The organism is Mycoplana sp. BE70 (assembly GCF_031455855.1).
Lineage (GTDB): Bacteria > Pseudomonadota > Alphaproteobacteria > Rhizobiales > Rhizobiaceae > Mycoplana.
The window spans coordinates 111623-167114 of record NZ_JAVDTM010000010.1; the positions used below are offsets into that span (position 1 = coordinate 111623).

A 55492-nucleotide genomic window follows, 5' to 3' on the forward strand; every position below is an offset into this window, starting at 1 on the left:
TGCGGTGACGATCGATGGCGAAGCACGCGACTACGCCGGGCGGTTCTTCTGTCCCCGTTGCGGCTCGTCCGTTTTCAGCCGCACCGCAGATGAAATCGAAGTTAACCTGGGATCCCTGGATGCGCCCGACCAGCTGGTACCGACCTACGAGAGCTGGATCATCCGTCGCGAGTCGTGGTTGCCGCCATTTCCGCTGACAAGGCGATACGACCGCGATCGTGACGCAACCAGTCGCCTTGAGGAGTAGGCCTCAGGAACCGTGCGAGCTGACGAAGGCAAAATTCGCTTCCATTGTCACGCCCGCAACAGGTTTCATCTTGGCCAGATCCGCCCACTTCGGCTAGACCCGGAACAACGACGGGGCGAGGTTTCATGCTAACAGATACGACCGTACAGTGCAGCAATGCGTTCCCCGGTGTGATCCTCGCCGGCGGGCGATCCAGCCGCATGGGCGAGAACAAGGCGAATGTCCGGCTCGGCGGCATGACGCTAGTCGACCGCGCCATCCGCCGGCTCGGACCGCAGGTCACGATCCTCTCGATCAGCGCCAACGAGCCGCTTTCTCTCGACAGCAAGTCACCCTTCCCGGTGTTCAGCGATCTTGAAGACACGCGCTCCGGTCCGCTCGCGGGCATCCTGGCCGCGCTCTTGCATGTGCGGGAGCACCAGCCCGGCGCTACCCATGTCGCAACGGCGCCGACGGACAGCCCCTTCTTCCCGCTCGATCTTGTCGCGTGCCTGGGCGCTGCCATCGACCACCCCGAGCGCACCGCCGTGGCCGCCTCCTCCGGCGGCGTGCATCCGGTTTTCGGGCTCTGGCCGATTGCCCTCGCCGATGAACTGGACGCGTGGCTGCGTGGCGGCCAGTCCCTGCGCCTGCGGACCTGGCTCGATGGCCACAGCACGCGCCAGGTGCACTTTTCAGACCGCCAAACGCCGCGCGGCCCCCTCGACCCTTTCTTCAATATCAACACGCCGGACGATCTTGCCGTGGCGGAAGGCTGGCTGGAGACGCTTGAACCATGACCGACAGACCCCGCATCTTTGGCATTTCCGGGTGGAAGAACTCCGGCAAGACCGGGCTGACCACGCGCCTTGTCGACACGATTGTCGCGCGCGGCTATCGCATTTCGACCATCAAGCACGCGCACCATGATTTCGACATCGACAGGGCGGGCACCGACAGTTATCGGCACAGGCATGCCGGCGCCCACGAAGTGGCAATCGTATCCGGCACCCGCTACGCCATCATGCATGAACTGCGCGGCGATCCCGAACCGGGCTTCGAGGATGTCCTTGCCCGTCTCGCCCCCTGCGACCTCGTTCTGATCGAGGGCTACAAGCGCGAACCGATCCCGAAGATCGAAGCCCGGCGGCTGGACGCGGCAAACCGCACGCCGCTCGCCCCGCAGGACCCGCACATCGTCGCCATCGCCGCCGACCATCCGGTGATGGATACCCTCCTGCCCGTCTTCGACCTCGATGACACCGATGGCATCGCCGATTTCATTCTGGCCAGCGTCGGTCTGCCGGTGACGTCAAAGCGCTGATACTGCCGTTGAAGGATTGCCCCAGGACGGTCGCGACGGTCGCCGGGCCGGGTTGATCGGAGGCAGGCAACGCTAAGTGCGTCTGCCCCGTCAGCCTGGGCCTTAGATCTCGTCTTCGAACGGCTTCTACTGACACCGTCATACCGGACTTTGGTTCGGCATCCTGCGCGCTCAAGTCCTCGAGCACAGAAGGTTCCGGTGCCGCCAGCAAACGCAGCTGGACACTCCCCAAGCCAAAAAGGCGAAGCAGCGCTGCTTGCGAACACTGACGCTTGCCACAGCAAAAGGCCGCCGGATCGCTCCGGCGGCCTTCTATATTCACTCGACCTCGCGCCTTACTGGGCGGATGCGACCGGCTTCACCAGCGGCGTCACGCGGCGGATCGTCACACGCCGGTTGAGCTGCTCGGGTCCGTCGGTCAGGATCTTCAGGTAGCGTTCGCCATAGCCCTGGGTCGACAGGTTCTCCGGCGGAATGTCGTAGACATCCGTCAGCAGGTCAGCGACCGATTCGGCACGCTCGTCGGAGAGGATGAGGTTCGATTCATCAGAACCGACCGCATCGGTATGGCCCTCGATCAGGAACGTCTCGCCGGGGTTTTCGTCCAGGAGATTGTTGATCGCATCGGCCACCTGTCGCAGGGTCGAGGCCTGTTCCATCGAGATCTCGGCGCTGCCGGTCGCAAACGTGATCGTGTCGAGGTCGATGCGGCGCACCTTGTCGCGGATACGGGCCGAGTACTTCACCTCGTCGAGCGTGTAGACGCGCTCGACTGCCTCGACCGGCGGCGCCGCGAGGAAGGCGCGATAGTCGCGATCATAATCGCTCGACGTGTCGATGATGTAGTCCTCGACCGGCACCGTCAGGCGCATCGGCGGCAGGTAAAGGCCCGGATCCCGGAAGGGAACGCGGTCTTCCACGTAGTAGTCGGTCTCAGGAACGTAGTAGAGAACGTATTCGCGGTCACCGACGAAACGCGAGCGCTGGACGACATCGCCGTAGCCGTCGCGAATGGTCACGACGCGGACACCGCCCGGACGCTCGATCGTCTCGCGCACCCGGCCGCCGCTGAGGTTCTCGTAGTAGGTATCCTGTGCGCGGCGCGACAGCCGGTTGCCGTCGTAGTTGCGGACGATCGTGCGGTTGTCGATGTTGTAGATCACGCGATCCCGGTCACGCCGGTCGACGCGGACGTTATCCGGATCCCGGTAACCGGGACGCCGGTTGGAGCGCTCGCCGCGCTCGCGCTCGATCGATTCGTATCGCACCGGCCGGCGACGATTGCCGTCCCGGTCGACCTGTGCATCCGCATCCGTGGTCGGCACGATCTGCCGTTCATTCTGACGCTCTTCGGCACGACGCTGTTCGGCGCGGCGCTTGCGGCGCTCTTCGCGCGATCCGTCGCGGCGATTGTCCGCGTCCTTGTCGCTGTCGAGCACGGCGGCTCCGCCCACCACCGGAAGATCGATCGTTTCCGTCGTCTTCGAGGGGTCGCGCGCGACGCGCTCCCGCTCAGGATCCCGTTCGCGCCGCGGGCGCTGACGGTTTTCCTGCGCCGCATCCTGCTCGCGCTGCGCCTCCAGCTGCTTGCGGCGCTCCTCGCGGGCCTTCTGCTTGTCGGTCTGCGGCTGCTCCTCGGCGGCGCGGTTCTGCTCTTCCGCCTGCTGCTCCTGCTGCTTGCGGCGCTCCTCGCGGGCCTTCTGCTTGTCGGTCTGCGGCTGCTCCTCGGGGGCGCGGTTCTGCTCTTCCGCCTGCTGCTCCTGCTGCTTGCGGCGCTCCTCGCGGGCCTTCTGCTTGTCGGACTGCGGCTGCTCCTCGGCGGCGCGGTTCTGCTCTTCCGCCTGCTGCTCCTGCTGCTTCTTGCGGCGCTCCTCACGGGCCTTCTGCTTGTCGGACTGCGGCTGCTCCTCGGCGGCGCGGTTCTGCTCCTCCGCCTGCTGCTCCTGCTGCTTCTTGCGGCGCTCCTCGCGGGCCTTCTGCTTGTCGGACTGCTGCTGCTCCTCGGCGGCGCGGTTCTGCTCTTCCGCCTGCTGCTCCTGCTGCTTCTTGCGGCGCTCCTCGCGAGCCTTCTGCTTGTCGGACTGCTGCTGCTCCTCGGCGGCGCGGTTCTGCTCCTCCGCCTGCTGCTCCTGCTGCTTCTTGCGGCGCTCCTCGCGAGCCTTCTGCTTATCCGACTGCTGCTGCTCCTCGGCGGCGCGGTTCTGCTCCTCCGCCTTCTGCTCCTGCTGCTTCTTGCGGCGCTCCTCGCGAGCCTTCTGCTTATCCGACTGCTGCTGCTCCTCGGCGGCGCCCTTCTGTTCTTCCGCCTGCTGCTGGCGCTGCTTGCGGCGCAGCTTGCGAAGCTCCTCCTCGGAAAGGCCGCTCTCGTCCGACTGAACCTGGATCACGCCCTGCGCGGTCCCGGCCGGCTGCATCGGGCGAATCGCCGCAGCATTGGCCGGTTGCCAGATGAGCGATGCCAGCGGCAGTGCTACCGTGGCGAGCAGTTTGGTTCGGTTACCCATTACGTATTCCTTGTGTACCGCTGATTCCTTCGGCGAAGCGTGGACCAGCCATTCCGGGCGATTTTATGATCCGGTCCGCAAACCGAATCCTGCAGTGTGGATAGGCTATTGGCCCTGGTCTGAACTCTTGATGAACGGCCCGTTTCGGCTCCATTCACCCACCATACAACGCGCAAGCACGCCGCTCGGTTCATTCGCCTCCGAGGGACAACTCCGCGCGAACGAGCAAGCGAAGCAGTTCGTGGTTGATTTTTCCGGCGAAAGAAGTCGATTATCGCGCCAAGCGGGCCAGCGACGCCCGCCCCGGGAAACCGCCGAGAACACAATAACCGGCCGGTCTGAAACAGAGAGGATTAAAATGCGCATTTCCAAACGTCTCACCATGGCCGCGTCCGCAGCCGTTTTCACACTGCTGGCCGGTGCTGCGATGGCCGATGGTGAAAAGATTATCATTGGCACCGAGGGCGCCTATCCGCCGTTCAACAACCTTGAGGCCGACGGCACGCTGACAGGCTTCGACGTCGATATCGCCAAGGCGCTCTGCGAAGAGATGAAGGCCGAATGCACGTTCGTGACGCAGGACTGGGATGGCATCATCCCGGCGCTCGTCGCCAAGAAGTTCGACGCCATCGTCGCCTCGATGTCGATCACCGAAGAGCGCAAGCAGAAGGTCGACTTTTCGGCCAAGTACTACAACACGCCGCCGGCGATCGTCGTGCCGAAGGATTCCGAGATCACCGCTGCGACCGCGGAAGCGCTCGCCGGCAAGACGCTCGGCGCCCAGTCTTCGACCACCCATTCCAACTATGCCGAAGCGCACATGAAGGGCGCGGAGCTGAAGCTCTATCCGACCGCCGACGAGTACAAGCTCGACATCGCCAACGGTCGTGTTGACGCCGCTATCGACGACGTCGTCGTTCTCTCGGAGTGGCTCAAGACCGAGGATGGCGCCTGCTGCAAGCTGCTCGGCACGCTGCCGGTCGACCCGGTCATCAACGGCGCCGGCGCCGGCATTGCCGTCCGCAAGGGCGAGACCGATCTGGCTGACAAGCTCAGCAAGGCGATCCAGGGCATCCGCGCCAGCGGCAAGTACCAGGAAATCAACGCCAAGTACTTCCCCTTCGACGTCTACGGCGAAGAATAGTCGGCGGCCCGCTTATGCGGGGATTTTATGACCCGATGCGGGTTTGTGTGGACGGGAGGGCTTGCCCTCCCGTCATTTTTGTTTGAGAACAACCTTAAACAGAAGGCGTGTTGAAGCGCCGCGCGATGAGCGCGCCAAGCGCGCCGGGGGTACATTTGGCATGAGCGGGTTCTTTTCCGCCATCGCGGAGGCGGTCTCCGCGTTTCTCAGAGTGATCGATCCATTGTGCGGCCCCGCCGGCGTATTCCGCTGGTTCGCGGGCGATACCCTTCTTGCTTGTGGCGACGCGGGCTGGGGCGACGAGATCGCGACCGGTTTCCTGATCACCGGCAGCCTCGCCCTGGCAACGCTGCCGGTAGGGCTGCTGTTCGGCTTCTTCATCGCGCTTGCCAAGCAGTCGGAGGAACGCTCGCTGCGGCTTGCCGCCGACATCTACACGACCATCTTCCGTGGCCTGCCGGAGCTGCTGACGCTCTTCATCGTCTATTACGGGCTGCAGATCCTCGTGCAGAACCTGCTTTCGGCGCTCGGATACCAGCAGGCGGTCGAGATCAATGCCTTCTTCGCCGGCATGATTGCGCTCGGCGTCGTCTTTTCCGCCTACTGCTCCGAGGTCCTGCTGTCGGCCTTCCGGGCGATCCCCCGCGGACAATACGAAGCCGGCGATTCACTCGGGCTGCATCGTGGCAATACCATGCGCCTCATTATCCTGCCCCAACTTGTTCGCATTGCCCTGCCCGGACTTGGAAATCTCTGGATGATCCTGTTGAAGGATACGGCACTCGTCTCCATTGTCGGCCTTCCGGACATCCTGCGCCAGACCGGCATTGCCGCCCGCGTCACCAAGGAGGCATTCCTGTTCTACGGTATCGCCTGCATTCTCTTCCTCGTTCTCGCCCTCCTGTCTTCGATCGTGTTCTCGGCCATCGAGGCGCGCGTGAAGCGCTCGGAGGTCGCACGATGAGCGCCGTCACCTCTCTCATTCCGCCCCAGGCTCCTCCTCCGGCGCCCCCACAGCCCTACTCGCTGTCACGTTTTGTCGGCAGCGTCGCTCTTGGCATATGGCTGGCGGTCGCAGTCGGCATCTTTTTGACCGTCGTCGACGGCTGGGATCCGGAGAAGTTTGCCAAGTACGGTCCGAGCTACCTGTCCGGCCTCGGCGTGACACTGCTCCTGGTCACGATCTCGATCACGCTCGGCGCGCTCGTTTCCTTGCCGGTCGCCTTCGCCAGGATGTCGAACAACAAGGTGCTGTCCTGGCTCGCCTACGGCTACATCTACTTCTTCCGCGGAACACCGCTGCTGACGCAGCTCTTCCTCGTCTACTACGGCCTCGGCAGCTTCTCGGCGGAATTGAAGGCGCTCGGCCTGTGGGGTTTCTTCCGCGACGCCTGGAACTGCGCGCTGCTCACCTTCACGCTCAACACCGCCGCCTACCAGGCCGAGATCCTGCGCGGCGCCATCGAGAGCGTGCCGCGCGGCCAGCATGAGGGCGCCGCCTCGCTCGGCCTGCCGAGTCGGATCACCTTCTTCAAGGTCATCCTGCCACAGGCGCTGATCGTGGCGCTTCGCCCCTATGGCAACGAGATCATCCTGATGATCAAGGGCTCGGCGATCGTCGCAATCGTCACCGTCTTCGACCTGATGGGCGAGACGAGGCGCGCCTTCTCGCGCACCTTCGACTATCAGACCTATCTCTGGGCCGCGCTGCTCTATCTGATGATCGTCGAGTTCATGCGCAACCTCTGGGCCTGGCTGGAAGCGCGGCTGACGCGCCACCTGAAGCGCTGAAAGATCCCGATGTTTGGCAGCACTCCACCAGAAGTGCTGACAAACCATTGTTTCAAATGGATTAATCCCCACCTCAGGCGAAAAATCAATGATTGATTAACCACTGCCGTGGCTCAATCATAGGGACCATCATTCACCTTGAAATGAGGTCCCGAATGACACAGGACTTGGAACTGCAACTGAAAGGCTACGGCCTGACGACGGCCCAGATCCTTTACCGGATGCCCGATCATCCGGCCCTGCTGCAGACATACGTCTGGCAGCATTACGACCTTGCTCCGGAATTTCCCGAGATGCGCCAATTCCTGAAGTTCTGGCAGGAGAAGCTCGACGGGCCGCTACATTCGGTACGTTATGTGCACCGCAAGCTGATCTCGGCGACCGAGTGGAGGGCATTGAAGGGCGAGTTCATCCTGCACTGACGCGCCGCCGATGCCCGGCGTCAGACATGCGCCTCGCCACGCACGCGTTCCCCTTCGGATCGCTCCTGGTGCAGGACGGCTACGAGAATCAGCAGGTAGAACACAGCGACAATGGCGAGCACGCCGCCGCCGGGGATCGGCCCGAGTGCGGCATTCTTCAGCACCTGATGGAAGGACAGCGCGACGTCGAAGGGGCCCGCCTCCGTCATCGTCGACGAGGAGATCTTCAGCGCCCAGGCCAACAGCAGGATCAGGTACATCCAGGAATAGTTTCGTCGCAGCCGGCGGCAGGCGGCCTCGCGATAGCCGATCTCGAATTGGGGCTTGCGCAGGCTCTTGGCGATCGCGGCCGCCCAGTCGGGCGACAGGTCGCCGCGCGGCTCGAGAAATTCAGCGAAGTATTTCTTCTCGATCTGCCGGACCCGCGACCGATAGACGTCGAAGAAGCGGTAGCGCCGTGCCTCGATCAGAAGCAGCAGCGAAATCAGCAGCATTGCGAACAACAAGACCCCGTGATGCGAGTTCGGCGTCGAAAGGGAGACGGAGAGCATCGCCGCCACCACCGTGATCGCCCAGTTCGTCGTCCGGTCGATGCGGTCACGCCAGCCGGCCATCCGGCCCAGTTCACCGCGATAGTAATGGACCATCAGGTTGATCGCCTCCATCGACGTCACCGGCAGATGCGACGACGTCATCTCACCCTTGTCCGGTTGCGCGGAAAACGACGCGACTTCGCCCGCCATCGGCCTTCCTCCTTCTTCTTTTCCTTGAAGGAGATGATGCCCCTCTTTGATCCAATTGTGAAATGTCATATTCGCCGTCAGCCGGGAGGTCGCCACCGGCCAGCATTGCCAAACGGCGCCGTCAGCCCTATGAGACGCCCCATGACAAAGATCGACGAAGAAGCGCTTGCGGAAGCCTACAACCGCGCCCTCGCCCTCGAGAAGTCCGGCGACTTCGACGCTGCGGCGAAAGCCTATGCGGAGGTCCTGGCCCTCGACCCCGAGGATCACGGCGGCGCGGCCGTGCGCCTGGCCTCCATGGGGCGGGGCGAGACGCCGGAAAAGGCCCCGGACGCCTACGTCACCACGCTCTTCGACCAGCACGCCGAGGTATTCGAGGACGTGCTCGTGGAGCAGCTCGGCTACGCCGTGCCGGTGCTGGTGCGCCAACGCCTGCAGGCGCTTGGCCTCGGCGCTTTCAACCGGATGCTCGATCTCGGTTGCGGCACCGGCCTCACCGGCGGCACGCTGCGCGACATGGCTGACGACATCACCGGCGTCGATCTGTCGGAGAACATGGTCGAAGTCGCCCATGAGAAGGATCTGTACGAAACGCTCTACGTCGCCGAGGCCGTCGATTTCCTCGACGACAATGACGACGAGCCATACGACCTGATCACCGCGACCGACGTCCTGCCCTATCTGGGTGCGCTGGAGCCGCTGTTCTTCGGTGCGGCCGACAATCTTCTGCCCGGCGGACTTTTCATCTTCTCGTCCGAAACGCTGCCGGACGAAGCCTTTGCCGGCCGCGCCTTCATGGTCGGCCCGCACCAGCGCTTCGCCCATGCCGAGACCTATGTCCGCGAGCGGCTGGCCGCGACCGGATTCGAGGTGGTCGAAGTCGACGACATCACCGTGCGGACGGAAGAAGGCGAGCCGATTGCCGGCCATCTTGTGATCGCGAAGTACAACGGTGAAGCCTGATTCCACAACCAGGAATTATCACAGGGTTCGTAGACTTGCCCTTGGGCGCACCATAGCCTTGCGTGGAGATCTTTTAGGGATCGCCACGCGATGCAAGCGGGAGTGGACGCCACTAATCTCGGAATCTTCCTGGGGTACCTGCACGGGCTCGCGCTCTATATTTGGCAAAATACGAACTTCTGGGCATTGTCGTTTGCCGTTCTGACGCCGGTGCTGATCATCTTCGGCCGCCAGGAAGTCCGCATCCGCCGGGTCCGGCAGATCTTCGATTTTGAACGCACCTTCGACCGCATCCGGCCCAAAAGCAACATTCGGACCAATCCCTCGTTCGAATTCGTCCGTTCCAAGTATCTCTCGGACATCGACTCCGACGGCGCGTTCTATGGCATCAACGGCCCGGTACCGACCGGCCGACAATTGGAAGAGGTGCTCGCCCAGATCCGCTGGCAGGGGCGAAGGCACGACGTTCGGCTGCTGCTATCGTCTATCGCGCTGATGATCGTGATCTATTGCGGCATCGACGCGCTGATGGGCGCGATTGCGTGCGGTTTCCAGGGCGCGGTCTGTCCTTGCGCTCAGACGCTTTTCACGCAATGCACGCCCGGAGGCGGAACGCCGGTTCCTTCCCCGCTCTTCGCCAACCTGATCACCATCGGCGGTCTTGCATTCGCCGGGGCATACGTCGATTCGATGCGCACCTTTCTGCGTCACCTGGCGGTTTATGATCTGTCTTCCTACACGTTCCTCCGCCAGACTGCCGAAACGATCGCAGCCGTGGTCTTCACGATGATCGCCTATGCATTCGCCCCCGATCCGCTCGCGCCGTTCACACCGCCCGAAGGAGGCGCGCAAATCTCGCGGGTCTGGATCGCTCTTGCGCCGATCCTGGGGCTGATGCCGCGATCGGCGACACAGTTCGTCTTCACCAAGACGAAGAACCTCATTGCCTGGTTCAAGACCGAGGATGACAGGTTCCAGAAGGTAACCCGCATCACAACGCCCGATGTCATTGACGGCGTCGATTTCCCGACGCGCTTCCGGCTGGAGATATGCGGCATCTACGACGTGCAGAACCTCGCGACCACCAATCCGATCATGCTGCACATCGAGTCGCCCTACGGCATCTATCAGTGCATCGACTGGGTGGCCCAGGCGCAATTGTGCCACATCCTCGGCATCGAGCGGTTTCTCATGATGCGCGAGGTGAACATCCGCTCGATCTTCGACCTTGAGAGGGCGATCGACAGCCGCCACGGTCCGGACGAGTGCGACGCGATCTACGCCGGCATCCTCTTTGCCACGACGGATAACCTCAGAAGTGTCGCGCAGATCGGCAAGAACTGGCCGATGATCATCGAAGGCGGCAGCGTTAAGCCGGTTACGGTCGACGAGTATTGTCAATGGGCGCGCAAGCTTGTCGGAACGGACCTCAAACAGTCGACGAAATGCATCGAGCATGTCATGCGCTGGATTGGAGACGATCTCCATGTCCGCCGGCTGCGGCTGGTCTGGAACGACATTTGCGGCGCGCTTGGACCAGACTCCGAAAGCTTGCTCGACAGCAAGTCCCGGGACAGGAACGGTTCGTTTGAGCGAGGCGCGGGGATCTGACCCACGTCGCTTCGGCGCACTCCTCAGCAGAGGCGTCGCCCATCGATTTGTCGCGGTGCATGCCACCAGTCGAGCCGGACTTGAACAAGGCCGGCAGGCGGATATGCTCACCGCATGGATACTGTCGAAGCATTTCAACGTCTTGGCGTCGCATTGGCCGTCGGGCTCCTCGTCGGCATCGAACGCGGCTGGCAGGAGCGCTCCGTCCGCGCCGGCGGCCGCACGGCGGGCATCCGCACCTTCGCCCTGATCGGCCTTCTTGGCGGCCTGACCGGTTATCTCCAGCCCTATCTTGGAACAGCCTTCACGGTCGCCTTGCTGCTTCTGTTCGGCGCGATCTTCACCCTGTTCAAACGCCGGGAGGCGGAGGAGGAGGAAGATTACAGCGTCACGGGCGTCGTCGCTGCCATCCTGGTGTTCGTGCTCGGCGCAGCCGCGGTCGTCGCCGACCCGGCCGTGGCCGCGGCTGCGGGCGTCGTGACCGCGGGCTTTCTCGCCGCCCGAAACCGACTGCACGGTTTTCTCAAGCGGCTCACCTGGATCGAACTGCGTTCCGCCCTCGTTCTGCTCGCCATGACGGTGGTCGCCCTGCCGCTCCTGCCGGACCGCCCGATCGACCCTTGGGGAGGGCTCAATCTCCGCACCATCTGGCTGATGACGGTGATGATCGCCACGATTTCCTACGCCGGCTACATCGCCGTGCGGGTGGCGGGTTCCGAGCGCGGCATTCTGTTCGCCGGCGCCGCGGGCGGCCTCGCCTCCTCGACTGCGCTCACCGTGGCTTTCGCCAATTTTGCCCGGTCGGCACCGGAGAACGGCCGGCAACTCGCCGCGGGTGCGATCATAGCGGGCGCCCTCTCCCTCGCACGCGTTCTCGTCATTACTTTTGTTCTGGTGCCTTCGCTCTCCTTCAAGCTCGCTGCATCCCTCGTGCCTGCACTGCTCGCCCTCCTCGCCGTGAGCTTCTGGACGACCAGGCATGGCGAGCGCGGTCGCAAGACCCCGGAGCTGCAAATGAACAACCCGTTCGACCTCCTCGTCGTGCTGCAATTCGGTGCACTTCTCGGGGCGGTCACCTGGGTCTCCAAGGTGCTGGTCGACTATGCGGGGCCGGCCATGCTCTACGTCGTCGCTGCTATCTCGGGAACCATGGATCTCGATGCGATCGCGCTTTCAACCGCACGGCTGGCCGGCGGATCGCTTGCGCTGGACACGGCAGGGACAGCCATCCTGATCGCCGTCATCGTCAACCTCTTTACCAAGGTCGGGCTTGCTGCATCCGGTGCCGGTGCAAGCACCTTTACCGTCCGTCTTGCCGGCGCAACCCTGTTCTGCATCGGCTGCGGACTCGCCGGTTACATGCTGCTCATGCCGCTCGTTCCTGCACCCGTGCCCACTTGAGCCACGGCAGCGACAGCAATGGCCGCAGCCGCACTTTCGCCGATGGCCGCTTTCCGATACATCACCGTTACGTAAAGAGGAGAATCCAGCATGGCTAATGTCGCGTTCATCGGCCTTGGCGTCATGGGCTACCCCATGGCCGGCCATCTCAAGGTCAAGGGCGGCCACGACGTCACCGTCTACAACCGCACCTTCGCCAAGGCCGAGAAGTGGGCGGCACAGTTCGGTGGCAAGGCCGTCCGAACACCGGCGCAGGCAGCGGACGGCGCTGACTTCGTCTTCGTCTGCGTTGGCAACGACGACGACCTGCGCTCCGTCACCACCGGCCAGGACGGCGCGCTGCACGGGATGAAGGCCGGGGCGATCCTGATCGACAACACGACGGCCTCGGCAGAGGTCGCGCGCGAGCTCTACGAGGCGGCGAAGGCCCGCAGCTGCGGCTTTGTCGACGCCCCCGTCTCCGGCGGCCAGGCGGGCGCGGAAAACGGTGTGCTCACCGTCATGTGTGGCGGCGACCAGGCCACCTTCGACAAGGCCAGGCCGGTCATCGATGCCTATGCCCGCATGGTCGGCCTGATGGGTCCGGCCGGCGCCGGCCAACTGACCAAGATGATCAACCAGATCTGCATCGCCGGCCTCGTCCAGGGCCTTGCCGAAGGCATCCACTTCGGCAAGCGCGCCGGCCTCGACATTGAAAAGGTGGTCGAGGTGATCTCCAAGGGCGCGGCCGGCTCCTGGCAGATGGAAAACCGCCACAGGACGATGAACGAGGGCAAGTACGACTTCGGCTTCGCCGTCGACTGGATGCGCAAGGATCTTGGCATCGTGCTCACCGAGGCCCGGCGCAATGGCGCCAAGCTGCCGGTCACGGCCCTGGTCGACCAGTTTTATGGCGACGTGCAGGAGATGGGGGGCAAGCGCTGGGATACGTCCTCGCTGCTCGCAAGGCTCGAACGCAAGTGATCAAATCGCCCATGGGCGGCGGAAGTCGCCCGTGGGCACTGTTCTTAAAGCGTGTCGCGATCTTTCAGATTCGCTTATCACGCTTTAGGTCTTTGTTCTTTCGCATGTCTTTGTCCCGAAACCGGTTCCCACTTTCGGGAGACATGCTTTAGGCCGCCTACCTCTTCAGTCGTCCGCCGACTTGTTGTCCACGGTCATGTAGTCGAGCGGGAGCTCGGTCGTGTACTTGATCTGCTCCATCGCGAAGCTCGAGGACACGTCGCGGATCTCGATGCGGGCAATCAGCCGTTTGTAGAAGGCGTCGTAGGCAGCGATATCCGGCACGACCACCCTCAGCAGATAGTCGACGTCGCCGCTCATCCGGTAGAACTCGACCACTTCGGGAAAATCGACGACAACCTCCGAGAAGCGCTTCAGCCATTCCGTCGAGTGCACGTTGGTCCGGATCGACACGAACACCGTGACCTTCGTATTCACCTTGACGGGATCAAGCAGGGCCACGCGACGGCGAATGACGCCGTCCTCTTCCATCTTCTGGATGCGGCGCCAGCAGGGTGTCGTGGAGAGGCCGACCTTCTTCGCCAGATCCGCCACGGCAAGTGTGGAATCCTCCTGCAGCAGGCGTAGAATCTTGCGGTCGAGACGGTCCATGAATGCTTCCCCCTTGAAACGAATTTTCTATTAAGACGACTCTCGTGGCGAAATAAAGAACGATATTTCACTCAATTAGGGTTTTCACCCGCTTTCGCAGTTCCGGCAGCAATTCCTCCGCAAACCATGGGTTGCGCTTCAACCAGCCCGTGTTGCGCCAACTCGGATGCGGCAGCGGCAGCACCGCGCGCCCCTTATCGGGGGCGAGGTAACGCCGCCAGGCCATCACCGTCGCGGTCATCGACTTCTCCCGCAATGCGCCCAGGTGCCAAGCCTGCGCATACTGGCCGACCGCCAGGACAAGCTCGACCTGCGGCATCGCTGCCATCACCCTCGCCCGCCAATGCGGCGCACACTCCCGCCGCGGCGGCAGGTCGCTGCCGGTGGCGTCATATCCGGGAAAGCAGAAGCCCATCGGGACGATGGCGAAGAGCGCTGGATCGTAGAATTGCTCGCGGCTGACCTGCAACCAGTCGCGCAGGCGGTCGCCCGAAGCGTCGTTGAACGGCAGGCCGGTCTCATGGACGCGCAGGCCAGGCGCCTGCCCGGCGATCAGGATCCGCGCTGTGGCGGAAAGGATGACGACCGGGCGTGGCTCGTGCGGAAGGCGGCCTTGCACTCCCCCGAGCGGCTGGTCTCGGCAGATGCGACAGGCTGCAATCGATGCCTGCAATGCCGCGATCTCCGCCAAGTGCCCCTTCCGGCCCGCCTGTCCGGCCATCCCACACGCTCCGTTACTCTAACCCGATCAGCCGCAACACCATCGAAAGGTATCCGGCAGCCGACTCATGCGGCTCCTCCGGTGGCCGACCGTGCTGGAGGCGCCAGTCCTGGGGCCGATCGAACGTGCCGCTCCACAGCCCCTTGCGTTCTGCCCGCGCCATCGCTTCGACATCCTCGTAGTCGCCGTAGGAAACCGCAAGGCCATCGCGCACCATGCGCGCGCCGAGATCGTCGTCGCCGACCCGGCAGCGCGCCAATGTCCGTTCATATCGGTCGGTACCGATCGGGCTGCAGGTGATCGCGCCGCGGCGAAGCAGTTCGGCCAGATGCGCGCGCGCCGCCGCGCCGCAATACCACTCCTTGCCGTCGCGGTTGCAGGGTTGCGTCAGTTCCGGCGCATCCATCCCTGAAAGCCTGATGCGCCGTCCGCCCATCGTCAATGTGTCGCCGTCGGCGGCGCGGGCGGTGCTGCTGAACAGGTCACTCCCGGAGGGGCTGTCCAGCCGCACGGCGATCAATGCCATCAACGCCAATATGGCGAGCGCGACGACAACATCGCGCCATTTCATGCGCTTGCGCACCAGAACCGCCCTCAAACATCGCGTGAACCCGAGACCTGTCCGGGCCGGCCTACATGCCGTATTTGCTCGTATCCGCCGCGACCCTCGGCAGGTCCGGCGCACGATCGCCCATAACGGCGAAATGGTTCGCAAATTGCTAATGTCCGGCAGTATCTTTTTAAGAATTCCCCCCTAGACTTCAATGGTGATCACAATCTTTGCGTAGCTCATGGGTCCCGCCGCCAGCACCACGACCGACAAGATCATTGTCGACCGATCGCGCAGCCACAGAAACAGGGCTGTATCGCGAGCCGTTCGCGTGACGCGTGAGCGACTGCAGACAAACAGCGGCACCTCGCCGGCTTTCGAGCGCGAGATGCTCGTGCTCTACATCGAGACCGTGCTGAACGGCGCATTGATGATGCCGCTGCTGATCTTTGTCGTCACCGGCATCGGCCTGCATCTGACCCGCAATCCCACCTATCTCGTCTGGGCAATCCTGGCGCTGAGCCTGCATGCGATCGGCGTCCTGCTTGCCAGGCACGTGCATCGAAAGGGTCTCGTCACCGACGAAGTCCGGCGCTGGCAGCGATATTTCCTGCTGGCCCAAATTCTGATGGGGTTCGCCTGGGCCGTGTTCGCTGTGCAGGACTGCGATTCCTGCGGCGGAAACGCATTCGATTTCTACCAGGGCACCGCCCTGCTCGTCGCGCTCTGCATGACGACCATGAGCGCGCTAATGTTGCGCAACGCCCTCCTCTACGCGTTCTCGCCATCCGTCGCGGCACTCGCTTTCTCCGCCATCGCAAATCCCGATCCAATCGCCGTCGGCATGGCGGCGATCGTCTCGGTCGCGCTAATCTTTCTCGCCTTCATCACGCAGCGGATGCGCCGCGCCAGCACGCAATTGCTGTCGTTCCAGTCCGAGAAGGACGACCTGATCGCCGCATTGGAGGTGGCAAAGTCGATGTCGGATGAGGCGCGCCGCCGGGCTGAGGAGGCCAACCTCGCGAAGTCGCGCTTTCTCGCCTCGATGTCCCACGAGCTGCGCACCCCGCTCAATGCCATCCTCGGCTTCTCCGAGGTCATGTCCACCGAGGTCCTCGGCCCGCTGAACAATCCGACCTACAAGGAATACACTGCCGATATCCACACGTCCGGCAAGCACCTGCTCAACCTCATCAACGAGATCCTCGACCTCTCTCGCATCGAGGCGGGCAAGTATGACCTGACCGAGGAGGCGATCCAGCTCGTGGACGTCTGCGACGACTGCATCGGCATGGTGCAGCTCCGTGCCCGAACCAAGAAGATCTCCATCACCCAGCAGTTCGAAAACGACATGCCCGACGTCTGGGCGGACGAGAAGGCCATTCGCCAGGTGGTGCTGAACCTTCTCTCCAATGCGGTGAAGTTCACGGCGCAAGGCGGCGAGATCCGGGTCAAGGTCGGCTGGACGGCCGGCGGCGGCCAGTACATTTCCATCCGCGACAACGGCCCGGGCATTCCCGAGGAGGAAATTCCGATCGTGCTTTCCGCCTTCGGCCAGGGCGCGATCGCAATCAAGAGCGCCGAACAGGGCACCGGGCTGGGCCTTCCGATCGTTCAGGCGATCCTCGCCAAGCACAATGGCGAGTTCATCCTGAAATCGAAGCTGCGCGAGGGCACCGAGGCCATCGCCATCCTGCCCGCCAAGCGCGTGCTGCAGAGCCTGCCGCCCGTCGAAGAGATCAGGACCGTCGCCCCGCGCCGCAGAAGCTTCGCCTGAACCGCGCCCAGCGGACCGTTCGTCAGGCCATCAGCGAGACGATCAGCACATAGGCCGCATAGACCGCGTTGGCGACGATCAGGCAGAAGACGGCGAACGAGCCGAGGTCCTTGGCGTGTTTGCCCATTTCGGAGATTTCCGGCGACACCCGGTCGACGATCTCCTCGATCGCCGTGTTGATCGCCTCGAAGGCCATCATCAGCAAGAACAGGATTGCCATCGCCACGAATTGGAAGAAGGTCGCCCCGACGACGACGAAGACCCCCATCACCACGGCAAAGGCAATCAGCTCGTGCCGGAAGGCCGCCTCGCCGAGCAAGCGCCGTGCCCCGCCGAGCGAATAGCTGGCGGCGGCGAAGAGATGGCGCAGCCCCGTCTCCTTCTTCACCGGGCTCGTGTCGATCCTGCCTTCAGCCATGGTCATCGTTCTTCTCTCGCTCGCGCGGATACGGCGCGCACGCCGACGTTGTAACATCATGCCAGCAAAGCGAAAAGAAAGCATTGCGGACGGGGAAGGATGGGCCCTTATTGACGCTCGGTGGCGGAAACATGGCCGCGGCGTATCGACAAACGAAAGGCCCGCGGTGCTCATCGCGGGCCATCCTCTGTCTTCGAACCACAGACCTCTCGAACGAGCGGTTAGTCTCCCCGGTTGCTGACACCGGCCTGAGCGAACGTCGCCATGCCGGAGTGGCAGGCAGCGGCCGCCTTGACGATGCCGGCGGCAAGTGCCGCCCCCGTGCCTTCGCCGAGCCGCATACCGAGCGCGAGAAGCGGCGTCTTGCCCAGCTTCTCGATCGCCAGCATGTGCCCCGGCTCGGCCGAAACATGGCCGATCAGGCAATGGTCGAGCGCGGACGGATTGGCTGCCTTGAGAATCGCACCGGCGCAGGTCGAGACGTAGCCATCGAGGATCACCGGAATCTTCTGCATGCGCGCGGCCAGGATCGCGCCGGCCATCGCGGCGATCTCGCGGCCACCGAGGCGGCGCAGCACCTCCAGCGGGTCGGACAGGTGATCCCGGTGCAGGGCGACCGCCTTCTCCACCGCGGCGATCTTGCGCTGCAGCACCTCGCCTTCGGAGCCGGTCCCCGGCCCCACCCAGTCGGCGGCGGTGCCGCCGTAGAGCGCAAGGTTGATCGCGGCGGCGATCGTCGTGTTGCCGATGCCCATTTCACCGATGCACAGAAGGTCGGTGCCGCCGGCCACCGCCTCCATGCCGAAGGCCATCGTGGCTGCGCAATCGCGCTCGGACAGGGCCGCCTCCTCGGTGATGTCGCCCGTCGGATAGTCGAGCGCGAGGTCGAAGACCTTCAGACCGAGGTCGTGGCTAATGCAGATCTGGTTGATCGCCGCGCCGCCGGCGGCGAAATTCTCCACCATCTGCGCCGTCACGGACGGCGGATACGGCGTGATGCCGTTCTTCGTCACGCCGTGGTTGCCGGCAAAAACGGCGACGAGCGGTCGCGTCACCGCCGGCGGCCGCCCGGTCCAGGCGGCCAGCCAGAAGGCGATTTCCTCGAGCCGGCCAAGCGCGCCCGGCGGCTTGGTCAGTTGCGCATCGCGGTCGCGCGCCGCCGCCAGCGTCGCCGAATCCGGTCCCGGCAGATTGCGAAGCAATTCACGGAAGTCATCGAACGGCAGACCACTGGCACTCATCTTGGAGGATTCCTTGTTTTCAGCTTCCAAAGCATGGTTGGATGCGCCTTCTATTAGAGATCGCAAACGAGTCCGACAACCGCATTTGCGCCCGTTCATGTCGTTGCACGCTCGATGGGGCTGGAAAGAGGCGCAGTAGTGTTGCACAACGGCACGGCCGATTATGCCGGCGCTTGGAGGGCCCGCAGGTGGATATTGGCGACTACATCGATGACGTGGCCCGCTCCGTGGCCTTTCTGTCCCGCATTCGCGTGCCGCAACGCCATTTCGACGGCCACGACGGCCGCCTGGGTCGCACGGTCCGGGCGTTTCCCGTCGCCGGGCTCCTGATCGTGCTGCCCGCAGCCGTCCTGCTCTCGATCCTCGAGGCCCTTGGCGCCGCATCCCTGCTCTCCGCCCTGCTGGTTCTGTCGGTGCAGACCCTGTTGACGGGCGCGCTGCACGAAGACGGCCTCTCGGATGCCGCCGACGGCCTCGGCGGCGGGCGCGACCGCGACAGCGCGTTGACCATCATGAAGGACAGCCGGGTCGGCTCCTACGGCGTGGTGGCGCTCATTCTCTCCTACGGGCTGCGAGCGGCCGCGCTCGCCGCGATCATTCCGTTCCTGTCGCCGCTCGGCGCGGCCATGATGCTGCTCGCCGTCGCCGCCGCAAGCCGGGCTGCCATGGTCTGGCATTGGTCGGCTCTGCCGCCGGCCCGGAAGGACGGCGTCGCCGCATCGGTCGGACAGCCGGAACCGGACGCCGCCCGGGCGGCCCTCCTCTCCGGTGCAGCGATTGCGGTGCTGCTGCTTCTGCCGAATGCCCCTTTCCTTGCGATCGCCTCTGCCGCGCTGGCAATCTTCGCCGCCGTGTTTGCGTTCACCGACGTCGTCCGCGACAAGATCGGCGGCCATACCGGCGATACGATCGGAGCGACCGAGCAGGTGGCCGAGATCGCCGCACTCGCGGCCCTTGCACTGGCGCTTTGAGCCGCCGATATAGACAGAAGCTGACACTTGGAGACCCGATGGAATCCCCCTGCATCCTCGTCTGTTCGATCGACGACGTCACCGGCTACTGCTTCGGCTGCGGCCGCACCCGCGACGAAATCGGCGGCTGGACCCAATACAGTTCCGATGAGCGGCGCTCGATCATCGCTGATCTTCCTGCCCGGCTCGCAACGGTAGAGCGCAAGCCGCGCCGGGAAACCCGCCGCTCACGGATGGCGCGGGAGCGCGGCGAAGCATGAGATTCTGGGTTCTCATCGCCATCCTCGGCTTCGGCCTGGCGATGCTTCTCCTGAACCATCAGACCGGCCGCACCTTCGGTCTCGGTAACGATGAGTTCGGCAGGCTTGTCCAGCTCGGCGCGATCGGCGCCCTCATCGCCACCGGCATCCTCGCAAGCCGGCGCCGTCTCGGCGAGAACCTGCGCAACGCCGCGCTCTGGCTCCTAATCGCACTTCTGTTCGTCGCCGGCTACGTCTATCGCGATGATCTGCAATCCGTCGCCGGCCGGATGACTGCCGGCCTCGTTCCCGGGCGCGCGGTGGTCACGACCGATGCCTCCGACGAACAGATCCTCGTCCTGCACAAGATGGGCAACGGTCATTTCCAGGTCCAGGCGGAGATCGACGGACGCCGCACCAGCATGCTCGTGGACACCGGCGCCAGTTCGGTCGTCCTCTCCTACGCCGACGCCGAACAGCTGGGGCTGGAGCCGGAAACGCTCGACTTCAACATGATGGTGTCGACCGCGAACGGCATGAGCGTCGCCGCCCCCATTCGCCTGGAAAGCCTGGCGATCGGCCCGATCGAGCGGCGCAACGTCCGCGCCATGGTCGCCGGCCCTGGCAAGCTCGACCAGAGCCTGCTCGGCATGACCTTCCTCGGCAGCCTCGGTTCCGTCGAGATCCGCGGCGACGAGTTGCGTCTGCGCGACTAGTTCTTCAGCTTGTACCCCGTCCGGAAGATCCAGGCCGTAACCCACAGGCAGGCCGCGAGGAAGCCGACCACGACGGCAAGGCTCAGCGCCGGATTGACGTCGGCGATCTCGAAGAAGCTCCAGCGGAAACCGGAAACAAGATAGAGTACCGGATTGAAATGGCTGACCGTCTGCCAGAAGGGCGGCAGCATGTCGATCGAGTAGAAGCTGCCGCCGAGGAAGACGAGCGGCGGGATCACCAGCATCGGGATCAGGTTCAACTGCTCGAAGTCTCTGGCCCAGATGCCGATCATGAAGCCGAACAGGCTGAAGCTCACCGCCGTCAGCACGAAGAACAGCAGCATGATGAAGGGATGGGCGATGGTGATGTCGACGAACAGCGATGCGGTGGCAAGGATGATCGTGCCGACGATCAGCCCCTTCGTCGCCGCAGCCCCGACATAGCCAATGACAATCTCGACCGTCGAGATCGGCGCCGACAGGATTTCGTAGATCGTGCCGGTGAATTTTGGAAAGTAGATACCGAATGCGCCGTTGCCGATGCACTGGTTGAGGAGCGTCAGCATGATCAGGCCCGGCGCGATGAAGGCGCCATAGGGCACGCCGCCGACCTCCTGCACGCGCGAGCCGATCGCCGCACCGAAGACGATGAAATAGAGCGAGGTGGACACGACCGGCGAGACGATGCTCTGCAGCAGCGTGCGGCGCGTGCGCGCCATCTCGAACCGGTAGATGGACTTGATCGCCTCGACGTTCATTTCGCCTCTCCCACCAGTTCCACGAAAATGTCCTCGAGCGAACTCTGCTCGGTCGCCACATCCTTCAGCCGCAGCCCCTGCTCGGCAAGCGCCGCCAGCAGGCCGGTGATGCCGGTCCGCTCTCCTGACGCGTCGTAGTCGTAGACGAGCGTCTGTCCGTCGGCGCCGAGCGATAGGTTGTAGTGCGCCAGCGCCTCCGGCACCGCCTCGATCGCTTCGGCCAGCTCCACCGTCAGCTTCTTGCGCCCGAGCTTCTGCATCAGCGCCGCCTTGTCCTCGACGAGCAGGATCTCGCCCTTGTCGATCACGCCGATCCGGTCGGCAATCTCCTCAGCCTCCTCGATGTAGTGGGTGGTGAGGATGATCGTCACGCCGGTGGCGCGCAGCCGCTCCACCAGTTGCCACATCTCCTTGCGCAGGCTCACGTCCACGCCCGCCGTCGGCTCGTCGAGGAAGAGGATTCTCGGCTCGTAGGACAGCGCCTTGGCAATCAGCACCCGCCGCCGCATGCCGCCGGACAGCTGGCGCAGCATGCTGTCCTTCTTGTCCCACAGCGACAGGTCGCGAAGGATACGCTCGATCAGCGCCGGATCCGGCTTCTTGCCGTGCAACCCGCGCGAAAAGGAAACGGTGTTGAACACCGTCTCGAAGGCATCGAGCGTCAGTTCCTGCGGCACGAGGCCGATGATCTCGCGCGTCTGGCGAAAATCCCGCACCACGTCGTGGCCGGCGACAGTCACGCGCCCACTGGTCGGCGTGACGATGCCGCAGACGATCGAGATCATCGTCGTCTTGCCGGCCCCGTTCGGGCCGAGCAACGCCAGGATCTCGCCCTCCTCGATGTCGAGGCTGACGCCTTTCAGAGCCTGAAAGCCCGAGGCGTAGCTTTTCGTCAGATTTTCGATGCGGACGATGGGCGCCATGGAGAATTCCATTCGGAAGGAAAAAGCGTAGGAGGAACGCGCAATGTGGTACTTCGGATGCGCACTTTCATCCCTTTCCTGTCGAAAAGGCAATCTCAGCCGTAGATGCTGTAGAGAAAGCGCGCGCCGACGAAGAGCAGGAAGATGCCGAATCCCATTTCCAGATGGCGCTTGCTCATCGCATGCGCCATCTTCACCCCATAGGGGGTTACGACGAGGGCGATCGGAATGATCAGCGCCACAGCGATCCAGTTGATGAAGCCGGTCGACAGCGGCGGTAGGCCCGGCGCGCCCCAGCCGGCCCAGATGTAGCCGAAGATACCGGGAATCGAGATCAGCACGCCGACCCCGGACGAGGTCGCCACCGCCTGGTGGATCGACCGGCCGTACATCGTCATGAAGGTGTTGTTCAGCACGCCGCCGCCGATCCCCATCAGCCCGGAGAGCGTGCCGATGACGACGCCGGCGATCCACTTCCACGGATTGGGCGGCAGGTCCTTGCCGAGCCGCCAATGCGGCTGGTCCAACAGCATGCGTGCGGCAACCCCAAGCGAGATGACGACGAAGATCAGCCGCAACCCGACGCTCGAGATCATGGCGGCGATCACCGAGGCGAGGATCGCGCCAAGCGGCAGCGCCACGATCCAGCCCTTGAGCAGGTCGATGTCGACCGCACCGCGCTTGCGGTGAGAGGTGAACGAACGAAGCGAGGTCGGCACGATGATCGCGATCGAGGTGCCGACCGACAGGTGCATGCGTACCGCCTCCGGCACGTCGAGATAGCCGAACACCTGGTAGAATACCGGCACCAGGATCGCCCCTCCGCCAATGCCGAAGATGCCGGCCAGCAGGCCCGAAACGACGCCCGCCGCGGCGAGTGCGAGGGCAAACACGACGATATCGGTGACGGGCGGCATGGCGGCTCCAGACAGACAGCGGGACTCAGGTGGGAGTCGGGCGGAGGCCGCAACTGTCATGAAACGGCAAGGAAGATCAACCACTGTCTCGATCGAGGCACGCAGGCGTTGCAACACAATCGCCCCATGCCGCCACTCGCAATCACTGCGAAACCGCCGCCCCTGCGCGGAGCCGATCGGATGGATGAACCGTTCCCCAGAATGCCAGGCAGGCGCGCCCTAGTGACCGGACAGTGCGTTGCTTTGCCGGTCGCTTCCTGCCCGACCCTCCTTCAGCCCTCCGCGCCGGCCTTGTTCTATGCGCCTACAGGCTGCAATGCCGATAGCCGGATTTGCGCATCCGCAGGTCGAAGTGGAAATGGTCCTTGTGGAAACGGTCGCTGCCGGGGCCGAGCACGGTGGTGAAGTACTTGCAACTGTCGGTGCGCACCGCCTTCAACAGACCCTTTTCGCGGAAGGCAAAGAAGCCCTTCTTGCGGATCAGGATCTCCTTGCCGTTGTTCAGCACGATCTTGCCGACGTCGATCGCGTTGCCCTTGGCGTGTTCCGACATCGCCGCACCGCTCTGCGAGTTCATCGTCCGGCAGGAATAGGACGACATCTGGTGGATCGACCGCACGCCGGAGAGATAGCGCAGGCGCGCCGACGGCGCGAGTTCGTTCTTCACCCACTTGGCGAAGGCTTCGGTGATCTGACAGTTCACCTGCGCCGCCGGCCGGATCTGGATCCCACCGGAGAGCCCCTGCAGTTCGATCGGATAAGGAATGCCGCAGGAGCGGTTTTTCGAGATCGTCGGAATGTCCCGGAACTGCACCCCCAGCCGCTGCAGCCGCTGCCGACAGGCTTTTTCGGAGGCCGGCATGCCGCCATGCACCTCCGGCACCGCCATCGGATCGTTGAACCGCGGGATAAAGGCGACCTTCTGTTCCTCTTCAACCGGCGCGGCACGTCTGCCCGGCGCCGAACGCCCGACCTCGGTGGCCCCCTCCGTCATCGGCATCGATACCGGTCGGCCAAGCTGTTGCGGCGCGTCCGTTCCGATACCGTCGACCACCACTTGGGTGGCGTTGCCTTCGGCGATCTCTGCGGCCTGCGCCTCGGCCAAGCCCTGTATCGGCTGCACCCCGAGGCCGGCGTCCATGTTCACGCCTTCGTCCGGCAGGCGCAGCGTTCCCCCCGCTGCGGACGCTTGCGACGCACCGAGCGCTTCGTCGCTGTCGATCATCTGCAGCCTGCCGTCCGACTGCGAGGCCACGGGACCGGCTTCCACCGGATAAGCGTTTCCGCCCGCCGTCGTGAGCGGCGCATCGCCGGCCGGATAGCCGGTAGAGTTCGAACTGGCGGCGCGCATGGCCCGCCCCTGGCCGACATCCTGGCTCGGCCTGATGGCATTGACCGTGTTCTCGCCGTCAATGCTGGCCGACGGCAACAGATCGCCGGAACAGCCGGCCACGACCATCGCCGTCAGCACGACCATCGGCATCCGGGAGCAAAAGACAGACGCAATACTCATGACCGTTCCCGCGTGCGTATCCCGGCATGGTGCGATGCCCATGTGTTCGCATTCGGGAGGAAATCTGCGAACGGATGCCGGCAGGGCCAGGCCGCTGCAAAACAAGAAAAGATTAGGTCGATAAGGTAAATGAACGGTTTCGCAGCGCCCCGCCGGGATCGGTGGGGCTTTCCGGGAAAGCAAGAAAAAAGCCCCGGCGTAGACGCCGGGGCAAGCCCTCTCCGATCGTCCTTTTATTGTCTCAGGCCGCCCGCGCCCGCCGCATCGCCGGCTGCGAGGAAAGCTGGAAGTTTTGCAGCAGCGCCCTCAACTGGTTGCTCTCCTGCGTCAGCGTCTGGCCGGCGGCGTTCGTTTCCTCCACCATTGCCGCGTTCTGCTGGGTCATCTGGTCCATCTGGTTGACGGCCGTGTTGACCTCGGCGAGGCCGACCGCCTGCTCGCGTGCGGCCGTGGCGATCGATTGCACTTGGTCGTTCACCTGATTGACCAGTTGCTCGATCTCGGTGAGGGCCTCGCCGGTCGACCGCACGAGCGCCACGCCATTGCCGACCTCCGTCGCCGAATTGCTGATCAACCCCTTGATCTCCTTGGCGGCATTGGCCGAACGCTGCGCCAGTTCGCGCACCTCCTGCGCCACGACCGCAAAGCCCCTGCCCGCCTCGCCGGCGCGGGCAGCTTCGACACCGGCGTTCAGCGCCAGCAGGTTGGTCTGGAAGGCGATCTCGTCGATCACGCCGATAATCTGTCCAATCCGGTTGGATGCCTCCTCGATCCGTCCCATGGCCGAGACGGCATCCCGAACGATCGCACCCGAACGCCCCGCACTTTCCTTTGTCTGCGCGACCATCCGGCTCGCCTCGCCGGCCCTGTCGGACGCGCTGCGGACGGCGGCGGTGATCTCGTCGAGTGCGGCCGCCGTTTCCTCCAGCGACGCCGCCTGCTGTTCGGTGCGGTGAGAAAGGTTGCCCGCCGCCTCCGCGATCCCGCCGGCGCTGCCATGCACGACATCGGTTGAATGGGCGATCGCGCCGATCACTTCGTCGAGCGCCCGCGCCGCCTGGTTGAAGTCGTCCCGGAGCTTGGCGTATTCCGGCGAAATGGCACCGATGGTGGCGGAAAGGTCGCCGCTCGCCAGCCGCTCCAGGGCCGCCCCGACCGTTTCCATCGCGTCGGCCTGCGTTTGACTGACATCTTTCTGGCGGCGCTCCACTTCGCTGCGCTCGGCATCGAGGTGCCGCTGCTGCTCGCCTTCGCGGATGCGCAACTCGGCGCGCTCGCGAACGGTATCGCGCAACACCGACACCACCTTGGCCATCTCTCCGATCTCGTCGCGCCGACCCGTTTCCGGCACGTCGCTGGACACGTCCTCCTCGGCGATCGCCTGCATCGCAGCCTTCAGCCGTGCGATTGGCCGCACGACGCTGCGCACGATTGCAAATGCGACCAGCACGATCGCCGCCGCTCCAAGCGCCAGCATGCCGGCCATCGAGACCGCATTGCTGCGGAACATCGCCGCCAGGTCATCCGCGTAGACGCCCGTTCCGACCACCCAGCCCCAGGGCGCGAATCCTGCGACATGCGAATATTTCAGCACCGGCTCGTCCGCGCCCGGCTTCGGCCAGTAGTAGTCGACGAAGCCGTCGCCCTGCGCCTTCGCGATCTTGGCGAACTCCTGGAAGATGAACTTTCCGGTCGGGTCCTTCATGCCGGACTGGTCGGTGTTGTCGAGCTCCGGCTTGATCGGATGCATGACGATGCCGGCATTGTAGTCGTTGATCCAGAAGTAGCCGTTGCCCTCGTAGCGCAATGCCCTTACCGCATCCTTCGCGCGCGCCTGCGCCTCCTCCGCCGTCAGTGCCCCGGTAGTCTCCAGGCCATGATAATACTCGAACAGTTTGACGAGGTTCTCGTCCATGGCGCGCAGTTTCGACTTGCGTTCAGCCACCATGGCATCCTGATAATGAAACAGGCTGTAGACGGAAACGGCCGAAAACACGGCCAGTGCCAACGCCACAAGCAGGTACAGTCTGAATGAAATTCTAAGTCTATTCACAAGCAGCCCCCTCGCCGATTTTGCTTACTGCCGGCTTTGCGGGGACGTTCGGCCGCGATCAGTTAAATTAGCATGAACTAACGATTATCAAGTCCGGCAGTCATCCGCGGCCCGACACCGCGCGCAAGCAGGTCGTCCAGTCAGCGCGCACTCGATTTCTCCCGGCACGGAAGCGCGCGTTGCGCCATTCTGGAGGTGCCGCTGATCGAAATGCCGATTTTCTCCCCGGGTTAGAAAGATTTGAAGATTCAAACCCTTCTGTCCAATTGGCACCGTCGTCACAGCGCTCGATTCGAACCGGCTGCGGCGAGAGAGCGCTGCCCGCACCCAAAATGCCGCCGGTGTCATTGAGCGAAGGGCATCTGTCCGGGAGCAACGTCACAAACGGGACTGGCCGCCCCTCTTACGACTAAAGTCCCAGACGAATTCGCTCCGCCCGGCAATATTCTCACCGCAACGGACGATAAAGGGCGTCGCCGTCGCGCAAACAGATATCGACCGGCGGGCGAGTAGGCTAAGAGGTTGAGTCTCAGAAGGAGAGATACCAGCGATGACCGAAACCGCACATCCCCACGGCCAATTGACCCTTCGTACCCTCGCCATGCCGGCCGATGCAAACGCCGCCGGCGACATCTTCGGCGGCTGGGTGATGTCGCAGATGGACCTCGCGGCAGGCATCCGCGCCGCCGAGCGGGCGCACGGACGCGTCGTCACCCGGGCCGTGAAGGAAATGGCCTTCCAGCTGCCGGTCAAGATCGGTGACACGATCAACGTCTTTACGGAGATAAGCGCGGTCGGGCGAACCTCGATCACGCTGCAGGTGGAAGCCTGGGCGCGACGCTATCTGACCGGCGAACTGGACAAGGTAACGGCCGCAACCTTCATCATGGTTGCCCTCGACCACGAAGGCCATCCAACGCCGGTGCCGGCCGAGTAATTCCGCCGCTGCACTTGTGCACCGATCCCCGCTCGCCCCGGCGGTCTCGAAGCCGAACGGGTTTCTGGCCTTCGGCGGCGTGCCGGCGTCAGCCGTGCAGAAAGCTCGCGCCCGTATCGAGCGACAGGCCCGGAAAGATCTGTTTCCCCAGGTCACGCGCCGGAATTCCGAACTGCTGGTAAAGCATCGCCGCCGCCAGTTGGCGCAGGTCCATCGTCGGCGCAAGGTCGCGATCATCCAGCAGGCTGCCTTCCTTCAGCGTCGGCCAGACGCCGTGCACCTTGCCGCCGGCGACGGCGCCACCGGCCAGGATCGCCAGTCCGCCCGTGCCATGGTCGGTGCCGTTGGAACCGTTCTCCCGAGCCGTGCGGCCGAATTCCGTAATCGCCAGGACAGCCGTCTTTTGCCATATGGCCGGAGCCAGCTGCGCCTTCAGAGTCAGAATGGCAGTGCACAAGTCCGTCACCGGCCGCTTGAATGTCTTGTCCTGCCCGACGTGCGTGTCCCATCCGTTGATGGAAAAGCTGGCGATTCGATGCTCGCCCGACAGCATTCCGGCCGCCAGCTTCGCCACGTCGGCGACACCCGTCCCCCGCTTCTCGCCGGCATAGATAACATCGGAAAACATGTCGGCCTCCACCGCCTCGCTCATCGCAGTCGAAAAGGCCGGATCGTTGCGGTAGAGCCGCTGGAAGAAGGCCTGCTCATCGAGACCGAATTCCAGATCGGCGCGTGGCGACCAGACATCGACCGGATTGGGGCCGGTCAGGATGAGTTCCGACGTGGTGTTGACGTCGATCGCCTTGCGCTCGGAACTGCGCGGAATGGTGGCGATGGCCCGGTTCAGCCAGCCGGTCCGTTCCTCCTGCACCGCGGCGCCGCCGCTTTCCAGCATGTCCTGACCGTCGAAATGGCTGCGGCCGGAGCGGTAGGGCGTGGAAATCGCATGGACGAAGCCGACTTCGTTCGTGCGCCAGAGCGGCATCAGCTCTGCGGCAAAGGGATGCAGCCCGAAGAAGCCGTCGAGATCGATAAGACCCTGATCAGACGTCAGCGAGAGTTTTGGCCGCAGGCGGAGAAGCGCCGGATCGCCGTGCGGCTGCACCAGCGCCAATCCGTCCATCGCGCCGCGCAGCACGATCGTCACCAGTCTATTGTCTCCCGGAACCGCGGCAAAACTCACCGGTGTCGCAAGCGGCGACGCGGCGAGGCAGCAAGCGCCCGCGAGGAAGGAGCGGCGGCTCAGTTCGATCGTCATTGTCGTCTCCTTCGGGGCCGCCGCAGCGTTCTACAGCTGGATGTTCTTAGCGCCGGTTGAATTCGGGTGATGCCAGTACAAACGAAAGACCGGCGTCCCTGCTCGGCGCGCCCGCCACCACCTGGATCGTGTCGTCGCGGGCCGCATCGGCCAGCACGGCCTGCAGCAGCGCTCGCGGGTCGCTCGACCCGCCAAAGCGTTTCACCAGACGCCGGATCCAGGCAATGCGCTGGGCCAACTGACTTGCCGTTACCCAAGTGGAAATACTTTCGTCCCAGCCAGCCGGACTAGGCGGTCGCCAGAGCGGCTGACCAAGGATCTGCAATACGCCGACGGTGAGCGGGTTTGCGCGGATCGGAATCTTGCCGTCGGCGGTAGGTGCGGCGATCAAGTCTGTTTCGGCCATCGCTGCCCCGTCCGCTGGAGCGACCAAAGGCTGGCCCATCTCCAACTCCATCGGCGCAATCATCGATCCATCCACGGTCGCCGTTTTATCGACCGCCGCCGGCAGTGGTTCCAGCGCGTCCACCGGGACATCGAGCGCTCGCAATCCGGCGACGACGAAATCAAAGGGTTGCCGCGCCTTTTGTCCGTCCTGCTCCCAACTGCGCGGATGCTCCAGCATCGCCCGATAGACCTCGACGAGACTGCCGCCGTTTCGTTCCCAGGCCGTCTCCATGGCCTGTACGACCTCAACGGGCGGATCCTCGGTGACGAAATGGGCGACCAGCTTGCGGCAGATGTGTCTGCGTGTTTCCGGCTTTGCTGCCAGATCGGCCAGCAACGCGTTCACGTCATCGAGGCTCCTGACCTCGCCGCCGTAGTCGCGTCCCAGCACATGATGGACACCAGGCTCTGCCCGGCTCGGTCGATAGAGCGTCTCGAACACCCAGGGTTCGAAGTCGAGCCCGGTCAGGACATACGCGGCGGCGCGCACGTCGTCCTGCGTATAACCGCTGCCCGCGCCCATGGTGTGCAGCTCGATCAGTTCGCGGGCGAGATTCTCGTTCAGACCCCGGCCCTTTTTCGTACCAAAGGGCGAATTCGGTCCGATCGACTTTGACTGGTCGAGATAGATAAGCATCGCCGGGTGCATCACCGCGGCGCGAAGCAACTGCTCGAATGACCCCGCCAGGTTGGGTCGCAGCGCCTCGGCTTCATAGAGCGCCACGAGGAATCGCATGTTCGGTGCCTTGACGGCGCTGATGGCGAAATGGTCGCTCCAGAAGGACGCGAGCCGTTCGTAGAAGCCGTTCGGCGAGGAGACGACATGCTGGACCTTGAGATGCTGGTCGCGCAGAAACGCCGCAGTCCGGCCGATCTGGTAGAGATTGACCGGCCGACCGCCGACCTTGCGGACGGTACCGTTCTTGCGCGCCTCCCTGTCAGTCTCGGCCAGAAGGCGAAACTGCTGGAAACTGGCGCGCCGGCCTGCGATGCCGTCGTAGGGGAACGGACTGACCTCTCCCACACCCCGTTTGACCTGCTGGATCAGTTCGTCCACGGTTTGCGGTGGCACCTCGCCGGACCTCAGTCCGTAACCAAAGCGGCGCGCCGCCATTGTGCCGAAAGAAATGCTCATTGCTCTCACCCAGTCAGCGACCCGCTATAGCAGAATGTGCCGCGCTCGTCGCCGGTCCTATGCTTTGAACACGAAGGCGGCACCGGCCGCGATCAGCGTGAAGCCGATCAAATGGTTCCAGCTCAGGCTTTCTTTCAGCCAGAACACCGAAAACCCGGCGAATATGAGGAGCGTGATGACCTCCTGGATCGTCTTCAACTGCGCCGCCGAATAGACCTGGTGGCCGATCCGGTTCGCCGGCACCGCCAGGCAATACTCGAAGAAGGCGATCGTCCAGCTGGCGAGAACGACGATATATAGCGGCGACGACTTGACCTTGAGATGGCCGTACCAGGCGAAGGTCATGAAGACGTTGGACAGGCAGAGAAGGACGATCGGCCAGACGGCCGCAGGGTTCAGTCCAAATGGCATCGGCGATTCCTTGTTCGGCGCGCAGCCCTTCCTTAGCTCGCCGGACCATCCCGTCAAGCCGCTCGCGGCTCACCGGATGGCGGCGAAGGTCGTTCCGCAGCCTTTGTTCTGTCCCGACCCAGGCCGAACCAGCGGAGAAGAGCCCACCTCTTCAGCAGCAGGTAAATCAAGGCACCCGGAACAACGCCTGCAACCGTACCGAGCAGGATGTGAACAGGAAGTGAACCGATGCCAAGCTTCACCAGAATGATGCGAACGGCGGCGAGCGGGATCACGTGCGTGACGTAGATGGCGATCGACGCGCGCCCAAGGAAGGACATGGGCGTCACGATCGAGACGGGTGCCAACGCGGCGACCCAGGCGATGAAGGAACAGAACGAGAGCGTCGCAATCAGCCCGAACAGGTAGGCCGGCGCCGTGCCGAGCAGCGACCAGTTGTGGGTCGCCCACACCTCGCAGGCGATGAATGCCAGGAGCGCCACCGGACCGGAAGCCGCCCCGAGGCCGAAGCGGATGTTGCCGCTGCGCGTGAGCAAGACGCCTGCGAGAAAGAAGGAAAGGTTGTCGGTCACGAATTCCAGTCGGGGGAACGGCCAGATATCCAGTGCCAGAAGCAACGCAAAGCTGGCCGCGAAAACCGCCAGCACGTGGAACGTCCTTCCGGTGGCGAACAACGATGCCAGGGTCTGTATGAAGAACAGCGACCAGAGGAACCAGAAAATATCCTTCGGTGGGAACGGGTAGAGAAACGCTTCCGTCAACGAGATCGGCGGACGGTTCGTCAACGATCCGGCAAGTATCAGGAATCCAGCCGTAACCCAGGACCAGATCAGGAGTGGGTAGAGCAGCGTCTCGACACGCTGCCAAAGCGACGGGACGATCCCGGCCCGGCGCACCGATTGCTCGAAAAACAGTCCCGACACGAAAAAGAACAGCGGCATGTGAAACAGGTAGATCGCCGCATCGACGGATCGAAATAGCGGAGCGTCCGAAATAAGCCCCGCCCCGTCCAGACCACGCCAGACATGCCCGAAGGTAACGAGAACGATGCCGGCGCCCCGCGCGGCATCAACCCACAGGACGCGGCTGTCTGTTCGAATGCTCATTCCATGCCTCAGTCGTACGGCGGCAGCTTGTGCGCTTCTGCCCATGGCTGCTCGACATCGCAAACCTGATAGCCCTCACGACTTCGAGATGACAAGCCGGGCCTGGCGAAGATTACAAAGATGGTTGACGGCCATGGGGGCAGCGAGCCGTGCTGCGGCCCAGCGCGAACCGATCCGCATCCCAACGACCGCCGATGAACGATCTGCACGGCCCAATTCGTTGCCCGTTTGTACTCATTCCCCCTTCCCTTTCCGGCTGACTCTCTCCATATTCCGGTCATGGCCAGATCGACGAAGAAATCCCCCGCCCCTGATGGTTTCGAGGAAGCCCCGCAGTCCGACTTCGAGGGCGCGCCGCTTTCCGGCAGCGTCTCAGACTGGGTGCGGCAGCTCGAGGCCGACGCCGAGGCCTCGGCGGTGGAAAGCCAGCGCGAGGTCGCCTCGAAGGCCGGCAAGCACCGCAAGAAGGTCGAGAACGCCGCCCGCCAGCACGCCGAGAAGGTGGCGCTTGAGAAATCGACCGGCGGCCGCAAGCAGGCAGCCGACAAGGTCAGCGCCCAAAAGACCGCCCGCGGCGTCTCGATCGGCGCCTCGTCCGACCCAAAGACCCGCGCCGCCGCCGGCCTCAACCCAGTCGCCGGCCTCGACGTCGCCCTGGAGGATGCCTCCTCGCTGAACGCCTCCTCCGCGGTGACCGCCACCGTCGAGGCGCTCTCCAAGCTGATCGAATCCGGCAACCCGCTGCACAAGAACGGCGAGATCTGGACGCCGCACCGCCCGGCCCGGCCGGAAAAGTCCGAGGGCGGCATCGAAATCCGCATGGTCTCCGACTACCAGCCCGCCGGCGACCAGCCGACCGCCATCAACGACCTCGTCGAGGGCCTGAGCAGCGGCGAACGCTCGCAGGTGCTGCTCGGCGTCACCGGCTCGGGCAAAACCTTCACCATGGCCAAGGTGATCGAGGCGACGCAGCGCCCGGCGCTGATCCTGGCGCCGAACAAGACGCTGGCCGCGCAGCTCTATTCCGAGTTCAAGAATTTCTTCCCCGACAACGCCGTCGAGTACTTCGTCTCCTATTACGACTACTACCAGCCCGAGGCCTACGTGCCGCGCTCGGACACCTATATCGAGAAGGATTCGTCGATCAACGAGCAGATCGACCGCATGCGCCACGCCGCCACGCGCGCCATCCTCGAGCGCGACGACTGCATCATCGTCGCCTCGGTCTCCTGCATCTACGGTATCGGCTCGGTCGAGACCTATACCGCCATGACCTTCCAGATGACCGTCGGCGACCGCCTCGACCAGCGCCAGCTGCTCGCCGACCTCGTCGCCCAGCAGTACAAGCGCCAGGACATCAACTTCGTTCGCGGCTCGTTCCGGGTCCGCGGCGACACCATCGAGATCTTCCCGGCCCACCTTGAAGACGCCGCCTGGCGCATCTCGATGTTCGGCGACGAGATCGACGCGATCACCGAGTTCGACCCGCTGACCGGCCAGAAGACCGGCGACCTGAAGTCCGTCAAGATCTACGCCAACTCGCACTACGTCACCCCGCGCCCGACGCTGAACGCCGCGATCAAGTCGATCAAGGAGGAGCTAAAATTCCGCCTCGAGGAGCTGGAGAAGGCCGGCCGCCTCTTGGAAGCCCAGCGCCTTGAGCAGCGCACCCGCTACGACCTGGAGATGCTGGAGGCGACCGGCTCCTGCGCCGGCATCGAGAACTATTCGCGCTACCTCACCGGCCGCAAGCCGGGCGAGCCGCCGCCGACGATGTTCGAATACATCCCCGACAACGCACTGGTGTTCATCGACGAGAGCCACGTCACCATCCCGCAGATCGGCGGCATGTACCGCGGCGACTTCCGCCGCAAGGCGACGCTGGCCGAATACGGCTTCCGCCTGCCCTCCTGCATGGACAACCGCCCCTTGCGCTTCGAGGAATGGGACGCGATGCGCCCGGACACGATCGCCGTCTCCGCCACCCCCGGCGGCTGGGAGATGGAGCAGGCCGGCGGCGTTTTTGCCGAGCAGGTTATTCGCCCGACGGGGCTTATCGACCCTCCAGTGGAGGTTAGGTCGGCCAAAACCCAGGTCGACGACGTCCTCGGCGAAATCCGCGAGACCGCCCAGGCCGGCTACCGCACCCTCGTCACCGTGCTGACCAAGCGCATGGCCGAGGACCTCACCGAATACCTGCACGAGCAGGGTGTTCGCGTCCGCTACATGCACTCTGACATCGACACGCTGGAGCGCATCGAGATTATTCGCGATCTGCGCCTCGGCGCCTTCGACGTGCTGGTCGGCATCAACCTGCTGCGCGAGGGCCTCGACATTCCCGAATGCGGCTTCGTCGCCATCCTCGACGCCGACAAGGAAGGTTTCCTGCGCTCCGAGACCTCGCTGATCCAGACGATCGGCCGCGCCGCCCGCAACGTCGACGGCAAGGTGATCCTCTATGCCGACAACATCACCGGCTCGATGCAGCGCGCCATGGAGGAGACCACCCGCCGCCGCGAGAAGCAGATGGTCTACAATGCCGAGCACGGCATCACGCCGGAATCGGTGAAGGCAAAAATCTCCGACATCCTCGACAGCGTCTACGAGCGCGACCACGTCCGCGCCGACATTTCCGGCGTCGGCGGCAAGGGCTTTGCCGAGGAAGGCCACCTCGTCGGCAACAACCTGCAGGCCCATCTCGACGCCCTGGAAAAAGCCATGCGCGACGCCGCCGCCGACCTCGATTTCGAAAAGGCCGCCCGCATCCGCGACGAGATCAAGCGCCTCAAGGCCGCCGAGCTCGCGGTCATGGACGACCCGATGGCCCGCGAGGAGGCACTGTCGCAGGAGCGCGGCGGGGGCAAGGCCTCGGCAAAGTCATCCTCAGGTTCACTATTCAAGAAACCATCGCTCGACGACATGGGCCCGGGCACCGACACGGAAATCCCGACCGGCACTTCACTTTTCCGCAAGAACACCCTCGACGAGATGACCGTCGGCCGCACCGAAAAGCCGGTGGCGGGAGCAATCCCGGAAAAACCCATCGTCCGCGGCAAGGTCGGCGTCGGCTCCTACGAGGACCCGGCCGAGCAGGCGCGCAAGGCAAAGACGACGGGCAAGACGGGCCGGCCGGGGCGGTAGCCCTTGGGGCGCACTCACCGGTCCGCACCTCCTGCCGGACTTGATCCGGCATCCAGCGCGCGATGTCCATCGCGCAGGAGACTCCTTTTTCGTGATTGCCCAGGGCTTCATTCACGGCGCGGACGCGCCGTGGCTGGATGCCGGATCAAGTCCGGCATGACGGAGCGATATTGACCGTCGCAACAACTCGCACTTGTATCGACGCAAATTCACCCGCATCCTCCCGCAATGAAGGGCTACGTCTACATCCTCGCCTCGAAGCGCAACGGCACGCTCTACACCGGCGTGACCACCGACCTGCCACGCCGCCTCTACGAGCACCAGCATGACCTGACGCCCGGCTTCACCAGCCGTTACGGCGTCAAGACGCTGGTCTGGTTCGAGGAACACGACCTCGTCACCGACGCCATCGCCCGCGAAAAGGCCATCAAGAGCTGGCCGCGCAAATGGAAGCTCGACCTGATCGAAGCCGCCAACCCCGACTGGGCCGACATCACCCACCACCTGCACGGCCTCTGATCCGGCCAATACCGCCTCCCCGGCCCGACAGGCCGCGCCGCCTCCCGTCATGCCGGACCTGATCCGGGAGCCAACTACCGCGTGCCCCCTCCACCACCGTCATGCCGGACCTGATCCGGCATCCAGCGCGCGATGTCCATCGCGCAGAAGACTCATCCCAGTCCGCCAATGCAAATTGACATGAAGTTATCCACGGCGCAGACGCGCCGTGGCTGGATGCCGGATCAGGTCCGGCATGACGAAGAATCTGTTGACCGTCGTCCGCGGCAAGGTCGGCGTCGGCTCCTACGAGGACCCGGCCCAGCAGGCACGCAAGGCAACGAGGAACGGCAAGACGGGGCGGCTAAGGCGATGGCCGGTCCCACGCCGTCCGTTTTCTTCCGTCATGCCGGACCTGATCCGGCATCCAGCGTGTGATGTCCATTGCGCGAACGACTCTCTACTGTGACTGTCCAGGGTTTCATTCACGGCGCGGACGCGCCGTGGCTAGATGCCGGATCACGTCCGGCATGACGGAGGTACATACTGTAGCCTTACACGGCTGCGATATCGCGCATGTCTATCGGTGAAGCTCTACAGAACAACTTGAATTAACTGATCGATTAACAGCTGCGCCTTATCTTTGGTATGGCGGGCACATGACACTGCCTCGCGAAGCGACTGAGCGTCCCAAATAGTCGCTTCTGAATTTACACCGCCACCCATAGCCAGCACCTCCGACCTCGTCGGAACCGGCATTTCACCCGCCCGGATAACCTTCGACCAATTAATGTTCTGATGCGGATTCTGCTCGAACCACCTCTCTCGCTCGGCGGCCTCCTCCACACCCGCTGCCTGAGCTTGGGCTGAGAATGCAACATCCCATGGTGATTTCAGATTTGACATAAGTTCATCTAGAGCCGAACCAAATTGAGGTGGGAGCTGAACACCGCCAAAAGCCAAACGGGTTGCGAACTCATAAGCCGCTCGTCGCACGGATTCGCTTCTCATCGTATCCAGCCCCACACCAAAACGCAGCAATTCGCGGTGCGTTGAGGTGAGTATGAGGGCGTCAGACACTTCAGAATGCGTCCACCAAAGGCCGTGAGCGAATTCGTTGCGTAGATCGCGAACTAAATTTATCCCAGAGAACAACTTCTCAATTTCGCTGTTTGAAAGACCTGCCTTGCTGCGGAGGACGGCCCAAATACCGCTCCGCCGATGTTGGTGTTCGAGGTTTGTCATTCCAGCGCCGCGTGCCTCAGCAAAGGCGCCGCCGCCCCCAATTGCAACGAGAGCCGCGCATTCCAGCTTCATGTCCAACTCGCTGACATGCCCAATGTATGTCATCACAAAAGATGCAAGTTCCGGCTCCAATTGCAAAGCGTCGGCGCCACAGGCTCGATCCAGTACAAGACCTGCTTCCGCCAAGGTCTTTCTTTGAGGCAGCTTTGGCCCCCCTTCACCGCTCTTCATCTTTCTCTACTCGGCACTGTAGGGTGGCAATTCGATCGTTCCATCTGGTGGGTCGACTATGGGAGTAGGAAAGCGCGAGCTTTCGGGAGCATCATACCCAAGCGGTAAGATGATCGTCAGATGAATCTGCCCGTCAATACGTCTAACGTCCGACGCTAACCAAATGCTGTTTATCGCCGCACGTGGCAGGATTTCACCGTCCCCAAGCGGAGCAAAGTCAAAATGCTCATCATTAATTGTAAGCGTATCCCCTTTTCGCCTCAGGGAAAGTCGATCAGCGCGTACTTGCGGTGAAAGGTCAATGCGCATGAATATTGAACAACCAAAGACTATTTTATCCCGAAACTATCTCTATTCGCTTTGAGAAATCAAGTAATTGTCGCTTACAAATTGCTCACTTCACGGTAGGTCATTCCTTAGTTTCCCCTCTAAATTTTCCCCGCCCCCTTCACCCGTGCCATAATCCCCTCATCCCGCCGCGGATACACCGCAAGGCGTTGCGGCGAGGCGGGGACGGCGCGGGGCGTGGGGGACAGACGCGAAACCTCATGATCCGGGCCTGCAAGACTGGTCCCCTCTGGTGACGGCGGGCAGAAAAACCCGAGTTGCGCACCGGACGTGCCCGAGCGGTGGCACACACGGCGTCCGCTTCAAGGGCGGGCGAGGCAGAGGACCGCGTTTGCGGGCAGAAACCGCCGAACGGGGCGCCGGAAGGTGCCACCCACACATTTCAGATGCGGCAGCTTCCAGCGCCCCGTCCGAAGCAGATTCTTTTTGGAACCACGACGGCAGGCCGGGCGTGGCCGCAGGCGCATGCGCGGTGCGCGCACCGGCGCGAGCCGGGAAAAAGCCGGCGGTGCGGCGGTCGAGCGGCGCGGCACCCGCCCGGCAACGCGGACAGAGGGAAAGGAGCAAGCCCATGCAGACTGCATCTTCCGGCACGCCGGCCCAAATGCCGGCCAGCCGCCTCGACGACGACATCCGGCTGCTCGTCGCGGGCTGCGTCAGCACCCTGCTGCTCTGTCACGAATACGCCTGCCGCTGCCGGCCGTGCCGCCGCGCGCGCGGCTGCGTCATGGTCGGGCGCGACGGCCAGCCGGGCTGCCTGCGCGCGGCGGCGCCCGACCTTCTGGCCCTCCACCGGGCGCTGCTGGCGGAGACGCTCCGGCTGCTCGAGACCATCGCCTTCGCGCCATCGACGCCGGTCGAGCCGCCGAGCCGCGACCCGGACGATCGCGAGTTGCAGGATGCGGCAATGGACCTCGTGCAGGCGCTGCTGCCGCGGCAGGGAAACCTGCGCAACCGCTTTTCCACCCGGCGCCGTCAGCGCGACGCCGTCGCGCGCCCGCCCTTTGCCGGCCGGGACCTGGCGCAATACCGGGACCTGCTGCGCCTCATGCGCGCCAAACGGATCGCGCCCGCGCTGAACGGCGGCCTGCCCGCAAGCCTGCCCCGCCCGCCCGGAAGGCGTGCCGGTGTTCTCGGGGGCCTTCCCCTCGCCGGTTGGCCGGTGGCCGGTGTTGCGCCCTACTCGGCCGCGGCCTTGGCGGCGGCCGCCTCCAGCACCGCCGCGAACGCCGCTGCGATCACCTCCGGCCCCGCCCCCGGCCTGGTGGCGTCGGCCGACAGAATCTGCCGGTAGCGGCGTGCGCCGGGAAACCCCTGGAACAGGCCGACCATGTGGCGGGTGACATGGTTCAGCCGCCCGCCGCCGCCGATCACGCCCGCCGCGTAGTCCATCATCGCGTCGCGCACCCCCTCCCAGAAGGCGGGGTCGGCCGCAGCGGCGGAGTTGGCGGCATTGGGTGCGGCGCGGGCTGCATCCGGCGTATCGAGATCCGTCAGGGCCGCGGCACAATCCCCGGCCGGCACAGCGCCCGCCGACCGCTCCCCATGTGGCGAAGATGCCCTGACAGGGCAGAGGGGGCCAACGCCGCCCGGCAGTGCAAACGCCGCATCCACCCCGACCAGCATGCCGCTGTCCTGGTAGGCGGCGCGGCCGAGCATGGCGCCATCCAGCCCCTCGCCCGGCACGCCGATCTCGGCCACCGCCTGAGAAAGCGTCTGAAGACCGCCGTTCAACCCGATGAAAAGATTTTCGTTCTCCGCCTTCAGCCGCCGCACCAGGCGATACTCGAGCGGCGGGATGTCGCGGTTCTCCTTCGGCGACAACCCCTGCAGCCAGGCCTTGCGCGCATGGACCCAGACGGCGTCGACGCCGGCGGCCTTGACGCGCGAAACGAGGTCGCGCAGCGCCACCTCCGGGTCCTGGTCGTCGACGCCGATGCGGCACTTCACCGTTACCGGAATCTTTACCTGTGCCTTCATCGCCGCGATGCAGTCGGCGACCAGCTGCGGCTCGCGCATCAGGCAAGCCCCAAAGGTGCCGGACTGCACCCGGTCGGACGGGCAGCCGACGTTGAGGTTGATCTCGTCATAGCCGAAGTCTTCGCCGATCCGCCCGGCTTGCGCGAGCTTCTGCGGATCGTTGCCGCCAAGCTGCAGCGCCAGCGGGTGCTCAACCGCGTCGTAGCCCAAGAGCTTGTCGCGATTGCCGCGCAAAATCGCGTCGGCGACGATCATTTCGGTGTACAGCACCGCGTTCTTCGTCAGCTGCCGGGCGAAATGGCGATAATGCCGGTCCGACCAGTCGATCATCGGCGCCGTCGCGAAGATCTTCGTCCCCGTGCTGAGTGCCTGCTGATACATGGTCCGTCCGCGCCCGTTGTGGATATGGTTGCCGTTGCCGCGACCGCCCGCGCCATCGCGCATCGGCTGCCGTCCTGCCCGAAAAATGGTTTCGCGCCGCTCATAGCGCAAGGGGGCCGGAAAAACCACCCTCGCCGCCTTCAAGGCTTGGCCGCGTGCCGCTGGGGGATGTTAGAGTGCGCCGACAGAATCGGACTAGCACTGCAAATGCCGCCCGCCTTCTCCGCGCCGAACAAGTCCCTCTGCCGATCGGGGGTACGGCGGAAAAGGTCCAGGCTCCGTGACCTGAGGAGTTTTCCATGCCGCTCTACGCCCTCGGCAACCACGTCCCCGCCCTGCCCGCCGACGACCGCTGCTGGATCGCGCCGGACGCGCAGGTGATCGGCAAGGTGGTGATCGGCGAGGACGTCGGCATCTGGTTCGGCGCGACCTTACGCGGCGACAACGAGCCGATCACGCTCGGTGCCCGCACCAACATCCAGGAAAACACCGTCATCCACACCGATCCCGGCAAGCCGGTGACGATCGGCGAAGGCTGCACGATCGGCCACGGCGCCATCATCCACGGCTGCACCATCGGCGACAATTCGCTGATCGGCATGGGCGCGACGGTGCTGAACGGCGCGGTGATCGGCAACAACTGCCTCGTCGGCGCCGGTGCGCTGGTGACAGAAGGCAAGGTGTTTCCCGACAACTCGCTGATCGTCGGCTCGCCCGCCCGCGTCGTGCGCACGCTCGACGAGGCCGCGATCGAGGGGCTGAAGACGTCGGCCGAGAGCTACGTCCGCAACTGGAAGCGCTTCAAGGCCGAGCTGCGCCGGCTCGACTAGGAGACGCGTCGGCCGATGCATGTCTCCGATGGGGAACCCGGTTTTGGGACAAAGGCGTGCACGAAGAGAGGCATGGCGCGGAAAGAACGCTCCGCATCAGGCGCAGCCGGTGCAGTGGCCGCGAACCTCGATGGTGGCCTTGCCGGGCCTGAAGCCGTGATCGCGGGCAAAGGCGGCAAGCCGCTCCTCGATCAGGTGGTCGTGGAACTCCGTCACCTTGCCGCAGGCTTCGCAGATGGTGAAGGCGGTCAGGCCGTGCGCGCAGCAGCCCTGATGCGGATGGGCGCAGGCGACGAAGGCGCTGATGCTCTCCAGCCGGTGGACGAGGCCGAACTCCTGCAGCTTGTCGAGGGCCCGGTAGACCTGCAGCGGGGCGCGGAAGCCGTCGTCGCGCAGCTTGTCGAGGATCGTGTAGGCGCTGAGCGGCGCTTCGGAATGGCAGAGCGCGTCGAGCACGAGCGACTGGTTGCGGGTCAGCTGCGGGGTCGTCATCGATCGCTCCCTCCGGTTGGCGCCGTGGTAATGCCGCTGCGTTCGCCGCGCCGCCACGGCAGAAGGCTGGCGAGGAAGACCGCAAGCGCCGCGACGACGATCGACGGCCCGGACGGCGTGTCGAACTTCAACGAACCGAACAGTCCGCCGGCAACTGCGACGGCGCCGAGCAGCGAGGCGAGAATGGCCATGATCTCCGGGCTGGCGGCGAAGCGGCGCGCGGTGGCGGCGGGGATGATCAGCAGCGCGGTGATCAGCAGGATCCCGACGATCTTCATGGCGATGGCGATCACCAGGGCCATCAGCAGCATGAAGGCCAGCCGCGCCCGCTCCGGCTCCAGTCCCTCGGCGGCGGCGAGTTCCGGGTTCACCGTCGAGGCGATCAGCGGCCGCCAGAGATAGATGATCGCGAAGAGAACGAGAATGCCGCCGCCCCAGACGAGGCTGACATCCGCCGGCGTCACCGCGAGAATGTCGCCGAACAGGAAACCGACGAGATCGATCCGCACCCAGGTCATGAACGAGACGATGACGAGTCCGGTCGCAAGCGTCGCATGCGAGAGAATGCCGAGCAGCGCGTCGGTGGACAGCGACCCGCGCCTTTGCAGCAGTAGCAGCACCACCGACACGGTTGCGGCGACGGCGAAGACGCTGACGGTCAGGTTCAGATGGAAGAGCAGCGACAGCGCGACGCCGAGCAGCGCCGAGTGGGCCATCGTGTCGCCGAAATAGGCCATGCGCCGCCAGATGACGAAACAGCCGAGCGGGCCGGTGGTCAGCGCCAGGCCGATGCCGGCAAGCAGGGCGCGGGTGAAGAAGTCGTCAAGCATCGCGCCGCTCCGGCAGATTGTCCCCGCCCGTTGCGGCGGGGTTAGAATGATCCTCTCCGCAGCCGCAGTCCGGCCCGTGCGCGTGCACGATGCGCATCGGTCCGGCGCGTCCGGCGGCGCCGGCGTCCTCGTGATGGTGGCCGTCGCCGGGGTGGCAATGGTCGGTGACGGAGCCGTCCGCGTGCCGCACGCGGCCGTCCGGCAGATGGGTGTGATCGTGATGATGACTGTAGAAAGCCAGCGTCTGGCTGGCCCGCACGCCGAAGAGGCGCAGATATTCCGGGCTCTCGCGCACCGCTTCCGGCGTGCCGCGGCAGCAGACGTGACCATTGAGGCAGATGACGGTATCCGTCTCGGCCATCACGACATGCAAATCGTGGGAAATGAGCAGGATGCCGCAGCCGGTGGTGTTGCGGATCGTCTTGATCAGATCATAGAGCGCGATCTCGCCGGCGAAATCGACTCCCTGCACCGGTTCGTCCAGCACCAGCAGGTCCGGCTTGCGGGCGATCGCGCGCGCCAGCAGGGCGCGCTGGAACTCCCCGCCGGACAGGTGCTGCACTTCGGCCCGGGCGAGATGGCGAATGCCTGTCGCCTCCAGTGCGGCATCGATCTCGCGGCCACGCAGCGACGAGGTCAGCGTCATCAGACGGTCAACCGTTAGTGGCATGGTCCAGTCGATCGCAAGCTTTTGCGGCACATAGCCGACGCGAAGGTTCGGCAAACGTGTCACCTGCCCCTCGTCAGGCCGGGCCACCCCGATGGCCAGCTTGGCCGTCGTCGACTTTCCCGAGCCGTTCGGTCCGATCAGGGTGACGATCTCGCCGCGGGAGATGGAAAAGTCCACCCCGCGCACCAGCCATCGCCCCTGACGGCTCATACCGGCGCCGGACAAGGCGACCAGCGGTGTGGCTTGAACGTTGGTTTGCAGCATGAAATCGTCCGCAGATTGGGTTGCCCTATTGCTATGGCACACGTTATACCATAACGCAACAAATGTAATAACATTACATAACTCAATGGAGACCTTCCCGATGAGGCTTGCGTCCGCTCTGCTCTTTTCGACTGCCATGTTCCTCGGGGCCGCGGGTGCAGCGCGGGCGGACACCCCAAATGTGGTCGTCTCCGTCAAGCCGATCCATTCTCTCGTCGCTTCGATCATGCAGGGCGTCGGCGAACCGAAGCTGATTGTCGAGGGCGCCGCGTCTCCCCATACCTATTCGATGAAGCCGTCCAATGCGGCAGCGCTACAGGACGCGGACATCGTGTTCTGGGTAGGGCATGGTCTCGAAGCCTTCCTCGAAAAGCCGCTACAGGCTTTGGCAAGCGGAGCGACGATCGTCGAACTCGAAGATGCGCCGGGCCTGACGAAACTGAAGTTCCGCGAGGGTGGCGCCTTCGAGACCGACGACCACGCCGGTGAAGACCCTGGTGGGCATGAGCATGCGCACGAAGACGGCTTCGATGCGCATCTTTGGCTGGATCCGATGAACGCCATGGCCATGGCCGCAGCGATCGAAAAGACGCTCTCGACGCAGGATCCGGCGAATGCAGTCACCTATCAGGCAAACCTGTCGGCGCTGAATGCCAACATCGCATCACTCGACAAGGAGGTCGCCGAAACAATCGCTCCAGTGAAGGACAAGCCGTTCATCGTCTTCCACGACGCCTACCAATATTTCGAGCATCGCTACGGCGTGCGTGCCGTCGGCTCGATCACGGTCAGCCCCGAAACGATGCCGGGCGCTGAGCGGCTCTCGCAGATCCGGCAGAAGGTCAGCGAACTCGGCGCCAGCTGCATCTTTGCCGAGCCGCAGTTCGAGCCCAAATTGATCAATGTCGTGATGGAAGGAACACAGGCCAGGTCGGGCGTTCTCGATCCTGAAGGAGCGACGTTGGCGGCGGGCCCAAATCTCTACATCGACTTGATGCGCGCCATGGCAACTTCCTTGAGGCAGTGCCTTGGGTCGGGCAGCTGAATCGCAACTGCGCTCGGCGGCGCGCGCCTGCCGCCGGCCGGCCAGGCATGCGACCGCCCGAGGTTGGCAGGTAGGTCGGCGAAATGGATGCCCGCCGCTTCGCTGCAGGAACGCTGTGGCGCGGACCAACCAAACGCATAGGTTTATTGTAGGCCCACCTAATTTATCGTAGCCTCTGATCTGGTTGCAGCAGTCGGGATGGAGTACGCGGCAAGACTGTACCGCACAAAACCGCTGTGTTCACAACGGAGGAGCAAAGCACGACGCCAGGTGTGCGAAATTCGAGCATCACGATGACCATCGCGCTGGAGGTGCAGCGATAGTGTAGAGTGAGATGGATCATCAGTCCGGGCCGTTGGTTCTAGCGCCCCGCCTCACTCACAAATCTCAACACATATGTGAAGTTCAAACGCCGCCAAGTGTCGTTCTGCGTGCTGCGGCGAAGGAGGAATCATGACCGCCAGAGCGCGACTGCACTCGATATTTTTGGAAACACCGCTGGACAGCGATCCGATTGCCTCTCTTTCCGAGAATTCCTGGCTCAAGACTGCCCTGGCATACCACAGCGAAGGTACGGCGTTTCCTTCGCAGGCGATCCAGGCGCTCTTTGGGACTGCCTTGTCGCCAGTGCTCCAGCAAACGGCGATTGGCCGAACCGCAGAAACGCACAGCGTGGGTGGTTGGTCGGAGGCTACCGCTTACCAAAGCCCCGCCGCCGACCGCTCTGCCACGCAGGAGAATGGCGCAGCGTCCATGACGACGTCGGTGGCCTCTACAGGCAACGCAATTGTCGACGGTCTACTCAGCGGGGTCCGCTGGAATGAGACATCGATCACCTACAGCGACACCGATTCTCCGTCCGACTACCCCTCCGGCTACGTGGTTGATGATGATGCCAACGGGGTCAGCGCCCAGTTTCAAGACTTCTCGCAACTGACAGCTGCGCAAAGGCGCGCCTTCCATGCCGCCCTGGACACGACGCAATATTCGCAGCTTGCCGGTGCGACCGGGCTGTCCGTGGAAGGCTTCACCAAGCTGGACATCAGCTATGCCGGCTCGGGCGCCGGCGGCGCGACGATTCGAGCAGCAAACTCTGGCGATGCCGCCACCGCGTACGCCTTCTATCCCGACAATGATCCGCATGGCGGCGACGCGTTCTACGGCAATGCCTATGACGGAACCTCCAACAGCTTCAAGACTCCGATCGCCGGCAACTATGGATGGCATGGCGTGTTGCATGAGCTTGGGCATGCACTGGGCCTGAAACACGGCCAGGAGGCGGGTGGCCCGGGCGACACCACCCTGCCCGCGGCGTACAATTCGCTGGAATTCAGCGTCATGACCTATCCAAGTTTCATCGGCGACACGACCGATGGCTATGACTACGAACCGTTCGGCGCACCGCAAACATTCATGATGGCCGACATACTCGCCCTGCAGACGATGTACGGCGCCGATTTCACGGCCAATGGTGGTAACACCGTCTATTCCTGGGACCCGTCGAGCGGCAACTTTTATGTCGACGGCGAGCTGGCGATCGCGCCCGGTGCCAACCGGGTTTTCTCGACGATCTGGGACGGAAACGGCATTGATACCTATGACCTTTCCAACTACGCGACACCACTACGGATCAATCTGCAGCCCGGTGCAAGCTCGACCTTTTCGGCCGCCCAGCTCGCCTATCTGGGTGGCGGGCCGAACGACGGCTTTGCCCGCGGCAACGTGTTCAATGCCTTCCAGTTCGAAGGGGATCCGCGCTCCCTGATCGAGAATGCCAATGGCGGCTCGAACAACGACTCCATGACCGGCAATGCCATTGCCAACGTGCTGCGCGGCAATGGCGGTGCCGATCGGCTCGACGGCGGGGCCGGCAACGATACGCTCTATGGCGGCGACGATGACGACACGATCCAGGGCGGATCCGGTGTCGACCGCGCGTTCGGTAACAACGGGAACGATCGCTTCTACATCACCGCCGGTTGGACCGGCGGCGCGGGCGAAAGCTTCAACGGCGGCGCGGGCACAGACACGTTCGACGCGTCGGCGGTGACCACTGCAGGATTCAATGCTTCCATCAACCTCGACACGGGCGAGTTCGCCCCTTCGCAAGGTGGCGGCGGCATAAGCCTCTCCAGCGTCGAAGTCGCCATCTCGGGCGGCGGCAATGACACCCTGACCGGATCGGATGGCGCCAACCGCCTTCGCTCCGGCGACGGCAACGACAAGCTCTGGGGCCTTGCAGCCGATGACTGGCTGATGGGGGATGCCGGCGACGACCTGCTGATCGGCGGTACAGGTGCCGACACGCTCGACGGCGGTGCCGGCCGCGACACGGCGTCCTATGCCCAGGCCGCGCGGGGCGTGACAGCGAGCCTGGCGAATGCTGCGCTCAATGCCGGTGAAGCAGCCGGCGACAGCTTTCGCAATATCGAAAATCTCGTGGGGTCGGCATTCGGCGACCAGCTCTACGGACGATCCGACGCCAACAACATCAGCGGCGGCCGCGGCAACGACCTGATCTCCGGAGCTGGCGGAAACGACCTCCTGACAGGCGGAGCCGGAGCGGACACCTTCCTTTTCAACACCGCGGTCGACGGGACGGCGAATGTGGACAGAATCACCGATTTCTCGGTGCCGAGCGACACGATTCGGTTGGAGAATGCCATCTTCGCCGCGCTCGGGTCCGGTGTGCTGGCCGCATCCGCGTTTCGGGCGAACACCAGCGGGCTGGCCGCGGACGCCTCCGACCACATCATCTACGAGACCGATGCGGGCCGGCTGTTCTACGATTCCAACGGCAATGAGAGCGGCGGGCGCACGCAGTTCGCCTCGCTGTCACCGGGCCTGGAGCTGACGCACCTGGACTTCATGGTGGTCTGACCCGTTCCAGTTCGCCACAATTATCCAGCCCGACAAAGGAAAAGGCCGCCCTGACGGGCGGCCTTTCCAATTCCATCACGATCGCTCGAGATTACTCGGCGCTCTCGTCCGCAGCCTTCTTCTTGGCCGGAGCCTTCTTCTTCGGAGCGGCTTCCTCGCCCTCAGCGGCCTCGGCCTTGGCGGCAGCCTTCTTCTTCGGAGCGGCCTTCTTGCCTTCGGACTTGCCGTCCTCGGCTTCGTCGTCGGCGAGCAGGTCTTCCTTCGAGACGGTCTTGTCCGTCACGGCAACCTGGCCGAGCAGGTGGTCGACGACCTTTTCCTCGAACAGCGGCGCGCGCAGCGATGCGGACGCGCCCGGCGTGTTGCGGAAGTAGTCGAGGATCTGCTTTTCCTGGCCGGGGAACTGGCGCAGCTGCTCAAACAGCGAACGCTGCATTTCCTCGTCCGACACTTCTACGCCGGCCTTCTCGCCGATCTCGGAGAGAACGAGGCCGAGGCGGACGCGACGCTCGGCGAGCTTGCGGTACTCGTCGCGGGCTTCCTCTTCGGTCGTGTCCTCGTCGGCGAAGGTCTTGCCGGCCTGCTGCAGGTCGGTGTTGATCTGGCGCCAGATGTTCTCGAACTCGGCGTCGACCAGGCGCTGCGGCGTGTCGAACTTGTACATCTCGTCCAGCTGGTCGAGGATCTGGCGCTTGACCTTCTGGCGGGTGACCGAACCGAACTGGCCCTCGATCTGGCCGCGAACGACTTCGCGCAGGCGATCGACCGATTCGAGGCCGAGCTTCGTGGCGAGTTCGTCGTCGATCTTCAGCTCGGCCGGAGCGGCGACGTCCTTGACCTTGATGTCGAAGGTGGCTTCCTTGCCGGCGAGATGGGCGGCCGGGTAATCGGCCGGGAAGGTCACGGTGATGACCTTTTCGTCACCAGCCTTGAGACCGACCAGCTGGTCCTCGAAGCCCGGGATGAAGCGGTTGGAACCGATCACCAGCTCGGCGTCCTCGTCCTTGCCGCCGTCGAAGGCTTCGCCGTCGACCTTGCCGAGGTAGTCCATGGTGACGCGGTCGCCGTTTTCGGCCTTGCCCTTCTTGCTTTCGTAGGTGCGGGCGCTCTCGGCGATCTTCAGGATCTGGTCATCGACTTCCTTGTCGGCGATCTCGACGACTTCGCGGGTGACCTTGATGCCGGAAGCGTCCTTCAGCTCGATGGCCGGGATGATCTCGTAGGACAGGGTGAACTCGAAATCCGCCTGGGCGGCCAGGATCTTCTCGGCCTCGGCCTGATCCTCGGTCATGGCGATTTCCGGCTGGGTGGCCGACTTTTCGCCGCGCTCGGACAGAATCGCCGTCGGGCGCTCGCGAATGATCTCGTTGACGAGATCGGCCATGATCGACTTGCCGTAGACCTTCTTCAGGTGGGCGACCGGAACCTTGCCGGGACGGAACCCGTTGATGCGAACGCGATCCTTGGCATCTGCCAGGCGCTCGTTCATCTGAGCTTCCATATCCTTGGCCGGAATGACGACCTTGAGTTCGCGCTTCAGCCCTTCAGCGAGCGTTTCGATTACCTGCATGTTCAAACCTTCGTTTCGATATGGCGGTGCCCCGGCCGGAACCGGTCCTTTGGCGGGCACCCCTCCGGGTCCATTTGCCGGGAGTGGCTTTACTGTTATCGGTGGCCTTTTGGCAAGCAAAATGGCGCTCCCACGCACGATCCGCCCGTCGAATTTGCGTTCGATGGATCCTCATGCGCCAATTCCAGGCCATGCCGCGCCTCCTTCCGAGGCCGGACATCACTCATCGGGCAAGGCGCGGTGTGCCAGGCCTGAGCGCTTCTGGTGCGGGTAGAGAGACTCGAACTCCCACGCTTTTGGCGCTTGGACCTAAACCAAGTGCGTCTACCAATTCCGCCATACCCGCGTTCAGAAAGCCGCATCAGCGGTTTTGCCGTCCGGCGCCCAAGATAGGCGCGCCTCCCGAGCGCGGCGTCTCTATAGCACCCGTTTGGCAGGTATCAAAGCAAAAATGTGACCGCGAAGGCACATGGCGCCGGTTGTCCCACGACGCTGGAAAATCACCGGAAAATCACTCGAAAACCACGGTGATCTCAATAGAGCGGCTCGTCATAGACCGGTTTGCCGTCCAGCAAGATCTGCCGGATCTGCATCCTGCCGGCCGACGACACGCGCGCGGCGACTTCGAGCGCCTGTGCATTCCGAGCCTCCTCGAGCACCCTACCCTCGCCCTCCGGGACGTAGTAGCGCTCGATCCCGTAGGAGACGAAAATCGACTCGGGCACTTCGCCTTCAGCACCGGGATAGTAATCGAACGGCAAGGTGCGCGCGACGACGCTGCCGGGCTGTTCCGGCAGGGAACCGAACGACGCCTGGCTTGCACTCCATAGCTCATCCGCACCGGGCACGAGCCGCACCGCCATCGTCTGGCGCCCGGCCGTCTTCGGCGTCTCGCCAACGATCATCGACCGATCGATCGTCGAGATCGCATAGCCGAGCGTCACGTAATCGCCCCTCAGAAGGTCGCGCGGATCGATCGGCACGGTTTTCAAGCGCACGTCGACGCCGTTCCGCAGAATCGACGCCCGGCTTTCGACCATGTAGCCGAGAACGGCCGTCTGGATCAGGGCCACGAGCACGGCCGCCAGCAAGGGAGAAATGCGCAGGAACGAAACGGGTTTGTTCATTGCCCTGTCTCCATATTGCTGCGGCCGGCGAAACGCCGCTCCAGGCGAATGACGATCCAGGCGATCGCCGCCACCACCAGGCCGGAGATGAGAAAGAACCCGGAAGTCCCGAGAATGGAGCCGAGCGTATCCGACGCCAGGTAGAGCGATTCCACCGCGAAGGCTGCATAGGCGAGATAGCGCACGGCGCCATTGTCGCGTCCGGACAGGGCAATGCCCCCAATGGCCGCGGCCAGTGTCACGATGCCGAGGGCCAGCCGCTCACCGACGCTGTTCGTCTCGAGGTGCAGGATCGCAAGGCCGATCAGCAGCAGCAAGAAGGCATAGAAGGCCGGCGCTGCTCCCGCACTTGCGGCCAGCGGCCGAAGCGGCGATTCCTTAAGCGTGGCCAGCAGGTAACACACGCTGCCAACGCCGGCGATCGTCAAAGCCGTCGTGGGGCTCTCGTACTCTCCATAGAGGAGCAGGACCCACGCCATCATCAGGAGATAGGCGAGATGGCGCGCCCGCGATGCGCCAGTGAAGCGTACGAGACCGATCACGACGAGCGCCATAACGGGCATCAGCCAGAGCAGCAGCCTGTCATCCATGCCGAAGCTGTCGGACCACTCCACGCCGGCCACCACGAAGGCGAGGAAACCACAGACCACCGTGGCCGCGATCGAGCGATAGAGCAAAGCTGCGACCACGGCACCGGCAAACCAGACGAGAGAGGCCTCGGTCGCATCGCCAGAGAGATGGTACATCTGGCCGACGAGCGCGATCGCGCCACCGAAAAGCAAAAGACCAGCGACGAGAACGGCCTCGGACAGACGCAGGGCGTCGCGATTGCGAAGCAAGGCGGCCGCCAGATGGGCAGACCAGATCAGCGCGACGATGCCGATGAGCCTGGCGACGCGCGGGATTGCCTCCCAGTTCGCCGCGATCAGCAGCAGCACCGCACCTCCCAGCAGCAGCGCCGCGATCACCATAAGCACGCGGCCGAGACTGAACGAGCTCTCGCGCTGGTCATACTCGGCCAAAAGCCTGCCGGCCGTCGTCTGGTCGATCAGCCCCTTCTCGGCCCAGACCCCAAGGTCCCGCTCCAATCGTCCCCGATACATCGATGCCCAGTCCTTCCCGATAGCCAAAATTGGCGGCGCTCAGCCGCCTCTAATTGCCGGCCAGACTAGCGCGCAAGCAGCAAACGATACAACTGCAGCGGAAAGCATGGATGGCGCTTTCTTCACCGCAAATTAGGGCCATTCCTTGCTTCAATACCAGTTACAAGCTCATCGCCCCTGCAAGCCTACCGGTGGCATGCACCTGACGCATACCATCCATGCCCATATTGCACTGCACAAATCGGAAACACCCGACTATATTCAAAACATCGGATCGGGAATGATCCGAAGCCGCAGGAAACCAGGCGCCGCAGGGCGACGGAAGAAGCGGCGAAATGGCACCGGCCAGCCATCTGGATATCCAGAAAGGCCCGTCCGCTGAACAAGGCGGTCGACAGAATTCGGTGCGGCGCACTCCTCCTCCCAGTGCCGCCCCGATACGATTGGCAACACTCCTCCTCCCAGTTGCCAATCACCCTTAATGACGCCCGCCGGATCTCCTCCCCCGGCGGGCGTTGTTGATTCTGCCCCTGCCCATTGCTCACGATACATCGCAGCAGCCGCGGCCAGGTCAATTCACCCACCAGTTCGGTCATGTCGTTCATGTATCTGCCCAATTCCGATTCCAGGGGGCGACGTGGCTGCGACATTATTGCATGGGTGCCATTCACCGTTGCCCCTTTAAACCGCCGCAGCCCGCCTCTATATAGCGGTCGTCAATCGGGCGACGCACTCCTCCTCCCAGCGAAGCCCGATGCGATTGGCAACACTCCTCCTCCCAGTTGCCAATCAAGATAGCGACGCCCGCCGGATCTCCTCCCCCGGCGGGTGTCGCGCTTTTTGCACCGCAACAAACAAATTACGGATCCCTGCCCCAAAGGGCGCGGCATATGCGCGCCATTTGAGCAGAAGTTTGTCATTTTTCATCTTGACATGCACTACATGCATGACTGCCATTCGGCTTTGTCTCTGTCATTCGCACGCTGCTCAGCCTATATTCCAACCATCAGATCAGGGCGACGCCAACAGAGGCTGCCAGCCCCCAGAACCCAGGAAAGGGGTACGACCATGAACCTCGCACGTTCCTTCAGCAATTGGCGCAAATACCGTCAGACCGTCTCCGAGCTCGGCCGCATGAGCGACCGCGAACTCAGCGACCTCGGCATCGGCCGTTCGGACATCCCGTACGTTGCCCGCCAGGCGATCAAGTAAGCCCGACAGACGGTCTTTGCGATCCACATTTGAACGCCCTCCGGAGAAATCCGGAGGGCGTTTTTCTTTGCCGTCATGCCGCAACGCAGCATCCACTTGTCGGTCGGCCCTTGCGCACTCAAAAACGTGCGGTTACAAGAACATACCGCCCAAACAACAGGCACGCACATTTGCTGTTCACTGCAATGCACAAATGCATGGCAGCTGCACTTTCTTTGCACTGCACAAATCAGGGCAAAGAGAGTAGATAGAGATCAACAACCGAGGACGAGATGTCCCGGTCAACCCTGTGAGGAGAAGAACATGAACCCGCTTCGCATTGCCAAGAACTGGATCAGCTACCGCCGTACCCTGAACGAACTCGGCAACCTGTCCAACCACACGCTGTCCGATATCGGCCTGACCCGCCACGACATCCGCAGCATCGCAGCCCGTTCCTTCCGCTAAGACAGCCGAATTCCGACGCTGCGGCCGAAAGGCGACGCGCGAGGAACGTATCAAACGGCACCATTCGGTGCCGTTTTTGATTCGGGCGATTGGAAGTGCCGCAGCCGCATGATATGCACCCGCCCATGACGAACTCGACCTCCCACTCTCCAATCCATGTTGTCGGCGGCGGCCTCGCCGGTAGCGAAGCGGCATGGCAGATTGCCGAAAGCGGCATCCCGGTCATCCTGCACGAAATGCGCGGCGTGCGCGGTACGGATGCGCACAAGACCGATGGGCTGGCAGAACTGGTCTGTTCCAACTCTTTTCGCTCGGACGACGCGACAAGCAACGCGGTCGGCGTGCTTCACGCCGAGATGCGGCTGGCGAACTCGCTGATCATGCGTGCGGCAGACGCAAACCAGGTTCCGGCCGGTGGGGCGCTCGCCGTCGATCGCGAGGGCTTTTCCGCGGCCGTCACTGCCGCGATCGAGAGCCACCCGCTCATCACAGTCGTGCGCGAGGAAATTACGGGATTGCCACCGGTCGAGTGGGACCAGGCGATCATCGCAACCGGGCCGCTGACGGCTCCTGGTCTTGCCGCCGCGATCCAGGAACGCACCGGCGCGGATTCGCTGGCGTTCTTCGACGCTATCGCGCCGATCGTGCACACCCACTCCATCGACATGGACATCTGCTGGCACCAATCGCGTTACGACAAGGTCGGGCCTGGTGGCACCGGCAAGGACTACATCAACTGCCCGATGGACGAGGCGCAGTACAACGCCTTCATCGACGCGTTGATCGCAGCCGACACGACCGGCTTCAAGGAATGGGAGGGCACGCCCTATTTCGACGGCTGCCTGCCGATCGAGGTGATGGCGGAGCGTGGCCGGGAAACGCTGCGTCACGGCCCGATGAAGCCGATGGGCCTGACGAATGCCCACAACCCGACCGTCAAGCCCTATGCGGTGGTCCAGCTTCGGCAGGACAATGCGCTCGGCACGCTCTACAACATGGTCGGATTCCAGACGAAACTGAAATACGGCGCGCAGGGCGAGATCTTCCGGCTGATTCCGGGCCTGGAGAACGCCGAATTCGCAAGACTCGGCGGCCTTCACCGCAACACCTACCTGCAGTCCCCAATCCTGCTCGACCGCTCACTGACGCTGAAGGGCCGGCCGGGCCTGCGCTTTGCCGGACAGATCACCGGCTGCGAAGGCTATGTCGAAAGCGCCAGCATCGGTCTTTTGGCCGGTCGGTTTGCTGCCGCCGAACGTCGCGGCGAGACGCCGGCATTGCCGCCGGAGACGACTGCCTTCGGCGCGCTGCTCGGCCACATCACCGGCGGCCACATCGTGTCCGACGACGAACCGGGCAAACGCTCGTTCCAGCCGATGAACATCAATTTCGGTCTGTTTCCCGAACTCGAACCCGGCAGCATCGTCAAGCCCGAGGGCATGAAGCGGTTTCGGGGCAAGGACAAGGCGATCGCCAAGAAGCAGGCGACCGCGGCGCGTGCGCTCGAGGCTTGCCGGCAATGGTTGCAGGCCAGCCAATAATCGGGGACAAGAAGCGCCGCATTGGGATGCAGCGTGCAGCGGCGATGATCAGGTGTCGGTGATCAGCGCTCGCGGAGTTTCCTCTATTTCCGCTGCCGGAAGCAGGCTTCCCAGCAGCCACAACGACACTTCGGCCGCCTCGCCGCTCGTGCCGAACTCGAAAGCGCCGTTGTCCGAGGCGTTTCCGAGGAATTCCAGCATCAGCCCCTTGCCGCTGGCCGAATTGTGCACGCGCACCAGGCCGGGTTCGATCAAGTGACTGGTGAAATGCTGCCCATGCGCCCGCATGCAGCCGACCTTGCCGTCATGCAGCCGGAGAAACACGCTGTCGCCGTTCGCCGTGCTGATTACCTCGCGGATGGCCTCGTTCGGATAGGCCTGGCCGAATTCGAGGATCGCCAGCCCCGTGTCGTTTGAGGCCCGCCTGGGCTCCTCGCGCCATTGCACGCGCATGAAGATATAGCCCGCAAGGAAAATGCAGGCGATTACGACGGTCCAGATCATCTTGCATCCTCCCGACGGCCGCGTTGGATCGGACCCGACATACACCACGTGGCTTGCGCCAATTTTGCGTGTGGCAGGATCTTCGGATGAAATAGAGGGCTGTGGGGCGATTCGAAGCAAACGGACGACCCGCCGATTGGCAGGGCTACCGTCATGCCCCATCCGGGTACGTTCAGAAGGTGCCGGTTCGAAGCGCGCGCCACATCCACCACTGGCGGCGCCACTGCGCCGGCAGCAGCGTCCGCTCCAACGCGTCCGCTCCTGCCCTTTCCGCCAGCTTGAACACATGCGGCGCGATCACAACCGGCAGGAACGCCGCTCGATTGGCTGGCGCGATCTCCCCGGCCGCCCTCGCCTTGCGCAGGTGGTCCCGTCCGAGGCCGGCGAAGGCCTCCACTGCGCTTGCAATGCGCGCACGATCCGTTCCGGCAAGGAGTTCTTCGGCGCTAAGCCCGGTTGCGGCCAGCAGGTCACCCGGGATGTAGACCTGCCCGCGGCGGCGATGGATCGGCAGCAGCAGAAGAAGGCCCGCGATCGCCTGCGCAACGCCGGCATGGCCGGCGATCGTTGCCGATCGCTCGGCTCCGCCGGGATCGAGAACCAGGCTCGCAAGCTGGATCAACGCAGACGCGGTCTCGCCGGCATACCCTTCCAGCGCGCCCCGATCCGGCATCGGGTCGTCGTAGAGATCGAAGATGCGTGCCTCGATCATGTCGGTCAGCACGCGGACGGGCAGCCGGTGCTCGGAAATGCAATGGAGCAGGCCCGCCGCAAGCGGGTTCGCCTTGGCATCGCCTTCCCCACGGCCTTCCAGCGTATCGCGCCACCACTGCAGGCGGATTTCTCCCGGCAACGGCTCGTGAACGAGATCGCGGACGCGGGCGATCTCCGCGTTGAAGGCGTAAAGTGCCGCCAACGGTCCGCGCCGGTCCTGTGGCGCCAGCAGGCAGGCGAGATAGCGGTCGCGGTCGGTGTCGCGGAGGACCGAGAGGCAATGGGCGTAGTTCGCCTCGACAGGCGCCTTCCCGTCGCGCCCTTCCACTGGATGATGATGCTGCATTGGATCGTCCGGATGCCGTCGCGGGTTTGAATTCTAGACTGCGATCAGCGCCGCCGCGACGGCACGCGATTCGGCGAGCATGACGTTGAAGGTGCGCACGGCGGCGCCGGTCGACATCGGGTCGGCGCTTATCTGGTGCTCCCGAAGGATGGCGCGCAGTTCCTTGGAAAGCGGCTTGATCTCCAGACCCGTGCCGACAAGCAGCACCTCGATTTCCGCCGCTTCGGCCAGGACCCGCTCGAGATCCGCCGCGGTCAAG

At 63.8% G+C, this 55492-nt stretch carries 53 protein-coding genes and 1 tRNA gene (2 of these 54 cut by a window edge); 26 read left to right on the forward strand and 28 right to left on the reverse strand.

Features of this window, described 5'->3' with window-relative positions; translation table 11 throughout:
• The 3 genes from J2Y48_RS18950 to mobB all read left to right on the forward strand — a co-directional run.
• Window positions 1-247, forward strand: partial view of a GFA family protein gene (locus J2Y48_RS18950; RefSeq protein ID WP_310421081.1) — the 3' portion only. The gene continues 146 nt to the left of window position 1, outside the view; the window shows 247 of its 393 coding nt (coding positions 147-393); the start codon falls outside the window, past its left edge; it ends in the stop codon at window positions 245-247.
• 125 nt (window positions 248-372) lie between these two features.
• Entirely contained in the window at window positions 373-1026 is a 654-nt protein-coding gene (gene mobA / locus J2Y48_RS18955; protein WP_310421083.1) for a molybdenum cofactor guanylyltransferase MobA, read from the forward strand.
• Window positions 1023-1550, forward strand: coding sequence for a molybdopterin-guanine dinucleotide biosynthesis protein B (gene mobB, locus J2Y48_RS18960; RefSeq protein ID WP_310421085.1), 528 nt, complete (start codon window positions 1023-1025; stop codon window positions 1548-1550). Before mobA ends, mobB begins: the two co-directional genes overlap by 4 nt.
• A 335-nt stretch (window positions 1551-1885) precedes the next feature.
• Here the strand turns inward: mobB and J2Y48_RS18965 are convergent, their stop codons facing one another.
• Window positions 1886-4054 (reverse strand): OmpA family protein, encoded by a 2169-nt coding sequence (locus J2Y48_RS18965; RefSeq protein ID WP_310421087.1) that lies wholly within the window; start codon window positions 4052-4054, stop codon window positions 1886-1888.
• 358 nt (window positions 4055-4412) lie between these two features.
• On the opposite strand from J2Y48_RS18965, the gene J2Y48_RS18970 reads away from it, so the two are divergent.
• The 4 genes from J2Y48_RS18970 to J2Y48_RS18985 all read left to right on the forward strand — a co-directional run bounded on the left by J2Y48_RS18970 (window position 4413) and on the right by J2Y48_RS18985 (window position 7411).
• Window positions 4413-5198: an ABC transporter substrate-binding protein gene (locus J2Y48_RS18970; RefSeq protein ID WP_310421089.1), complete on the forward strand. Its 786-nt coding sequence runs from the start codon at window positions 4413-4415 to the stop codon at window positions 5196-5198.
• A gap of 160 nt (window positions 5199-5358) precedes the next feature.
• Window positions 5359-6162: an ABC transporter permease gene (locus J2Y48_RS18975; protein ID WP_310421091.1), complete on the forward strand. Its 804-nt coding sequence runs from the start codon at window positions 5359-5361 to the stop codon at window positions 6160-6162.
• Window positions 6159-6989 (forward strand): ABC transporter permease, encoded by an 831-nt coding sequence (locus J2Y48_RS18980; RefSeq protein ID WP_310421093.1) that lies wholly within the window; start codon window positions 6159-6161, stop codon window positions 6987-6989. Before J2Y48_RS18975 ends, J2Y48_RS18980 begins: the two co-directional genes overlap by 4 nt.
• A gap of 155 nt (window positions 6990-7144) precedes the next feature.
• Window positions 7145-7411, forward strand: a complete 267-nt coding sequence (locus J2Y48_RS18985) for an usg protein (RefSeq protein WP_310421095.1) — start codon at window positions 7145-7147, stop codon at window positions 7409-7411.
• Window positions 7412-7431: 20 nt separating this feature from the next.
• Here the strand turns inward: J2Y48_RS18985 and J2Y48_RS18990 are convergent, their stop codons facing one another.
• Window positions 7432-8154, reverse strand: a complete 723-nt coding sequence (locus J2Y48_RS18990; RefSeq protein WP_310421097.1) for a DUF2270 domain-containing protein — start codon at window positions 8152-8154, stop codon at window positions 7432-7434.
• A gap of 141 nt (window positions 8155-8295) precedes the next feature.
• Here J2Y48_RS18990 and J2Y48_RS18995 point away from each other — a divergent pair, with 141 nt between their 5' ends.
• The 4 genes from J2Y48_RS18995 (at window position 8296) to J2Y48_RS19010 (ending at window position 13092) form a co-directional block, all read left to right on the forward strand.
• Window positions 8296-9117: a methyltransferase gene (locus J2Y48_RS18995; RefSeq protein WP_310421098.1), complete on the forward strand. Its 822-nt coding sequence runs from the start codon at window positions 8296-8298 to the stop codon at window positions 9115-9117.
• Window positions 9118-9207: 90 nt separating this feature from the next.
• Entirely contained in the window at window positions 9208-10728 is a 1521-nt protein-coding gene (locus tag J2Y48_RS19000; protein WP_310421100.1) for a hypothetical protein, read from the forward strand.
• Window positions 10729-10842: 114 nt separating this feature from the next.
• Window positions 10843-12129, forward strand: coding sequence for an MgtC/SapB family protein (locus tag J2Y48_RS19005; RefSeq protein ID WP_310421102.1), 1287 nt, complete (start codon window positions 10843-10845; stop codon window positions 12127-12129).
• Window positions 12130-12219: 90 nt separating this feature from the next.
• Entirely contained in the window at window positions 12220-13092 is an 873-nt protein-coding gene (locus tag J2Y48_RS19010) for an NAD(P)-dependent oxidoreductase (RefSeq protein WP_310421104.1), read from the forward strand.
• 165 nt (window positions 13093-13257) lie between these two features.
• Here the strand turns inward: J2Y48_RS19010 and J2Y48_RS19015 are convergent, their stop codons facing one another.
• The 3 genes from J2Y48_RS19015 to J2Y48_RS19025 all read right to left on the reverse strand — a co-directional run bounded on the left by J2Y48_RS19015 (window position 13258) and on the right by J2Y48_RS19025 (window position 15035).
• Window positions 13258-13743 (reverse strand): Lrp/AsnC family transcriptional regulator, encoded by a 486-nt coding sequence (locus J2Y48_RS19015; protein ID WP_310421106.1) that lies wholly within the window; start codon window positions 13741-13743, stop codon window positions 13258-13260.
• 67 nt (window positions 13744-13810) lie between these two features.
• Window positions 13811-14464 (reverse strand): uracil-DNA glycosylase family protein, encoded by a 654-nt coding sequence (locus J2Y48_RS19020; RefSeq protein WP_310421107.1) that lies wholly within the window; start codon window positions 14462-14464, stop codon window positions 13811-13813.
• A gap of 13 nt (window positions 14465-14477) precedes the next feature.
• Window positions 14478-15035 (reverse strand): thermonuclease family protein, encoded by a 558-nt coding sequence (locus tag J2Y48_RS19025; RefSeq protein ID WP_310421109.1) that lies wholly within the window; start codon window positions 15033-15035, stop codon window positions 14478-14480.
• 220 nt (window positions 15036-15255) lie between these two features.
• Between J2Y48_RS19025 and J2Y48_RS19030 the strand changes: the two genes are divergently transcribed.
• Entirely contained in the window at window positions 15256-16791 is a 1536-nt protein-coding gene (locus J2Y48_RS19030) for a HAMP domain-containing sensor histidine kinase (RefSeq protein WP_310421111.1), read from the forward strand.
• A 22-nt stretch (window positions 16792-16813) separates the two neighbouring features.
• On the opposite strand, the gene J2Y48_RS19035 is transcribed toward J2Y48_RS19030, so the two are convergent.
• Together J2Y48_RS19035 and cobT are read right to left on the reverse strand one after the other, a co-directional pair.
• The gene (locus J2Y48_RS19035; RefSeq protein WP_310421114.1) at window positions 16814-17215 is read right to left on the reverse strand and encodes a diacylglycerol kinase; all 402 of its coding nucleotides are present in this window, start codon (window positions 17213-17215) and stop codon (window positions 16814-16816) included.
• A 215-nt stretch (window positions 17216-17430) separates the two neighbouring features.
• Window positions 17431-18450: a nicotinate-nucleotide--dimethylbenzimidazole phosphoribosyltransferase gene (cobT, locus tag J2Y48_RS19040; RefSeq protein ID WP_310421116.1), complete on the reverse strand. Its 1020-nt coding sequence runs from the start codon at window positions 18448-18450 to the stop codon at window positions 17431-17433.
• Window positions 18451-18638: 188 nt separating this feature from the next.
• Here cobT and J2Y48_RS19045 point away from each other — a divergent pair, with 188 nt between their 5' ends.
• Genes J2Y48_RS19045 through J2Y48_RS19055 form a run of 3 tightly spaced genes read left to right on the forward strand, consistent with a single transcriptional unit; the run spans window position 18639 to window position 20376 of the window.
• On the forward strand, window positions 18639-19421 hold the full coding sequence (locus tag J2Y48_RS19045) for an adenosylcobinamide-GDP ribazoletransferase (RefSeq protein ID WP_310421118.1): 783 nt from the start codon (window positions 18639-18641) through the stop codon (window positions 19419-19421).
• 38 nt (window positions 19422-19459) lie between these two features.
• Window positions 19460-19681 (forward strand): DUF1289 domain-containing protein, encoded by a 222-nt coding sequence (locus J2Y48_RS19050; RefSeq protein WP_310421120.1) that lies wholly within the window; start codon window positions 19460-19462, stop codon window positions 19679-19681.
• The gene (locus J2Y48_RS19055) at window positions 19678-20376 is read left to right on the forward strand and encodes a TIGR02281 family clan AA aspartic protease (RefSeq protein WP_310421122.1); all 699 of its coding nucleotides are present in this window, start codon (window positions 19678-19680) and stop codon (window positions 20374-20376) included. The genes J2Y48_RS19050 and J2Y48_RS19055 overlap by 4 nt, the downstream gene beginning before the upstream one ends.
• Here J2Y48_RS19055 and J2Y48_RS19060 read toward each other — a convergent pair.
• The 5 genes from J2Y48_RS19060 to J2Y48_RS19080 all read right to left on the reverse strand — a co-directional run bounded on the left by J2Y48_RS19060 (window position 20373) and on the right by J2Y48_RS19080 (window position 26540).
• Entirely contained in the window at window positions 20373-21134 is a 762-nt protein-coding gene (locus J2Y48_RS19060) for an ABC transporter permease (protein ID WP_310421124.1), read from the reverse strand. The two genes, J2Y48_RS19055 and J2Y48_RS19060, sit on opposite strands and share 4 nt — an antisense overlap.
• Complete coding sequence (locus tag J2Y48_RS19065; RefSeq protein WP_310421126.1) at window positions 21131-22057, reverse strand: ABC transporter ATP-binding protein; 927 nt, start codon at window positions 22055-22057, stop codon at window positions 21131-21133. Before J2Y48_RS19065 ends, J2Y48_RS19060 begins: the two co-directional genes overlap by 4 nt.
• Before the next feature lie 95 nt (window positions 22058-22152).
• On the reverse strand, window positions 22153-22974 hold the full coding sequence (locus tag J2Y48_RS19070; RefSeq protein ID WP_310421128.1) for a sulfite exporter TauE/SafE family protein: 822 nt from the start codon (window positions 22972-22974) through the stop codon (window positions 22153-22155).
• 304 nt (window positions 22975-23278) lie between these two features.
• Window positions 23279-24487, reverse strand: coding sequence for an extensin family protein (locus J2Y48_RS19075; RefSeq protein WP_310421130.1), 1209 nt, complete (start codon window positions 24485-24487; stop codon window positions 23279-23281).
• Between the two features lie 241 nt (window positions 24488-24728).
• The gene (locus J2Y48_RS19080; protein WP_310421132.1) at window positions 24729-26540 is read right to left on the reverse strand and encodes a methyl-accepting chemotaxis protein; all 1812 of its coding nucleotides are present in this window, start codon (window positions 26538-26540) and stop codon (window positions 24729-24731) included.
• A gap of 550 nt (window positions 26541-27090) precedes the next feature.
• Between J2Y48_RS19080 and J2Y48_RS19085 the strand changes: the two genes are divergently transcribed.
• Window positions 27091-27477, forward strand: a complete 387-nt coding sequence (locus J2Y48_RS19085) for an acyl-CoA thioesterase (protein ID WP_310421133.1) — start codon at window positions 27091-27093, stop codon at window positions 27475-27477.
• Between the two features lie 88 nt (window positions 27478-27565).
• Here J2Y48_RS19085 and J2Y48_RS19090 read toward each other — a convergent pair whose 3' ends face one another.
• Genes J2Y48_RS19090 through J2Y48_RS19105 form a run of 4 tightly spaced genes read right to left on the reverse strand, consistent with a single transcriptional unit; the run spans window position 27566 to window position 31834 of the window.
• Window positions 27566-28735, reverse strand: coding sequence for a DUF1501 domain-containing protein (locus tag J2Y48_RS19090; RefSeq protein WP_310421135.1), 1170 nt, complete (start codon window positions 28733-28735; stop codon window positions 27566-27568).
• 46 nt (window positions 28736-28781) lie between these two features.
• The gene (locus J2Y48_RS19095) at window positions 28782-30317 is read right to left on the reverse strand and encodes a DUF1800 domain-containing protein (protein WP_310421137.1); all 1536 of its coding nucleotides are present in this window, start codon (window positions 30315-30317) and stop codon (window positions 28782-28784) included.
• Between the two features lie 57 nt (window positions 30318-30374).
• Window positions 30375-30728, reverse strand: a complete 354-nt coding sequence (locus tag J2Y48_RS19100; RefSeq protein ID WP_310421139.1) for a DMT family protein — start codon at window positions 30726-30728, stop codon at window positions 30375-30377.
• A gap of 53 nt (window positions 30729-30781) precedes the next feature.
• Complete coding sequence (locus J2Y48_RS19105) at window positions 30782-31834, reverse strand: acyltransferase family protein (protein ID WP_310421141.1); 1053 nt, start codon at window positions 31832-31834, stop codon at window positions 30782-30784.
• Window positions 31835-32113: 279 nt separating this feature from the next.
• Here J2Y48_RS19105 and uvrB point away from each other — a divergent pair, with 279 nt between their 5' ends.
• The 3 genes from uvrB to J2Y48_RS19120 all read left to right on the forward strand — a co-directional run bounded on the left by uvrB (window position 32114) and on the right by J2Y48_RS19120 (window position 35942).
• Window positions 32114-34975: an excinuclease ABC subunit UvrB gene (uvrB, locus tag J2Y48_RS19110; protein WP_310421143.1), complete on the forward strand. Its 2862-nt coding sequence runs from the start codon at window positions 32114-32116 to the stop codon at window positions 34973-34975.
• Window positions 34976-35203: 228 nt separating this feature from the next.
• Entirely contained in the window at window positions 35204-35494 is a 291-nt protein-coding gene (locus tag J2Y48_RS19115; RefSeq protein WP_310421145.1) for a GIY-YIG nuclease family protein, read from the forward strand.
• Window positions 35495-35729: 235 nt separating this feature from the next.
• Window positions 35730-35942 carry a hypothetical protein gene (locus J2Y48_RS19120; protein WP_310421147.1) on the forward strand — a complete coding sequence of 71 codons (213 nt, stop codon included), beginning with the start codon at window positions 35730-35732 and terminating at the stop codon, window positions 35940-35942.
• Window positions 35943-36067: 125 nt separating this feature from the next.
• Here the strand turns inward: J2Y48_RS19120 and J2Y48_RS19125 are convergent, their stop codons facing one another.
• Window positions 36068-36949, reverse strand: a complete 882-nt coding sequence (locus J2Y48_RS19125; protein ID WP_310421149.1) for a hypothetical protein — start codon at window positions 36947-36949, stop codon at window positions 36068-36070.
• Window positions 36950-37868: 919 nt separating this feature from the next.
• Between J2Y48_RS19125 and J2Y48_RS19130 the strand changes: the two genes are divergently transcribed.
• Window positions 37869-38591, forward strand: a complete 723-nt coding sequence (locus J2Y48_RS19130; protein WP_310421151.1) for a hypothetical protein — start codon at window positions 37869-37871, stop codon at window positions 38589-38591.
• On the opposite strand, the gene dusA is transcribed toward J2Y48_RS19130, so the two are convergent.
• A complete protein-coding gene (dusA, locus tag J2Y48_RS19135) occupies window positions 38477-39658 on the reverse strand; it encodes a tRNA dihydrouridine(20/20a) synthase DusA (protein WP_310421270.1) in 1182 nt (393 codons plus the stop codon). The genes J2Y48_RS19130 and dusA overlap by 115 nt on opposite strands.
• Before the next feature lie 299 nt (window positions 39659-39957).
• On the opposite strand from dusA, the gene J2Y48_RS19140 reads away from it, so the two are divergent.
• Window positions 39958-40488: a gamma carbonic anhydrase family protein gene (locus J2Y48_RS19140; RefSeq protein WP_310421153.1), complete on the forward strand. Its 531-nt coding sequence runs from the start codon at window positions 39958-39960 to the stop codon at window positions 40486-40488.
• A 96-nt stretch (window positions 40489-40584) separates the two neighbouring features.
• Here the strand turns inward: J2Y48_RS19140 and J2Y48_RS19145 are convergent, their stop codons facing one another.
• From J2Y48_RS19145 to J2Y48_RS19155, 3 genes are read right to left on the reverse strand one after another with little or no spacing between them, the layout of a single operon-like run.
• Window positions 40585-40980, reverse strand: coding sequence for a Fur family transcriptional regulator (locus tag J2Y48_RS19145; protein WP_310421155.1), 396 nt, complete (start codon window positions 40978-40980; stop codon window positions 40585-40587).
• Entirely contained in the window at window positions 40977-41810 is an 834-nt protein-coding gene (locus tag J2Y48_RS19150) for a metal ABC transporter permease (RefSeq protein ID WP_310421157.1), read from the reverse strand. The genes J2Y48_RS19145 and J2Y48_RS19150 overlap by 4 nt, the downstream gene beginning before the upstream one ends.
• Window positions 41803-42744, reverse strand: a complete 942-nt coding sequence (locus J2Y48_RS19155; RefSeq protein ID WP_310421159.1) for a metal ABC transporter ATP-binding protein — start codon at window positions 42742-42744, stop codon at window positions 41803-41805. Before J2Y48_RS19155 ends, J2Y48_RS19150 begins: the two co-directional genes overlap by 8 nt.
• 100 nt (window positions 42745-42844) lie before the next feature.
• Here J2Y48_RS19155 and J2Y48_RS19160 point away from each other — a divergent pair, with 100 nt between their 5' ends.
• Complete coding sequence (locus J2Y48_RS19160; RefSeq protein ID WP_310421161.1) at window positions 42845-43789, forward strand: metal ABC transporter solute-binding protein, Zn/Mn family; 945 nt, start codon at window positions 42845-42847, stop codon at window positions 43787-43789.
• Between the two features lie 453 nt (window positions 43790-44242).
• A complete protein-coding gene (locus tag J2Y48_RS19165) occupies window positions 44243-46669 on the forward strand; it encodes a M10 family metallopeptidase C-terminal domain-containing protein (protein ID WP_310421163.1) in 2427 nt (808 codons plus the stop codon).
• 91 nt (window positions 46670-46760) lie between these two features.
• On the opposite strand, the gene tig is transcribed toward J2Y48_RS19165, so the two are convergent.
• The 4 genes from tig to J2Y48_RS19185 all read right to left on the reverse strand — a co-directional run bounded on the left by tig (window position 46761) and on the right by J2Y48_RS19185 (window position 50469).
• Window positions 46761-48239, reverse strand: coding sequence for a trigger factor (gene tig, locus J2Y48_RS19170; protein WP_310421165.1), 1479 nt, complete (start codon window positions 48237-48239; stop codon window positions 46761-46763).
• Window positions 48240-48501: 262 nt separating this feature from the next.
• Window positions 48502-48585, reverse strand: a tRNA-Leu gene (locus J2Y48_RS19175).
• A gap of 187 nt (window positions 48586-48772) precedes the next feature.
• Window positions 48773-49366 (reverse strand): GDYXXLXY domain-containing protein, encoded by a 594-nt coding sequence (locus tag J2Y48_RS19180; RefSeq protein WP_310421167.1) that lies wholly within the window; start codon window positions 49364-49366, stop codon window positions 48773-48775.
• Window positions 49363-50469 (reverse strand): DUF2157 domain-containing protein, encoded by a 1107-nt coding sequence (locus J2Y48_RS19185; RefSeq protein ID WP_310421169.1) that lies wholly within the window; start codon window positions 50467-50469, stop codon window positions 49363-49365. Before J2Y48_RS19185 ends, J2Y48_RS19180 begins: the two co-directional genes overlap by 4 nt.
• Before the next feature lie 1068 nt (window positions 50470-51537).
• Here J2Y48_RS19185 and J2Y48_RS19190 point away from each other — a divergent pair.
• From J2Y48_RS19190 to trmFO, 3 genes are all read left to right on the forward strand, one after another.
• Window positions 51538-51681 carry a DUF1127 domain-containing protein gene (locus tag J2Y48_RS19190; RefSeq protein WP_108002957.1) on the forward strand — a complete coding sequence of 48 codons (144 nt, stop codon included), beginning with the start codon at window positions 51538-51540 and terminating at the stop codon, window positions 51679-51681.
• 303 nt (window positions 51682-51984) lie between these two features.
• The gene (locus tag J2Y48_RS19195; protein ID WP_310421172.1) at window positions 51985-52128 is read left to right on the forward strand and encodes a DUF1127 domain-containing protein; all 144 of its coding nucleotides are present in this window, start codon (window positions 51985-51987) and stop codon (window positions 52126-52128) included.
• A 125-nt stretch (window positions 52129-52253) separates the two neighbouring features.
• Window positions 52254-53669, forward strand: coding sequence for a methylenetetrahydrofolate--tRNA-(uracil(54)-C(5))-methyltransferase (FADH(2)-oxidizing) TrmFO (trmFO, locus tag J2Y48_RS19200; protein WP_310421174.1), 1416 nt, complete (start codon window positions 52254-52256; stop codon window positions 53667-53669).
• A 48-nt stretch (window positions 53670-53717) separates the two neighbouring features.
• Here trmFO and J2Y48_RS19205 read toward each other — a convergent pair whose 3' ends face one another.
• From J2Y48_RS19205 to J2Y48_RS19215, 3 genes are all read right to left on the reverse strand, one after another.
• Window positions 53718-54173, reverse strand: a complete 456-nt coding sequence (locus J2Y48_RS19205) for a hypothetical protein (protein ID WP_310421176.1) — start codon at window positions 54171-54173, stop codon at window positions 53718-53720.
• A 172-nt stretch (window positions 54174-54345) separates the two neighbouring features.
• Window positions 54346-55233: a phytoene/squalene synthase family protein gene (locus tag J2Y48_RS19210; protein ID WP_310421178.1), complete on the reverse strand. Its 888-nt coding sequence runs from the start codon at window positions 55231-55233 to the stop codon at window positions 54346-54348.
• A gap of 33 nt (window positions 55234-55266) precedes the next feature.
• Window positions 55267-55492, reverse strand: partial view of an Mth938-like domain-containing protein gene (locus J2Y48_RS19215; protein WP_310421272.1) — the 3' portion only. 161 nt of this gene lie beyond the right edge of the window; the window shows 226 of its 387 coding nt (coding positions 162-387); its start codon lies off the right edge, out of view; the stop codon is at window positions 55267-55269.

What these genes read in the sequence shown, in the direction of transcription:
- J2Y48_RS19195 (WP_310421172.1), top strand. Translation starts at nt 51,985, where the DNA reads ATGAACCCGCTTCGCATTGCCAAGAACTGGATCAGCTACCGCCGTACC.
- J2Y48_RS18995 (WP_310421098.1), top strand. Translation starts at nt 8,296, where the DNA reads ATGACAAAGATCGACGAAGAAGCGCTTGCGGAAGCCTACAACCGCGCC.
- J2Y48_RS19060 (WP_310421124.1), bottom strand. Translation starts at nt 21,134, where the DNA reads ATGAACGTCGAGGCGATCAAGTCCATCTACCGGTTCGAGATGGCGCGC.
- J2Y48_RS19115 (WP_310421145.1), top strand. Translation starts at nt 35,204, where the DNA reads ATGAAGGGCTACGTCTACATCCTCGCCTCGAAGCGCAACGGCACGCTC.
- J2Y48_RS19180 (WP_310421167.1), bottom strand. Translation starts at nt 49,366, where the DNA reads ATGAACAAACCCGTTTCGTTCCTGCGCATTTCTCCCTTGCTGGCGGCC.
- J2Y48_RS19010 (WP_310421104.1), top strand. Translation starts at nt 12,220, where the DNA reads ATGGCTAATGTCGCGTTCATCGGCCTTGGCGTCATGGGCTACCCCATG.
- J2Y48_RS19015 (WP_310421106.1), bottom strand. Translation starts at nt 13,743, where the DNA reads ATGGACCGTCTCGACCGCAAGATTCTACGCCTGCTGCAGGAGGATTCC.
- J2Y48_RS19210 (WP_310421178.1), bottom strand. Translation starts at nt 55,233, where the DNA reads ATGCAGCATCATCATCCAGTGGAAGGGCGCGACGGGAAGGCGCCTGTC.
- J2Y48_RS19120 (WP_310421147.1), top strand. Translation starts at nt 35,730, where the DNA reads ATGACGAAGAATCTGTTGACCGTCGTCCGCGGCAAGGTCGGCGTCGGC.
- trmFO (WP_310421174.1), top strand. Translation starts at nt 52,254, where the DNA reads ATGACGAACTCGACCTCCCACTCTCCAATCCATGTTGTCGGCGGCGGC.
- J2Y48_RS19090 (WP_310421135.1), bottom strand. Translation starts at nt 28,735, where the DNA reads ATGACGATCGAACTGAGCCGCCGCTCCTTCCTCGCGGGCGCTTGCTGC.
- J2Y48_RS19140 (WP_310421153.1), top strand. Translation starts at nt 39,958, where the DNA reads ATGCCGCTCTACGCCCTCGGCAACCACGTCCCCGCCCTGCCCGCCGAC.
- mobB (WP_310421085.1), top strand. Translation starts at nt 1,023, where the DNA reads ATGACCGACAGACCCCGCATCTTTGGCATTTCCGGGTGGAAGAACTCC.
- J2Y48_RS18990 (WP_310421097.1), bottom strand. Translation starts at nt 8,154, where the DNA reads ATGGCGGGCGAAGTCGCGTCGTTTTCCGCGCAACCGGACAAGGGTGAG.
- cobT (WP_310421116.1), bottom strand. Translation starts at nt 18,450, where the DNA reads ATGAGTGCCAGTGGTCTGCCGTTCGATGACTTCCGTGAATTGCTTCGC.
- J2Y48_RS19130 (WP_310421151.1), top strand. Translation starts at nt 37,869, where the DNA reads ATGCAGACTGCATCTTCCGGCACGCCGGCCCAAATGCCGGCCAGCCGC.
- J2Y48_RS19005 (WP_310421102.1), top strand. Translation starts at nt 10,843, where the DNA reads ATGGATACTGTCGAAGCATTTCAACGTCTTGGCGTCGCATTGGCCGTC.
- J2Y48_RS19190 (WP_108002957.1), top strand. Translation starts at nt 51,538, where the DNA reads ATGAACCTCGCACGTTCCTTCAGCAATTGGCGCAAATACCGTCAGACC.
- J2Y48_RS19070 (WP_310421128.1), bottom strand. Translation starts at nt 22,974, where the DNA reads ATGCCGCCCGTCACCGATATCGTCGTGTTTGCCCTCGCACTCGCCGCG.
- J2Y48_RS19145 (WP_310421155.1), bottom strand. Translation starts at nt 40,980, where the DNA reads ATGACGACCCCGCAGCTGACCCGCAACCAGTCGCTCGTGCTCGACGCG.
- J2Y48_RS18985 (WP_310421095.1), top strand. Translation starts at nt 7,145, where the DNA reads ATGACACAGGACTTGGAACTGCAACTGAAAGGCTACGGCCTGACGACG.
- dusA (WP_310421270.1), bottom strand. Translation starts at nt 39,658, where the DNA reads ATGTATCAGCAGGCACTCAGCACGGGGACGAAGATCTTCGCGACGGCG.
- J2Y48_RS19095 (WP_310421137.1), bottom strand. Translation starts at nt 30,317, where the DNA reads ATGAGCATTTCTTTCGGCACAATGGCGGCGCGCCGCTTTGGTTACGGA.
- J2Y48_RS19205 (WP_310421176.1), bottom strand. Translation starts at nt 54,173, where the DNA reads ATGATCTGGACCGTCGTAATCGCCTGCATTTTCCTTGCGGGCTATATC.
- J2Y48_RS19085 (WP_310421133.1), top strand. Translation starts at nt 27,091, where the DNA reads ATGACCGAAACCGCACATCCCCACGGCCAATTGACCCTTCGTACCCTC.
- J2Y48_RS19160 (WP_310421161.1), top strand. Translation starts at nt 42,845, where the DNA reads ATGAGGCTTGCGTCCGCTCTGCTCTTTTCGACTGCCATGTTCCTCGGG.
- J2Y48_RS19075 (WP_310421130.1), bottom strand. Translation starts at nt 24,487, where the DNA reads ATGAGTATTGCGTCTGTCTTTTGCTCCCGGATGCCGATGGTCGTGCTG.
- mobA (WP_310421083.1), top strand. Translation starts at nt 373, where the DNA reads ATGCTAACAGATACGACCGTACAGTGCAGCAATGCGTTCCCCGGTGTG.
- J2Y48_RS19185 (WP_310421169.1), bottom strand. Translation starts at nt 50,469, where the DNA reads ATGTATCGGGGACGATTGGAGCGGGACCTTGGGGTCTGGGCCGAGAAG.
- J2Y48_RS18970 (WP_310421089.1), top strand. Translation starts at nt 4,413, where the DNA reads ATGCGCATTTCCAAACGTCTCACCATGGCCGCGTCCGCAGCCGTTTTC.
- J2Y48_RS19125 (WP_310421149.1), bottom strand. Translation starts at nt 36,949, where the DNA reads ATGAAGAGCGGTGAAGGGGGGCCAAAGCTGCCTCAAAGAAAGACCTTG.
- tig (WP_310421165.1), bottom strand. Translation starts at nt 48,239, where the DNA reads ATGCAGGTAATCGAAACGCTCGCTGAAGGGCTGAAGCGCGAACTCAAG.
- uvrB (WP_310421143.1), top strand. Translation starts at nt 32,114, where the DNA reads ATGGCCAGATCGACGAAGAAATCCCCCGCCCCTGATGGTTTCGAGGAA.
- J2Y48_RS19150 (WP_310421157.1), bottom strand. Translation starts at nt 41,810, where the DNA reads ATGCTTGACGACTTCTTCACCCGCGCCCTGCTTGCCGGCATCGGCCTG.
- J2Y48_RS19050 (WP_310421120.1), top strand. Translation starts at nt 19,460, where the DNA reads ATGGAATCCCCCTGCATCCTCGTCTGTTCGATCGACGACGTCACCGGC.
- J2Y48_RS19020 (WP_310421107.1), bottom strand. Translation starts at nt 14,464, where the DNA reads ATGGCCGGACAGGCGGGCCGGAAGGGGCACTTGGCGGAGATCGCGGCA.
- J2Y48_RS19025 (WP_310421109.1), bottom strand. Translation starts at nt 15,035, where the DNA reads ATGAAATGGCGCGATGTTGTCGTCGCGCTCGCCATATTGGCGTTGATG.
- J2Y48_RS19105 (WP_310421141.1), bottom strand. Translation starts at nt 31,834, where the DNA reads ATGAGCATTCGAACAGACAGCCGCGTCCTGTGGGTTGATGCCGCGCGG.
- J2Y48_RS19065 (WP_310421126.1), bottom strand. Translation starts at nt 22,057, where the DNA reads ATGGCGCCCATCGTCCGCATCGAAAATCTGACGAAAAGCTACGCCTCG.
- J2Y48_RS18980 (WP_310421093.1), top strand. Translation starts at nt 6,159, where the DNA reads ATGAGCGCCGTCACCTCTCTCATTCCGCCCCAGGCTCCTCCTCCGGCG.
- J2Y48_RS18965 (WP_310421087.1), bottom strand. Translation starts at nt 4,054, where the DNA reads ATGGGTAACCGAACCAAACTGCTCGCCACGGTAGCACTGCCGCTGGCA.
- J2Y48_RS19155 (WP_310421159.1), bottom strand. Translation starts at nt 42,744, where the DNA reads ATGCTGCAAACCAACGTTCAAGCCACACCGCTGGTCGCCTTGTCCGGC.
- J2Y48_RS18975 (WP_310421091.1), top strand. Translation starts at nt 5,359, where the DNA reads ATGAGCGGGTTCTTTTCCGCCATCGCGGAGGCGGTCTCCGCGTTTCTC.
- J2Y48_RS19000 (WP_310421100.1), top strand. Translation starts at nt 9,208, where the DNA reads ATGCAAGCGGGAGTGGACGCCACTAATCTCGGAATCTTCCTGGGGTAC.
- J2Y48_RS19030 (WP_310421111.1), top strand. Translation starts at nt 15,256, where the DNA reads ATGGGTCCCGCCGCCAGCACCACGACCGACAAGATCATTGTCGACCGA.
- J2Y48_RS19165 (WP_310421163.1), top strand. Translation starts at nt 44,243, where the DNA reads ATGACCGCCAGAGCGCGACTGCACTCGATATTTTTGGAAACACCGCTG.
- J2Y48_RS19055 (WP_310421122.1), top strand. Translation starts at nt 19,678, where the DNA reads ATGAGATTCTGGGTTCTCATCGCCATCCTCGGCTTCGGCCTGGCGATG.
- J2Y48_RS19035 (WP_310421114.1), bottom strand. Translation starts at nt 17,215, where the DNA reads ATGACCATGGCTGAAGGCAGGATCGACACGAGCCCGGTGAAGAAGGAG.
- J2Y48_RS19100 (WP_310421139.1), bottom strand. Translation starts at nt 30,728, where the DNA reads ATGCCATTTGGACTGAACCCTGCGGCCGTCTGGCCGATCGTCCTTCTC.